Below are 57,054 nucleotides of genomic sequence, written 5' to 3' on the forward strand. Positions count from 1 at the left end.
GTCGCCGACTACGGCCTCGTCGCCGACCTGTTCAAGGCCCTGCCGGAGTTGCAGCAGGCGCTGTGAGCACCAGTTCCCCCTCTTCCGTCCAGACATGAGGTCCCGCCATGACCGCCGCCGCGATCCCCTACGTTCCGCCGTTGAAAGAGATCCGCTTCATCCTCGACCATCTCGCGGGCATGGCCGACGTCGCCGCCCTGCCGGGCTTCGAGGACGCGAGCCCCGACATGGTGGACAGCATCCTGGGCGAGGCGGCGAAGATCGCCGAGAATGTCCTCGCCCCGCTGAACGGCGTCGGTGACGTCCAGGGTGCCAAGCTCGGCGCCGACGGCGTCGCCCGCACGGCGGAGGGGTGGGGTGCGGCGTGGCAGGCGCTGGTGGAGGGCGGCTGGAACGGGCTGCCCTTCGACCCGGCGCGCGGCGGCATGGGCCTGCCCAACCTGCTGAACACCGCGGTGCAGGAGATGTGGCATTCCGCCAACATGGCCTTCGCGCTGTGCCCGATGCTGACGCAGGGCGCGGTCAACGCCATGCAGCTCTACGCCACCGACGCGCTGAAGGACATCTACCTGCCGCGGATGATCTCGGGCGAGTGGACCGGCACCATGAACATCACCGAGCCGCAGGCCGGCTCGGACCTCGCCGCCATCCGGTCGCGGGCGGTGCCGGAAGGCGACCATTACCGCGTCACCGGCCAGAAGATCTTCATCACCTACGGCGACCATGACCTGACGGAGAACATCGTCCATCTGGTGCTGGCCCGCCTGCCCGACGCGCCTCCGGGCGTGAAGGGGATCAGCCTGTTCGTCGTGCCGAAGTTCCTGGTGAACGCCGACGGCAGCGTCGGCGCCCGCAACCAGGTCAAGTGCGTCTCGCTGGAGCACAAGCTGGGCATCCACGGCAGCCCGACCGCCGTGCTGTCCTTCGGCGACGAGGGCGGGGCGACCGGCTGGCTGGTCGGCGAGGCCAACCGCGGCCTGGAATACATGTTCACCATGATGAACCACGCCCGGCTGTCGGTGGCGATGCAGGGCCTGTCGATCGCCGAGCGCGCCTACCAGCAGGCGCTGGCCTACGCCCGCGACCGCGTGCAGGGCAAGCCGCTGGGCTGGGCCGAGGGCGCGTCGAAGGGCATCGTCAACCACCCCGACGTCCGCCGCCTGCTGATGGGCATGAAGAGCCGGATCGAGGCGATGCGCGGCCTGCTCTACACCGCCGCGGCGGCGGTGGACGTGGCGCACCACCACGCCGACGAGGGCGCCCGCGCCCAGGCCGGGCTGCTGGTCGACCTGCTGACGCCGATCGCCAAGGGCTGGTGCACCGAAACCGGCCTGCAACTGGCGTCGGACGGCGTGCAGGTCCATGGCGGCATGGGCTTCATCGAGGAGACCGGCGCCGCCCAGCATCTGCGCGACGCCCGCATCACCACGATCTACGAGGGCACCACCGCCATCCAGGCCAACGACCTCGTCAACCGCAAGATCCTGCGCGACGGCGGCCGGGCGGCGAACGGGCTGCTCGACGAGATCGCCGCGCTCGGCCGCGAGCTGGGCGGTGCCTCGGACGAGGCGCTGCGCGTCACCGGCGTGGCGCTGGCCGACGCGGCGCAGGCGGCGAAGGACGCGGTGGCGTGGCTGCTGACGGCGGGGGCGCAGGATGTGCGGCTGCCGGCCGCCGCCTCGGCCACGTTGCTGGAGCTGATGGGCGTGGTCGCCGGCGGCTGGCAGCTCGCCCGCGCCGCCAAGGTGGCGACGGCCCAGCTGGCGGAGGGCGATCCCGACAGTGTCTTCCTGTCGGCCAAGCCGCTGACCGCCCGCTTCTACGCCGAGCATGTGCTGCCGCGCGCGGCGGCGCTGCGCACCACCGTGGTCAGCGGCTCCGCGAGCGTGATGGCGCTGAGCGAGGAGCAGCTGTTCGGCGCGGCGTGACCTTGGAGCGGGCGGGCGCCGGGCCGGTGGATGCGGGGAGGGGGACCTCGCGCCACTGCCCCGGCGCCAGCCCCTCCAGCGTCCAGTCGCCGATCGACCAGCGGATCAGCCGCAGCGTCGGGAAGCCGACCGCGGCGGTCATGCGGCGGACCTGACGGTTGCGGCCTTCGCGCAGGGTCAGGGCGATCCAGCTGGTCGGGATGGCGGCGCGGTGGCGCACCGGCGGGTCGCGCGGCCACAGCGCCGCCGGCTCGTCCATCCGCCGCACCTCGGCTGGCAGGGTGGGGCCGTCCTTCAGCGTCACGCCGCGGCGGAGCGCCTCCAGCGCCGCGTCGGTCGGCACGCCCTCCACCTGCACCCAATAGGTCTTGGGCATCTTGTTCTTCGGCGCGGCGATGCGGGCGATCAGGCCGCCGTCGTCGCTCAGCGCCAGCAGCCCCTCGCTGTCGCGGTCGAGCCGGCCGGCGGCGTAGACCCCCTTCGCCGGGACATGGTCGGCCAGGGTCGGCCGCCCCTGGTCGTCGGTGAATTGCGGCAGCACGCCGTAGGGTTTGTTCAGCAGGATCAGGCGCGGCACGGGTTCGCTCTGTTGCGGAGATCGGGAAAGGCGCTATCGTTCGCACCCCAACACAGCATCTGGATAGCAGGGGTTCGGCCGTGACGCTTCTGTTCTGTTCCTCCAGCGACAACGCCGACGTCTGGCGCGCGGAGATCACCAAGCACCTTCCCGACCTGGAGATGCGCGTCTGGCCCGACATCGGCGATGTGGCCGACATCGACATGGCGCTGGTGTGGAAGCCGCCGGCCGGGCTGCTGGCGAGCCTGCCCAACCTGCGCCTGATCGTCTCGCTCGGCGCCGGGGTGGAGCCGCTGCTGGAGGACCCGACCCTGCCCGAGGTGCCGCTGGTCCGCATGGTGTCGGAGGGGCTGACGGTCGACATGGCCGGCTACGTCGCCCTGCAGGTGCTGCGCTGGCACCGGCTGGTCGACGAGTATGGCGCGCTGCAGGCGGCGTCGCGCTGGCAGCCGCTGGACCACCGCCCGGCGTCGGACGTGACGGTCGGCGTCCTGGGCTTGGGCGAGCTGGGCGCCGCCTCGGCCCGCACCCTGCGGACGATGGACTACCGCCTGCTGGGCTGGAGCCGCAGCCCGAAGAGCGTCGAGGGCGTGGAGAGCTTTTCCGGCGCCGACGGGCTGGCGGCGATGCTGCCGCGCTGCGACCTGCTGGTCTGCCTGCTGCCGCTGACCGCCGAGACGCGCGGCATCCTGAACGCCGAGCTGTTCGCCGCCCTGCCGGCCGGCGCCGTGGTGGTCAACGCCGCGCGCGGCGGCCATCTGGTCGAAGCCGACCTGCTGGCGGCGCTGGACCGCGGTCATCTGCGCGGCGCCAGCCTGGATGTCTTCGGCACCGAGCCGCTGCCGGCCGACCATCCCTTCTGGCGCCATCCGAAGATCCGCATCACGCCGCACGTCGCGGCGATCACCCACCCCTCGCGCTCCGCCGTGCAGGTGGCCGACGCCATCACGGCGTTTCGCAGCGGCCGGCCGCTGGCGAATCTGGTGGACCGCCGCCGCGGCTATTGAGCGGATCAGGGCGAGGCGGCGAGCGCTGCGACGCGCTCCGCCGCGTCGGCCGTGCCGTCCGCGGGCGGGGCGTTCTGCAACTGCGACTCCAGCCGGGCCTTGGCGGCGGCGGCCAGCGCCTCGTCGGCCTCGACCTGGGTCATGTCCTCCGCGGTGACGGCGCCGGCGGCGATCACCAGTTCGGCGAAGTCGGACAGGTGGACGCTGCCCTTCACCGTGCGCTGGACCAGGACGTTGCGCTTGTCGTCGGTGTCGCGCTTGCGCTTGACGAAGCCCAGCACCGACAGCCGGTCGAGCGCGCGGGTGACCGCCGGCTTGGAGATGTTCAACAGGGATGCCAGGCCGCGCACGGTGTGCGGCGGGTCGGTCAGATAGACCTGGAGCAGGATCGCCAGTTGGCGCGCCGACAGGTCGGGCCCGTCCTGGCGGACGCTGGCGACCAGGGCGGTGCGCCACAACCCAAGCGCCTTGAGGTTCCGTGCCATGCCTCCCCCCAGAAAGCCGCGTCCGGTTCCGCAACCGGAACACGCGCAGCGAAGTGTCGCCTACCCCGGCGGTGCAGGCAAGCCTTTCGGGGGAGCCGGAACCCGATCGCCGCTCCCCGTCCGATTCACCCTCATTTCGCCGCCCGCTTCAGCACCGTCGCCTTGCCGTAGCCGGACACCAGCGCGTTGCCGCCGGCCAGCGGGATCGCGGTGACGCTACCGCCGGTCGCCGAAACCAGGCTGACCGCCTGTTTCGCCGCGCCCGGGGCCGGGGTGACGCCCAGCGCCTTGACCTGCTTGGCGTCGATCTCGACCCCCTCGCCCTGTTCGGCCACGTCGTAGCCGGTGCAGTCGGTGCCGACGCAGACGTTCGCCGCGTCGATCCGCGCCGTGCCCGACGGGGCGGCGAAGGGCGTGTCGTCGGCGCCGCCGCTCCAGCTCCACGACCCGCGCAGCCAGTCGGGCAGGCGGGTGTCCTTCTGCAGTTCCATGTTGTCGGTGATCAGGCCGACGCTGCCGCTCAGGCCCTGGGCCGCCACCGCCTCGGCGATCCGCCGCGCGTCGGCGGTGGCGATGCCGTAGCGGGTGGCGAGCAGCGGCGTCCAGGCCGCCACCGCGGCGTCGACGGCGGCGCGGAAGCGGCTGCCCCAGCCGGCATCGATCCAGCGCGGGTTGCGCCAGCCGGCGGCGTCGGTCACCAGCGGTGCAAGCTCCGGCGCGTCGCCGACGAACAGCCGCGGGTCGACCGCCGACTTCAGCCGGTCGACGTTCAACTGCCGGAAGGTGGCGGAACGGATGGTGCCGGTGCGGGCCGACGCCGCCTCCAGCATCGGCGCCAGCAGCGCGTCCACCGCCTTCCACGCCGGCGCGTCGAGCAGCGCGCCGTCATCCTTGCAGGTCGGGTATTGGCCGAAATTGTCGCGGTTGCTGCCGTACAGCGGCTCCATCGCCTTCCAGGCCGGCTTGCCACGCCGCTCCATCACCGAGCAGGGCCACGCCATCTCGACCTCGTCGCTGACGACGCGCAGCGCGGTCAGGAAGCCATCGTCGGTGCTGGTGTCGAGCCCTTGCGCCGTTTCGCGGGCGAAGGAATCATCGATGCCCTCCACCGCCTCGCGCAGCAGCGTGTTGGCCTTGGCCGGGTCCGGCGACGGGCCGAAACGCAGCAGATAGGCCGTCCACCCCTTGCCCAGCCCGCCGCGCAACTCGGCCAGCCGCCGCCCGGCGCCGGCCGGATCGCCGGCGATGCCGTCGACGATCCCGGCGACCGTTGCCACCGCCGCCGGCACCGCCTCGCCCAACGCCTTGCGCCGCGCGTCCAGCACCGGCCCGAGGCAAGCGCCGGGGGAGGCCGCCGTCGCGCAACCGTTGCGCTGGGCGATCCACGCCTTCTGCTCGCTCCGCAGCCGCTCCTTGTCGGCGGTGCCGGACAGGCCTTGCAGCGTCTTGTAGACGTCGGCGATCTCCTGGTCAGCGTCGGCCAGCTTGGAATCGGCGCAGATCGCCTTTTCCACCGGCGTCGCCGCCGCCTTGCAGTCGAAGGACGGCGACGCCTGGGCGCTCGCGCCGCCAAGCACCGACCAGACCAGCAGCGCCCAAACCGGCACCGCACCGGCTCGCGCCGCCCGTCCATGCAGCGGCTGGGCCACGCGGATCGACCTGTCCATCATCTCTCCCCAGGATTGTGACGGGGTGAAGATACGGAATCCGATGCCGCCTGTCCCCGTCGGTCTGCACCCTGCCGAGGCATCTCCCGTGGAACGTTTGAAACCGGGTGAAACATCTTTCGGGCGATGTTGCACCGTTCCATTCACGGGAATCGCTGTGGTGGTGCCGCGGGAACGGGGAGAGCGGCGGGACGGGTGGTGACCCAGGGCATGGCGCGGTCCTTCAGCCATTCATGCGTGGGCGATTGTACGCATTTATCCCTTCCGGGGGCGTCCTATCGACGAAAACGACCTGGGTGATGGCCCGGTGATCCCGCGTCCGCAAACCGGTCGGAACGTCCGCCGATCGCCGACCGGGGCACCCCCAACCGATTGGCCGCCGCCCCGGACGGGCCCGCCGGATGTTCCATTGACCGCCCATGTCATAAAATCGCAACACTGACGATGCTCGATTCGCAGGCATTGGATTATTCATGGACGCTTTGGTGCATCTCGATCAGGCCTTGCTGCTGTCACTCAATCAGCTTGCCGGCAAGAGTGTTGCGCTCGACGTGGCGGTCCGTGGCATCGCCAACCTCTACATCATCAAGATCGGCCCGTTCTGTGCGGCGCTCTGGTGGTTGTGGTTCCGCAAGGAAGGGACGGGTGACGCCGGTCCGACCGGCAGCCGCCGCCTCGTCGTCGATGCGGTCATCGGTGCGGCGCTGGCCGTGCTGCTGTCCATGGTGATCCAGGCGCTCATGCCGGAGCGGCCACGCCCGCTGCACGACCTGAGCGTCCCCTTCGTCCCGCCGCTGGGCCAGAGCCGCGAGGCGCTGAAGAACTGGAGTTCCTTCCCCAGCGACAACGCCGCCATCGCCTTCGCCCTGGCGGCCAGCTTCTTCCGGCCGTCCCGTCTGGCGGGCGTCCTGGCCTGCCTGTGGGCGGCCGTCGTCGTCTGCCTGCCGCGGGTCTATCTCGGCCTGCATTATCCCGGCGACGTGACCGCCGGCGCCCTGATCGGCATCGCCAGCGCCGTCATCGCCGCGCGGCTGGTGCCGACGACCGGCGTCTACCGGCTGGTCTGGTGGCTCGAAGACCGTTACCGGCCGTGGTTCTACAGCGGGGTGTTCTTGATGACCTATGAAATGGTGGTGCTGTTCGAGGATGTCCGCCGCGCCGCCGGCGGCGCCGCCAAGGTCCTGCGCGGCCTGGGCCACGGGCCCTGAGGTGGGAGGCCACGGCGAGAGCGGCGAGGCATCAGCCGGCGCGCCGGAGCGTCACCGCGGTCGCGGTGATCCGGAAGCCGCCGCCGTCCAAGGACTCCACCGCGTCGCCGCTGTCCAGGCGGTAGGATTTCCCTTCGGGCACCCAGCCGGCCGGGCCGGCGAAGGTCATCATCTGGATGAAGCGGGTGACCTCGACGACGACATGGACGTTTCCGTCCTCGGCTCTCGCATCGAACCGCCCTGTTTCCAGTTCCTGACGCAACGGCATCCGCGTGCTCCCTTGGTGCGATCCGGCTGTTCGTTCCGGCCATACGATCCGGCCCCGGGGCGATCCGGCCTTGGGGCGATCCTGCCCCACTGTCACGCGCCTGTCATCGGCGAGGCGTAGACAGGGGGGCCATTCCCGCCCCCAACGGAGACGACAGAGATGAAGGCGTTCCTCGCCACCCTCGCCGCCACCCTCACTGCGGTGCTGACGCTGACGTCCGCTCCGGCCGTCCAGGCGGCCGATCCGGCGAACGCCGCTCCGGTCGGCGGCAAGCTGGTGCTCTACACCTCCCAGCTCGAAGCCGACGCCCGCCAGACGGTGGAGGCGTTCAAGGCCAAGAACCCCGGTGTCGAGGTCGACTGGATCCGCAACGGCACCACCGAGCTGATGAACAAGCTGCGGGCGGAGTTCGCCGCCGGCGCGCCGCAGCCCGACCTGCTGCTGATCGCCGACGCGGTGACGATGGAAGCGTTGAAGGCCGACAAGCGGCTGATGCCCTATGCCGACGCCCCGGTCGCCGGCTACCGGCCGGGCACGCACGACCCGCAGGGCTATTGGTTCGGCACCAAGCTGATCACCACCGGCATCGTCTACAACACCGCCGCGCCGATGAAGCCCGAGAGCTGGCTCGACCTGCTGAAGCCGGAGGCCAAGGGCAGCGTCGTGATGCCGAGCCCGCTCTATTCCGGCGCCGCGGCGATCCACATGGCGGCGATCAAGACGCAGCCGGCGCTGGGCATGGCCTATTACGAGGCGCTGAAACGCAACGGCGCCACCGCGGCCAAGGGCAACGGCGGCATCCTGAAGGACGTTGCCGGCGGCGCCAAGCTGTACGGCATGGTGGTGGATTACCTGCCGATCCGCGAGCAGCAGAAGGGCGCCCCCGTCGCCTTCGTCTTCCCCAAGGAAGGCGTCAGCGCGGTCGGCGAGCCGGTGGCGATCCTCGGCACCGCCAAGAACCCGACGGCGGCCAAGGCCTTCATCGCCTTCCTGCTGAGCCGCGAGGGGCAGGAACTGGCGTCGAAGCAGGGCTTCCTGCCGGCGCTGCCCGGCGTGGCCCCGCCGGCCGGCTTCCCCGATCCGGCCGGCATCACCCTGCTGCCCTACGACCCGGCCAAGGCGCTGGCCGACGACGAGGCCGACAAGCGGGCCTTCGCCGACCTGTTCGGCGGCTGATGCGGGAGCCGGGGATGGTGGCGCTGACCGACCGCGACCGGCAAGGCGCCGATCCGCTGCGGCGCCGGAACCGGTTCGGCCGGCCGGTTGGCGGAGGGGTTGGCGGAGGGATCGGCGGAAGGGTTGGCCGGGGCTGGCCGATCCTGCTCGGGCTTCTGGTCGTGCTGCCGGTGCTGCGCCTGCTGTGGGAGGCCGGCGATCCGGCGATCCTGACCCGGGCGCTGGCGGCGCCGGCGACCTGGCGGGCCGCGGGCAACAGCGTCGCCATCGCCGCCGGCGCGACGCTGGTCGCCGCCTTGCTCGGCGGACCCTTCGCCCTGCTGATCGGGCTGACCGGGCTGCGCGGCCGGACGGCGATGAGCTTCGCCCTGATCCTCCCGCTGATGATCCCGCCGCAGATCGTGGCGATGGCCTGGACCCATCTGGCCGGGTCGGGCAGCCCGCTGCTGGCGCCGCTCGGCCTCGCCCCGCGGGTCGGCACGCCGAACCCGGTCCAGTCCGCCGCCGGCATGGTGCTGGTGATGGGGATCGAGCATGCGCCGCTGGTCTTCCTCGCCCTGCGCGCGGCGCTGCGGGCGGTGCCCGGCGCCATGATGGAGGCGGCGCGGGCGTCGGGCGCCGGGCCCTGGCTGGCGGTCCGGCAGGTGCTGCTGCCGCTGTGCCTGCCCGGCTTCATCGCCGGCCTCGCCATGGCCTTCGTCGCGGCGCTGGGCAATTTCGGCGTGCCGGCCCTGCTGGGCGTGCCGGCCGGGATCCCGACGCTGCCGACGCTGATCTACCGCCGCCTTGCCGGCTTCGGCCCGTCCGCCCTGCCCGAGGTGGCGGTGCTGGCCGCGCTGGTCGGCGTCATCGCCTGCCTGGGCATCGTCGCCCAGACCCTCCTGCAGGCGCGGATCGGCGCCCGGCTGCCCGGCGGTGCCCGTCCGCTGGCGCCGCTGCCGCTCGGGCGGGCGCGCCGGCCGGTGGAGGCGCTGGCCTGGACCGTCCTGCTGCTGGTGGTGGCGGCGCCGCTGGCGGCGTTGCTGGCGACCAGCCTGGTCCGGGTCTATGGCCTGCCGCTCGGCGCCGGCACCCTGACGCTGGGGCATTACGCCGAGGTGCTGGCGCTCGACCAGGTCGGCCGGGCCTTCGCCAACTCGGTGCTGCTGTCGGGGACTGCGGCGGTGGCGCTCGGCCTGCTGGCGGTGCCGCTGGCCCACGCCATGGCCCGGCCCGGCGGCGCCGGCCGCGTCGCCCGCGCCATCGGCGTGCTGGTCGAACTGCCGCACGCCGTGCCGGGCGTCGTGCTGGGCATCGGCTGCATCCTGCTGTTCCTGAAGCCGCTGCCGGGGCTGGGCCTCAGCCTGTACGGCACCTTGTGGATCATCCTCGCCGCCTATCTGGCGCGCTTCCTGCCGCTGGCCCTGCGGCCGGTGCAGGCCGCCTGCGCCGCGCTCGACCCGACGCTGGAGGAGGCCGCCCGCGCCACCGGCGCCGGCGCGATCCGCCGCCTGCTGACCGTCGTCGCGCCGCTGGTCGCCCCGGCCGCGGCGGCCGGTGGCCTGCTGGTGTTCCTGACCGCCTTCAACGAGCTGACGGTGTCGATCCTGCTGTGGTCGCAGGGGCGCGAGACGCTGGGCGTCGTCGTCTACGCGCTGGAGGAGGGCGGCAGCCCGACCCTGGCGGCCGCGCTGGGCGTCGTCGCCATCCTGGTCGTGCTGGCGGCGATGCTGGCGGCCGGCGCGCTCGGCCGCCGCCTGCCGCCCGGCGTGGTGCCCTGGCGCGGCTGAACGGGGCGCCGGGTGGTCGGGATGGCGCTGCTCAGGATGGCGGTGGCGCTTCGACGCTGCCGCAGTTCCGCCGGTGGGCAAGCAGGCAGTCCTCGGTCTTCGACTGTTGCGCCAGCGCGCCCATCAGCCAATAGCCGAGCCCCAGCACGATCAGGACGGCGACGACGGCGCCGATGTTGGCGGCGTTGCGGGCGCGCTCGTCGTCGGGGGAGGGGGCGGGCGAGGGGTGGTCGTTCATCCCCGTCCCGGCTTCCGCTTGGTCCGGCCGCCGGCGGCCTCGCCCTCCTTGCGCTGGATGAACAGCCGCCCGGCCTGCATCGCCGCGACCCGGCTGATGTAGCGGCCGCAGTCGAAGCGCTGGCCGTCGAACAGCACCGTGAGGGTGAAATGTTCAGGGCCGACCGCGTCGACCAGAATCGAGGATGGGGCGGGCTTCACAGGGGCGGTTCCTTGGGGTGCAGCGGGTCGTGCCGATGCGCAGTCTGGCCGCGCTTCCCCCGGCTTGTCCATCCTCGGCCGTCGGCGGGCAACGGGGGCCGGGCCGCGGCGAAGCGCCATCCCCATAAAAAACCGCCGCTAACCCGATGGATCAGCGGCGAGTTGAACGGGAGGGCGTCACGTCTGGGAGGTTCCCCCCAGAACCGAGGGGCCGCCGGTGCCGCGCGTTCGCTTGGCCGATCGCCTATCCGACATCCTCGTCGTGGGCGACCGCGGCGTCCGTGCACCAAAGCGCCAGCCGTCCCAGCCCGGCCGCCCGCCGCAGGTTCGACAGGATGTCGGCGGCGAGATCCTCCTCGCCGGCAAAGGCGCCGCGCGCGGCCCCGCCGTCCTGGGCCAGCAGCGCCGCCGCCGCCCGGCTCAGCGTTTCCGCCGCGTCCGGCCGCCGCTCCAGCACGAGGCGCAACGTGTCCATGGTGATCTCGCCGACCAGTGTCTCGGTCCGGCAGCGCACCGTCTCGCCGTGCGCGGCGCCCAGCAGCAGCGCCCCCATCCCCACCAAGCGCCCCGGCCCGAGCGGGGCGGCGGCCGCACCGGCACCGCGCCCGCGCGCCGCCTCGGCGGTCAGCAGCCCCTCGATCACGATGTGGAAGGCGACGGCGGTCTCCCCCGCCTGCGCCAGCGTCAGGCCGGCGGGCAGGCGGCGCAGGCGGATCGCCCCGGCCAACACCGCGCGGTCGGCGGCGTCCAGCGCGCTCAGCGGCGCCGTGGTGCCGAGCAGCCGCGCCAGCCCGTCGGCATCGACCGCCCGCCACACCCCCGTTTCCGGGTCGCCGGCGCTGTGCTCCTCCTTGGGCCAGGCCGGGCGCAGGCCGGCGCGGTCGAGATGGCGCAGCACATGCGCCAGCACGATGCTGCGCGCGCGGTAGCGTTTTTCGACCGGCGGGTTGAAATACACGCCATACTCCACCCCGTTCAGGGTGATGGCGCGGATCCCGACGCCGGGCGGCGGCGCCGTGGGGGGTGCGAAGGCCAGCGATGCCTCGATCACCGCCGCCTCCAGGATGCGCAGAACCCGGTCGGTCGGCACTCGGGCGTCCAGGACCAACGACACCATGAATTCCAGCCAGGGCTCCGGCATCGAATGGTTGGTGATGGTGGAGGCGGCGATGCGGCTGTTCGGCACGATCACCAGATTGCCCATGTCGTCCTTCAACCGGGTGCTGCGCCAGCTGATCTCGACGATGCGGCCTTGCAGCGTCTCGTCGCCCGCCTTGTGCAGCCGCACATGGTCACCGATCTTCACCGGCCGGTCGAGGTTCAGCGCCAGCCCGGTGAAGATGTCGAGCAGCAGTTCGCGCAGCGCCATGCCGAGCACGACGCCGGCCACGCCGGACGCCGCCCACAGCACCGTCAAATCCTGCTTGAAGACGAAGCCGGCGATCGCCCCGAAGGCGAGCAGGAAGATCAGCAGCCCCGACAACTGGCTGAGCAGGCGCGGCACCGGCGCGCCCATCGCCCCGGCGACCAGCCCGTCGAGCAGAACATACTGCACCAGCCGTTGCAGCAGGGTCGCCATTGACAGGATCAGCCCGACGCTGAGCGCATAGCCCAGCACCCGCCAGCCGCTTTCCAGCGCCTCGACGCCGGCCATCTGGTAGGCGTTGCCCTCCAGATACAGGGCGCCGCCCAGCAGCAGGCAACCGGCCAGCGGCAGCAGCAGCCTGTTCAGGTGGGTGACGATCTTCGACGCGGCCATCCGCCGTTCCTCCCGGTCAGGCCAGCCGGAAGCGGCCGACCTGGTCGCGCGCCCGGTGGATCATGCGGGCCAGCTCCTCCATCGTCGCGCTGATCTCCTCGGCGGCGGCGGCGTTGCCTTCGCTGCCGGCGCGCAGTTCGGACAGGCGGCGGACCAGCTCCTGCACCGCGACGGTCTGCTGCGCCATGGCGGCGGAGATCGCCTGCACGGCGCCGCCGCTGTCGCGCGCCGCCTCGGCGATGCGCTCGATCGACCCGCGGGCCTCCCCGGCGGTCGCCACCCCCTCGCGCACGGTCGCCCCCGATTCGGCGACGATGACTTCGATGTCGCGCACCGCCAGCGCCGCGTCCTCGGCCAACCGGCCGATCTGCTGGGCGACGATGCCGAATCCCAGCCCCTGCTCCCCGGCGCGGGCGGCCTCGATGCCGGCGTTCAGCGACAGGATGTGCGTCTTGTCGGCGATGCGGGTGATGGTGCCGGCGATGCGCTCGATCCGGTCATGGGCGGTGGCGATGCGCTCCACCGCGCCGGACAGATGGGCCAGCTTGACCCGCCCCTCTTCCGCCAGTCCGGCGGTGGCGGTCGCAAGGTCGCGGCCGCGGCCGGCGTTGGCGGCGATCTCCCCGACCGATTGCGCGGTCTGGCTGACGGCGCCCGCCACCGCGGTCAGGCTGACCAGCTGGCGGTCGGATTCCTCGGCGACCTGCCGCGCGGCGGCCGAGGTTTCGGTCACGGCGGCGGCGATCTGCTCGGTGTCGTCGGCGACGCTGCCGATCAGGACGCGCAGCCGCTCCTGCGCGCGGTTCACGTTGCCCTTCAGCACCGCGAAATCGCCCTGGTAGGACCCGGCGACGGCGCCCGTCAGGTCGCCCTCGGCCATCCGCCCGGCGACCGTCGCCAGCTCGCCCAGCAGGCTGACCAGCGCGTCGAGGCTGCGGTTCATGTTGGCCTTCAGCGCCCGCAGATCACCCTCGTAAGTGCCGGTCATGCGGCCCTGGAGGTCGCCGGCCGACAGAAGTTGCATGACCGACACCACCTCGAACAGCGGTTTGGTCAGGGTTTCGATCAGTTCGTTCAGACCGCCGACCAGCGTGGCGTATTCGCCCTGGTGCCGCCCGCGCTCGGCCCGCGCCGACAGGGTGCCGGACTGGGCGGCGTCCACCAGCGTGCCGACGTCGCCGGTCAGCCCCTTGACCGAGCCGATGGTCGCCGCGGTCGCGCGGGCCATCTGGCCGATGTCGTCGACGCGGTCGGTCAGGGCGACCTCGACCGAGAGATCGCCGGCGCCGACCTTGTGCAGGGTTCCGGTCAGCCCGGCCAGCGGCCGCGAGATCATCGTCTCGACCAGCCACATGCAGAACAGCGCGAAGGCGATGGCCGCCGTCAGCCCGGCGATGATGACGGTCTGCCCGCGCGACGCGACCGTGGTCGCCGCCTTGCTCGTCTTCTCGCTGTCGGCCTGGGCCAGCTGCACCAGCGCGACCAGATCGTCGCTGAAATCGTCGAACAGCCGGCCGGATTCCTTGATCATGCCGACGGCATCGAGGTTTTCGTTCCTTGCCGATCGTTCCAACATCCGGTCGCTGCTCGTGAGATAGGCGGCGTAATCGCGGGAGAAATTCGCGTAACGCTCCCGCTCATCCGGAGTATCGACCAGCGGTTCATAGCGCGCCCGCCACACCGCGACCTCGTTCCGCAGCTTGGCGAGGTCGGCCTCAAGCCGCTTCATCTCGGCCGGATCGGTGCTGAGGATGTGGCGCAGCTCGTCGGCGCGGTAGTTGCTGGTCGCGGTGTTGATGGTGTTGGTCGCCACCACGCTGGGCAGGACGTCACCGGCGATGTGGCCGATGTCACGGCTGACCATGCTCAACGCCGTCAACGCCACCGCTCCGAACAGGGCGAACAAGACGATCATCAGCAGGAAGGCAAGGCGCAGTTTCGTCTTGATGGTCATGGCGAGGCAGTCACCGACAGGTTCGATCCGGTTGCAGGAAAGGCGCTCCGGGCAAGACGTTCCGGGCAAGGCGCTTCGGCCGAAGCAGCATGGCCCGCCGCCCATCCCCGCCAAGCCGCCGCCAGCGCCCGCTTCGGCGCCCATGCTACACGCTTCCCGCCCGGTTGAGTCAAAGTGTCGATGTTCGCCCGGAACACCCAGCGCGCCGCCGGACCATCCCAGCGCGCCGCGTCGAACAGCAGGGCGGCGGCCGGCGGCAGCGCCTTCAGGCTCCGCCAGTCGGACGCCCCCACGTCCAGCAGCCGCGCGCGATCGGCGTGAAGACGGCGGCGCATGCCGGCCAGCCGCACCCTGACCCCGCCGCCCGCCGCGCCGCCATCCTCGACCTCACCAACCAGGGCCAGGGGCAGGGCCACCGCATGGCCGGCGATCTCCAGCACGAGGACCTCCGGCCGGCCGCCGCGCGCCGCGTGGCTGAACAACGGCGCGCCGGGCAGCGGGCCACCCGGCTGCAGGCGGTCGTCGGCGCAGGCCGCCCAGCCGAACAGCGGGCCGGGATCGACCACCCGCAGCGAGGCGCCCTCGGCCCGGCGCCACCAGAGCGAGCGGCTGCCATCCGAATGCCGCACCGCCGCCAGCCGGTCGAGCGGGCAGCGTTCGACGCTCAGCGCGTTATCGACCAGCAGCGCCGCACGATCGCCAGCGTCGCCCCGGAGAATCAGCGCGTGGGGCGCCGTCCCGGTCCCGTCGGGCGACAGAAAGCGCGCGGCGTACAGCTCCTCGTCCAGATGGATCAGGGAATCCGGCGATCCGGGCATCGCGTCGATCCGGACGGGCCGCCCGATGCGGTCCAGCCGGTCGATCCGCAAGGCGACCTCCGTCGCACCGTGGCGGGCATGCAGCAGCGGGAGCGCCGTGGCCGCCCGGCGCGGCGGCCGGCCCCCCGCAGCCACCGCGACGGCGGCTCCGGCCCAGGGCAGCAGCCCGGCGATATCCAGCTCCGGCGCGTCGGGGCGTCCGGCCATGCGGGCCTCGTCCACCCGCAGCGCAAGCTCGCCCACCGCGGTGGCGACGACCACCAGGACCCGTCCGGCGCCGGCCGTCCGGCCCAGCGCGCGGGCTGTGTCGACCACGGTGAGCGGACAGCCTTCGATGGCGGCCACGCCCTCGACCGGCGGTTCGGCCAGCGGCAGCGCCGTCACCGACCCCATCTCGGCGATGCCGCGCACCGCGTCCATCGGCAGGGACCATGCCTCCCCCGCCACCGTCAGCCGCAGCGTGGCCGCGGAGACGCCGGCCGCCTGCGACCGGGGCGGAGGATCAAGCAACACCACGTCGGACTGCACCGGCCCACCCCAAGGTTAGAGAACCGCCACCTGGGTGGACAGTGGCACCGGCATGGTTAGACAACCGTAAAGACGGTTCCGACGGCACGCCGCCTCATGCCATGCGGGCGAGGGCAAAATCCCGCCTTCAGGACCGTCGTCAGATGCCTTTCCCGGGGAGCCGATCCCGGTTCATGCGGCCGGTCGAGGTCCAGACGTCCAGACCCTGCCTTGAGCGCCCCCGCGCCGCGTCCTGCAGGTCGAGCAGCACCGTCGACCGGCTCCACCGCATGACGTGGAGCGGCAGCCGTCCGATGCCCGCCCGCCGGTAGAGCACCGCGGTCGGGTGCTTCCGCCAGCGTGCTTCGTGATACCGTACCGCTTCCGGCTCCTGCGGGATCATCGCAACAGGCATGCGCCAGGTTTGCGTTATTGCGCCTACATCCCCGATCACGCCGAAACCCGCCGCCAGCGCACCCTGAACGCGGTCCAGTGCCGCCGCTGCGGGGCGTTGTGGTGCGCGCTGCCGATGTGCGGCGGTGCCGCTGAAGCGCTGCGGTTCCGCCGCTGCCGGTTGCTGGGGGCAAGCTTCCCGGCGCAACGGGAGCCGGGACTCGCGCCGGTTTGAGCCGAGGGGACCGGCATCAGGCGGCCTGGGGCTGCGGCGCGACGTCGGGATGTTCAAGGAGGCCATCAAGGACCCGTCCCGTTGGCGAGCGGCGTCCTGATCAACAGGTGGATGAGCGCCCGCTCGTGCAGGGGCTGCCGGCAGCGCTGGGGAGGGCCAGCCCACCAAGCGGAGCGATCTTGAGACCCTGGTGAGACCCCAGGCTCTGCCCACATAAAAAAAACCGCCGCTAACCCGATGGATTAGCGGCGAGTTGAACAGGGAGGCTTCACGTCTGGGAGACGCTGGGTCCGAGGACCCAACCCCGGAGGGGAGACCTCCGGGACGAAACATCGAATGCTGCGTCGCAACATCCAATGATGAGAATTTGACCATTCTCCTGCCAACTTTCCAGGCACAAATGTATAAATCTACCATGCAAGACACGCATGGCTTCAAAAGACGCTTAGGAAACTAACAAAAATGCCCAAAACAAACCGCGCCGCTGCCAATGGATGGAGCGGTGCGGTTTGTTTTGGGCGATTGTCTTGTGGAAAGACGGTGTCGCGGCCGTCTTAGAACGGGGTTTCTGCCACTTTTTTGACCAGGAAATCGCGGAAGACCGCGATTCGCTTGGAATGGCGCAATTCTTCGGCATACACGAAGTAGGCGTCGACCTTCGGACCGTCGACGTCGGGCAGGATGCGGGTCACATCCTTGGAGAAGCTGTCGACCAGGAAGTCGGGCAGCGCACCGATGCCCAGCCCGCTCTCCACCGCGCGGTAGATGGCGTAGACGCTGTTCACCTGCAGGATCGGCTTCCGGTTCGGCGACGGGTCGCCCATCTCCATGATCCAGTTGACGTTGGGGATCGGCGCCCGCACGTCCGGCGGGTAGGTGATCAGGTCGTGGCTGTCCAGCTCCGCCAGGGTCTTGGGCGTCCCCTTCTTCTTCAGGTAGCTCTGGCTGGCGTAGAGGTGGAAGCGGATCGACATCAGGTGCCGCTGGATCAGGTCCGGCTGGCGCGGCGTGTTCATGCGGATGGCGATGTCCGCCTCACGCATCGCCAGGTCCAGCTCGTCGTCGTCGATCAGCAGCGTCAGCTGGATGTCGGGGTAGATCGACATGAACTCGTTGATGCGGGGCGTCAGCCAGGTCGAGCCGAAGGCGACCGTCGTCGTCACCCGCAGCGGCCCCTTGGGATGCTCCCGGCTTTCGGTCAGCATCGCCTCGGTCATCGACAGCTTGGCGAAGACGTCGCGGGCGGTGCGGTGCAGAAGCTCGCCCTGCTCCGTCAGGATCAGACCGCGGGCGTGGCGGTGGAACAGGGGAACGCCCAGGCTCTCTTCAAGCGCGCTGATCTGGCGGCTGACCGCCGACTGGCTGAGGTTCAACGTCTCGCCGGCGTGCGTGAAGCTGCCGGCTTCGGCCACCGCGTGGAAAACCCGAAGCTTGTCCCAATCCATCATGCTGTCCCGCCCCGGAACGCATTGGCCCGGAGCCTCCCGTTTTTCTTGAGGACGGCGCATGGCCGCCATGCATGTTTATAGCGGGAACGCGCCCGGAACGCACGCTCTACCGAGAGCGATTCGCACGAAAATTAATCATGATCACCGGAATTATTCTCATCCGAATGGTCAGCTATCTCGGGATATCCGTGCAATGGACGGGGATGTTGCCGATGCTCGGAAACGGCTCGTCGCCGCTTTTGCTAATCCGCGGCGTCGGTCAGGGCGGCGGCCCGGTGGGCGTGGTCCTGCGCCGGGGTCGGCCCCGCGGTCCCGATCGCGTGGGGATGGTGGCCGCTGATCTCCGCGCCGGCGTCGGCGGGCAGGCGCAGGAAGAACAGGCTGGACAGGCAGGCCATCAGCCCGACCGTCAGGAAGGCCGGCACGAAGGAGCCCGGGGTCAGGGCACCGCCGGTCCATTGCACGGTCAGGTGCAGCGCGGTGGCGCCCACCGCGACGCCCAGGCTCAGCGACAACTGCTGCATCACGCTGGCCAGCGTGTTGGCGCGGCTGGTCATCGGCTGCGGCACCTCGGCGTAGCTCAGCGTGTTCATGCCGGTGAACTGGAGCGAGCGGAAGAAGCCGCCCAGCAGCAGCGCGCCCAGGATCAGCAGATGCGGCGTGTCCGGGCGGAAGGCGGCGTAGCTGGCGAGCACGACGCCGCTGACCAGCGCGTTGACCGACAGCACCCGGCGGAACCCGGCCCAGCGCAGGATCGGCCCGGCCAGCGCCTTCATGGTCAGCGCGCCCGCCGCCCCGGCGAAGGTCAGGGCGCCCGACTCGAAGGCGGTCAGGCCGAAGCCGATCTGCAGCATCACCGGCATCAGGAAGGGAACGGCGCCGATGCCGATGCGGAACAGCGTGCCGCCCAGGACCGAGGCGCGGTAGGTCGGCAGCCGGAACAGCGACGGATCCAGCACCGGCCGCGCCACCCGGCGGGCGTGGTGGAGATAGGCGACCGTCGCCACCAGCGCCACCGCCAGCAGGGTGGCCACGGCGGTGGCCGGCAGCAGGTCGCGCCCGACATTCTCGAAGCCGAACATGAAGGCGGCGAGCGCCACGGCGCTCCACAGGAAGCCGCGGGCGTCGAAGGGGTCGCGCTGCTCCTCCTTCAGGTTGGGGATCAGGCTGAGGACCAAGCCGATGCCGACCAGCCCGATCGGCACGTTGATGAAGAAGATCCAGCGCCACGAGGCGTAGGTGGTGATGGCGCCGCCGACCAGCGGCCCCAGCGCCGGCCCGATCAGCGCCGGCAGGGTCATCCGCGCCATGGCGCCGACCAGCTGGTCCTTGGGCACGGTGCGCAGCAGGATCAGCCGGCCGACCGGCACCATCATCGCCCCGCCGATGCCCTGGACGATGCGGGCGGCCAGCAGCTCGACCAGCCCGTTGGACAGGCCGCAGGCGATGGAGCCCAGCGTGAAGACGCCGATGGCGCTGGCGAAGACGGTGCGCGCCCCGAAGCGGTCGGCCGCCCAGCCGCTGACCGGCAGGAACACCGCCAGCGCCAGCATGTAGGAGGTCATCGCCAAGCTGAGCCGCAACGGATCCTCGCCCAGCGAATGGGCGATGCCCGGCAACGCGGTGGCGATCACCGTCGAGTCCAGATTCTCCATGAACAGGGCGCAGGCGATGATCAGCGGGGTGACGCGCGACATGACGGACCGTCAGGCAGGAAGCGGAACGCTACGAATGTGAGGCGTTCCGCCGCGTTGACCATCGCGGATGCGAAAGCCCAGCCATGCGTGGGTTGGGAAACCTGTTGTTTCTTGAAAGGTTCGGGGTGGGCGGGCAAGATTTACACGGATGTCACGGATTTAGACACGGATTGCACGGATGTTGTTTGGCAAAGCTGTGCCGGCCAAGGAACAGCCGCTTGGGCAAGCCATAGAAAAAAATCCGTTAAATCCGTGTATAAATCCGTGACATCCGTGGAAATCTTGTGAACCCCCACAGCACCACCCCGAGGATCAGCGCCCCGTGAACACCGGTTTCCGCTTGGCCAGGAACGCGCGGTAGCCCTCGCGGAAGTCTTCGGTGCCGAAGCAGCGGTAGCATTCGGCGATTTCCGCGTCGCTCAGCGGCGCCGGATCGGCCAGACGGTGGACGGTGCGCTTGTGCAGCGTCGCGGCCAGCGGCGCGCCGGCGGCGATGCGCTGGCAGGTCGCGGCGATCTCGGCCTCGAAGCCCTCGTCGGGGACGATCCGGTGGACCAACCGCTTGTCCTTGGCCTCCGCCGCGCTGAAGACGCGGCCTTCCAGCAGGATCTCCAGCGCCGCCGGGCCGCCGGCGACGTCGGCGACCAGCTTCAGCTCCGACGGCCCCATCGAGATGCCGAGCCGGCTGACCGGCACGCCGAAGCGGCTGCTCTCCGAGCAGACCCGGAGGTCGCAGGCCAGCGCCACCGCCAGCCCGATGCCGCAGCACGGCCCGTCGATCGCCGCCAGCACCGGGTGGCGCAGGGCGCGCAAGCCATCCAGCCCCTCGTCCATCAACTCGCCGTAGTCGGCGCCCTGTTCGGGGCTGTTGCGCTCGCTCTCGAACTCCGAGATGTCGGCGCCGGGGGAGAAGGCGCGGGCGCCGCTGGCGCCGGGGCCGCCGCGCAGCACGACGACGCGGACGGCGCCGTCGGCCTCCAGCGTCGCCAGATGGCCGATCAGGGCGTGCCACATCGGCTTGTCGAAGGCGTTCAGCTTGTCCGGGTTGGACAGGGTCAGGGTCGCGACCACACCATCGCGCCCGAGAGTGATGGTGCCGGCCATGCCGCAGTCTCCATCCGTTGCCGTATGGAGGGGACCATAAGGCAAGGCGGGGGCGGCGCGCGACGGCCTTTCCACGGGGCCGGAGAAAAATGGCGATGGGGCGAATTTTCCCCTTGCGGCGGAGGCCGCGTTTCCGTACAAAGCCGCTCCCGGACGACGGGAGCGCGGGCGTAGCTCAGGGGTAGAGCACAACCTTGCCAAGGTTGGGGTCGAGGGTTCGAATCCCTTCGCCCGCTCCAGTTTCTGGGGCGAGAGAGTAAGAGTTCTGAGGTCCTGTAGCTCAGCGGGAGAGCACTACGTTGACATCGTAGGGGTCACTGGTTCAATCCCAGTCGGGACCACCATTCTGAAGGCCAGCAACTCATTGAAGTTGCTGGCCTTCGCCAATTCTGGGCTATCCCTTGCCATCGACGCGACCGCGCGGCTGACGCGAAATGGCCTCTTCGTTGGTGTCGGCGCCCACTGAACCGCACCGATCTTCCGGGAGGCTTGTTGGTTTGGTGAGATCGTCGCCAACCTGGGAGCCGTCACGCCGCACGGCGGAAGGGGCGCCGGGTGTATGGCTCCGCGGCGGCGTGATCCGCGGCGAACGTCCCAGTCAGCACCGCGGTGCGGACCTTCAGCATCCGGTGAGCGCCATGCGCCGGTGCGGCAGGCGCTGGACCGTGCTTTCGATCGTCGTTGTAGCAATGGGCTCGCCCCGGTGTCGGGCGGCGGCGCAGTCGATGATCAGGTCGGCTTGGCCCGCCAACATAGGTTCCAGGGCGCGCGGCCGCGTCGCCATCGTCCGGACCGGCGGGCCGTCGGCGGCCTTCAGGCCGGCGTCGAGGCCAGCCGGGGTGTCGCCAATCAAGCCCAGCGCCCGTTCGGTCTGACCGTGCCAGAGCCGCCAGCGGGTGCGGGAGACGGCGTCGGCCGGCTCCGCCGTGGTGCGGCCAGTCGGACACGCCGTACCATCCTCCCCCCAGGTTTGCGACGGTCTCCCGATTGACAGGACGTCCTTGCTCCAAGCCGATCTTACAACTTGATGGCGATGCTCTTCGTTTTGGAATAGGAAAGCATGCCCTCGATGCCTTTTTCCCTGCCGAAGCCCGAGAGCTTGTTGCCGCCGAATGGCAGCTCGATGCCGCCGGCAAAATACTCGTTGATGAAGATCTGCCCGGCGTCGATGTCGCGAGCCAGCTTCAGCGCGTTGGCGATGTTGCTTGTGTAGACGCCCGCAACCAAGCCGTACCGGCAGTCGTTCGCCAGCGCCAAGGCGTGCGCGGCGTCTTCGGCGATCTGGACGGTCAGGACAGGTCCGAAAATCTCCTCGCGCACCAGATCGTCGGTCGCCGCCGCGTCGTCGATGATGGTCGGCTTGTAGAACCAGCCCTTTCCGGATTCGGGATCGCAGGTGGTCTCGCCGCCGGTCAGCACCGTCACGCCGCGTTTGCGCGCGGCGTCGACGAAGCCGGACACCTTCTGCAGGTGGGCCTTGGAGTTGAGCGGGCCGAAATCCGGATCGCGGAGCCCGTGCCCGATGCGAAACGCTTCCGCTCGTTTGACGAGCTCCGCGACAAAATCATCGTGGATGGAGCGCTCGATCACCAGACGCGACCCGGCCGAACAGATCTGGCCGGCGTTTTCGAAGATCGCGCCGAGAACGCCGGTGATGGCCGCTTCGCGATCGCAATCGGCCAGCACGATGACGGGCGACTTGCCGCCAAGTTCAAGAACCAGCCTCGTCACATGATCGGCGGCCGAGCGCATCACGGACTGGCCGGTGGCGACCGAGCCGGTGAAGGTGATCTGGTCGATGCCCGGATGCGCCACCAGCGGCGCGCCCGTCGCGGCCCCCGTGCCGGTGACGACATTGCAGACGCCATTCGGCAGGCCGGCACGACTCAGCAGCTCGGCGAGCAGCAGGGCGGTGAAGGGAGTCTGCTCGGCGGGTTTGGCGACCACGGCGCAGCCGGCGGCGAGCGCCGGTGCGATGCTGCGCGCCGCCGTCGAGATCGGAAAATTCCACGGAATGATCTGGGCGGAAACCCCCATCGGTTCGTGAAGGCTGAAGCCGAGATAGCCCCGCGCCAGCGGAAAGCTGTCGCCTTGGAGCTTGTCGGTGGCGCCGGCGTAATATTCGAAGGCGCGGGCGGCCCCCCTGACGTCACCGCGCGCCTCGGACAGAGGTTTGCCGCTGTCGAGCGATTCGATGACCGCGAACCGCTCCCCCTCCTCGCGCAGCAGCGCCGCGGCGCGGAAGAGAATGCGGCCGCGCTCGGCCGGCGCCACATCGCGCCACACGCCGGAAAAAGCCCGGCGGGCGCTGTCGACGGCCTCGTCGACGTCATCCGCCGTGCCGTTGGTGAAGCTGGCGAAGGCCTCGGCCCGGCCGGGATCGTAGCTTTCCATCATCCGGGCGTCGGACGCGCGGCGAAAGCGACCGTCGATGAAATGGCCGTCGGGCAGCGCTTCCGGATTTTTTCCGGCGATAATCTCGTCGATCGTCATGGGCCTGTCCTCAGCCTTCCAGTTCACTGGCCTGATAGCGCGATTTCGCCAACCATTCGGGGCTGATGTCGACACCCCAGCCCGGCGCGTCGGACACCGTCACCTTGCCGTCCTCGACCTTGTACGGGTCGTTCACGAACAGCCCCTCCTGCCAGGGGTAGTAGTCCTGCCCCTCGATCGAGAATTCGAGATACTTGCCGGGACGGGCGATGGCGCGCAGGTAGTGCATGGTGAACAGCGTCACCATGGACAGATTCGCGCTGTGCGGCGTGACCGGCAGGCCGGCCGCCTCGGCCATCCGGGCCACCCGGAGGCTGCGCGACAGGCCGCCGAGATAGCAGATGTCGGGCTGCAGCACGTCGACGACCCGATCCCTTATCATCAGCCGCCAGTTCTCCAACATGCAGTCCTGCTCGCCGCCGGTCACATCGATGTCGAGCGCCTCGGTGACCTCCCGCGTCTGTTCGAACTCCCAGTAGGGGCAGGGTTCCTCGTAGTGGGAAATTCCGTTGTCCTGGAGAAACCGGCCGACCTCGATGGCTTTCGCCGGCGAATAGCAGGAGTTGGCGTCGACCAACAGCGACGCCTCGGCGCCCAGCGCGCCCGCGATCATCGGAACGATCGCGTCGGTGCGCCCCGGCCATTCGTCGGTGTCGTGGCCGACCTCGGCGCCGATGCGAAACTTGAAGGCATCGAAGCCGAACTCGTTCCTCAGCCGCAAGAACCGCTCCTTCTCATCCTCCGGCGTGATGTCGCGCTTCATCGAGGATGCATACGCCCGCAGCGGGCCGGGCGTGCCGCCGATCAGGCTGCATACCGGCTTTCCCGCCCGCTTTCCGGCCATGTCCCAGAGCGCGGTGTCGATGCCGCCCATGGCCCGGCGAAGATAGGCGCCGGGAAACTTGTGCTCCTTGTCCCGCACCCGGTCGAGCATCGCGTCGATGTCCGCGCAGTCCGTCCCCAGCGCATGGGGCGCCACCTGGCGGTGAAGAACGGTGGCCGTTATGTCGGCGCAGTAAGGCGCGACCTGCCCCCAGCCGACGGCGCCATCTTCCGCGGTCGCACGAACAAAGCATACGAACTCGCTGGCGAAGGTTTCGATTTTCTTGAGTTTCATAATGTCCGGAATGCTCTGGCGGAAGGGTGAGACGGACTTGCGTCTGCAGCGACCTTAGCGCAATGATTGGTGCGGAAGGGATATCCATTCCCGAACTTGTTCCAGACCAATTTCCGGCACCGAGGACGCGACCGATGAAAAACGCCGCAGGCGCCCTGCTGTCGTCGATCCATCTGGACCGCACCGCCCGCAAGGGGGTCAGCGTCCAGCTCTACATGGCGTTGCGCGACATCATCCTGTCCGGAGGGTTGCGCGCGGGGGAGCGGCTCCCGGCGACGCGCATCCTGGCGCACGAACTCGGCGTGTCCCGCACCACGGTGATCGATGCCATCGAGCGGCTGACGATCGATGGCATGCTGGTCTCGCGCGTCGGTGCCGGCACCTATGTCAGCGACGTGCTCGACGCCCAGCGCCCCGCCCATGCACCGGCCGGTCCGGTGCCCAACCAACGCAAGCCGCGCCTTTCCTATACGATCACCCATGCCGCCGCCGCCTATGCGCAGCGCACCTGGCTGCCGCACGAGCCGCGCGCCTTCATAACGGCTCTGCCGGCGCTCGACGCCTTCCCCATGGCGCAATGGGCACGGCTGTCCGCCCGACACCTGCGCGGCACGCGCAGCGCCGTGATGGGGTATGGCGAACCCAAGGGGCTGCGCGCCCTGCGCTGCGCCATCGCGACCCATCTCAGCGCGCTGAAGGGCATCCGATGCCACGAGGAGCAGATTTTCATCACCTGCGGCGCCCAGCACGGCTTCGCCCTGATCGCCCATACGCTGCTCAACCCGGGCGATCGGATCTGGATGGAAAATCCCGGCGCCTCCGGGGCGCGCAACGCCTTTCTCTCCGAAGGCGCCGAACTGGTGCCCGTCGACGTGGACGAGGAAGGCATGATCGTGCGCGACGGCCTTGCCAAGTCGCCCCATTTCCGGCTGGCCTTCGTAACGCCGACCCACCAGCAACCACTCGGCCATGTCATGTCGCTGGCCCGCCGGTTCGAGTTGCTGCGCGCGGTGGAGGAGGCCCAGGGACTGGTGATCGAAGACGATTACGACGGCGAATTCTACTTTGAAAACGCGCCGCAGCCGGCGCTTTACACCACGGACACGTCAGGACGGGTGCTGTATGTCGGCACCTTTTCAAAGTCGCTGTTTCCCTCTCTGCGGCTCGGGTTCATTCTGGTTCCGGAGCGCATGGTCGCGGCTTTCGACCAGACCTTTGCGGCATGGGTGAGCGGCCCCCCCACGGTGACCCAGGCGATCGTTGCCGACTTCATGGACGAGGGGCATTTCGCAACGCACATCCGGCTGATGCGCCGGCTCTACAAGGCGCGGTACGATGCCTTGAAGGAGGCGGCGGCCACGCTGCCGGACTCGGTGCGCCTGCAAAGCACCCAAAGCGGATTCCACGCCGTGGCGTACCTGTCGCCGCACATCGACGCGCAGCAGGTCGCCGACCAAGCGGCCCAGAAGGGGGTCATCCTCGCCCCTCTTTCCCGTTACTGCCTTGCTCCCATCGCGCAGAATGGACTGGTCTTCGGCTTCGGCTGCACGCCGCCGGAGGAGCTGCGCAAGGGGATCCAGATTGTTCGGGATCTGCCGGCGCTGCGCTGAACCTCGCCGTGAAATTGGTCTGGGCAGTTTATCAGATTGGATATAACTGGCCGTCCAATTTTCCCTTATTGTTTGGTGCAAGAACAAGACAATCCGCCACAGCACCGCACAAGTGCCGGGCACGAACAGGACGGTGGCATGCGCGACGTGGAATTCAGCACAACCCCTTATTGGAACACCCATCTGGGACCCGCGCCGGCAACGCTTCCGGCTCCGGAGAGCCGCGCGGATCTGGTGGTGGTCGGTTCCGGCTACACCGGCCTCAACGCCGCTCTGGTGGCGGCGCGCGGCGGCCGCTCCGTCCTGGTGCTCGAGGCGGAGGAACCCGGCTTCGGTTGCAGCACGCGGAATGGCGGCCAGATCAGCACCAGCGTCAAGCCGTCGCTGGCAAAACTGTCGGCCCGCTTCGGCGAGAGGAAGGCCAGGGCGATCCGTCAGGCCGGTGCCGATGCCCTGCGATGGTTCGGCGATTTCGTGGAGTCGGAGGGGTTCGACTGCAACTTCGAGCGCAAGGGCCGCTTTCACGCCGCGCACACGCCGCAGCATTACGAGACCCTCGTGCGCGAGGCGGAGGTGCTTGCCCGGGAGGAAGGCATCGAAAGCTTTGCCGTTCCGCGCTCCGAACAGCACAAGGAGCTTGGCAGCGACGCCTATCACGGCGGCGTCGTCTACACGAAGCACTGCGCCATACATCCCGCCAAGTACCACCGCGCCCTGATGGTGCGTGCCCTCGAGGCCGGCGTGAAGATCGCCGGCCATTGCCGGGTCACCGGTGTCGAACGGGTCGGCCGTGAGTTTCACGTCAAAACCGAAAAAGGCCCGGTCCGGGCACGCGACGTCCTGATCGCGACCAACGGCTACACCGGCTCCACCGTGCCATGGCTCCAGCGCCGCGTCATCCCGATCGGCAGCTACATCATCGCAACGGAGGAGTTGCCGGAAGACACCATCGACCGGCTCTTCCCGACCGGGCGCATCGCCAGCGACACCTGCAAGGTCCTCTATTACTATCGCGCCAGCCCCGACCGGCGGCGCGTGCTCTTCGGCGGCCGTGTTTCCGCGGCGGAGGTCGACCCGGCAACGAGCGCGCCGCGGCTGCGCACCGCCATGTGCCGCATCTTTCCGGAGCTGTCCGGTGCTGCCATCAGCCACGCCTGGTCGGGGTTGGTTGCCTATTCGTTCGACGAGTTGGCGCACACCGGTCGCCATGACGGACTTCATTACGCGCTCGGCTATTGCGGTTCCGGCGTGTCGATGGCGAGTTATCTCGGCATGAGGGCTGGACAGACGATCCTCGGGCTCATCGAAGGGCGGACGGCGTTCGACGACATTCCGCATCCGACCCGCCCCTTTTACAACGGCAAGCCGTGGTTCCTGCCGGCGGCCGTCGCCTACTACCGGTTCAAGGACAACCGCGATTGGGCAAAAAGCCGGCTTTCCACGCCGGCCAATTCCGACTGAGCCGGACAACGCGACAACAAAACAACATACCGCCTCCAAAGGTATGATTTCTTACGGAGAGGGACGATGATCAAGACGACGGCCTGGACATTGGTTGCGGTGGCGCTCTTTTCCTCCACGGCAATGGCGCAGCAGAAGGCTCTGACGGTCGCTTCATGGGGCGGCTCTTATCAGGCCGCGCAAAGCAAGGCGCTGTTCGAGCCCGCCGCGAAAAATCTGGGCATCGCTCTCAAGCAGGAAACCTATGGGGGCATGTCCGATGTCCGCCTGCAGGTCAACTCCGGCAAGGTGACGTTCGACATCGTCGCCAGCGGCTCCGGATCGGCCGCGCGCGCGGGTGACGAAGGGTTGCTCGAGCCGCTCGACTACAGCGTGATCGACGTCTCGCACTTCTATCCGAACATGACGTCGAAATACTGCGTCGGTGGCGATGTCTTTTCCAATGTTTTTGCCTGGAACACCGCCAAATACGGCACGAACGAACCGCGGAGCTGGGCTGACTTCTGGGACGTCAAGACGTTCCCGGGAACCCGCGCCTACCGCGGCGGCAGCGTCGCCGGTGCGCTGGAGCCGGCGCTGATGGCTGACGGCGTGCCGCCCGACAAGGTTTACGAGGTGCTGGATTCCAAGGAGGGAATTCAGCGCGCCATCGACAAGATCCGGCAACTGAAGCCCCATATCCGCGTGTTCTGGACCTCCGGCGCCCAGCACGCGCAGTTGATGAAGGATGGCGAGGTCGACATGACGACCGGCTGGAGCGGCCGCTTCGACAACGCCAGGGCGGATGGCGCGAAGGTCGCCTACAGCTTCAACCAGGCGCTTCTCGATTACGACTGCTTCGCCATTCCCAAGGGCGCGCCGCACAAGGCTGAGGCGATGCGGTTCCTGGCCGAGATTTCCAAACCCGAATACCAGGACGATCTGCCGAAATACATCACGTACGGTCCGACCAACAAACTGGCGTACGAAACCGGCGTGATCACCAAGGAGGTTGCCGCCGGGCTCCCGTCCTCGCCGGACAACGCCGCCAGACAGCTGTCGCTCTCACTCGCCTGGTACTCCAAGTGGGAGACTTACGCGACCGAGAAGTATCAGGAAATGCAGACCGAGTAATCGCAGCGAAGGCGGCGGCCGAGAGCGGGCAGGACTGAGCGGGCAGGGCTCCCGGGACGGTGCCGGTCGGTATGGAGTGCGCCCTCCCGAAGAGTCCGCCGCAGCGGGGTGTCTTGCCCTCCCGGCCAAACAGCAGCGGTCCGGCAGTAATGGCTTGAAGAGCCAGTTGTTACAGGAGCAATAACTTGACGGCGCGACAAACCGAAGCCTTGCCCATCAGAGTCAGCCACGTAACGAAGACCTATGGCAGCGTGCACGCGCTCGACGACGTTTCACTGGACGTCGTCAGCGGAGAGTTTCTGACCCTTCTGGGTCCGTCCGGCTCGGGCAAGACGACGCTTCTGATGGTGTTGGCAGGTTTTACCCGGCCGGATCGGGGCAGCCTGAAATTCGGCGATCGCGAGGTGATCCGAACCCCGCCGCATCTTCGCGACGTCGGCATGACCTTCCAGAACTATGCCTTGTTTCCCCACATGACCGTGGCGGGCAATGTCGCCTACCCGCTGCGTCTGCGCAACGTCCCGAAAGCGGAGATCACCGAACGGGTCGAGCGGGCTTTGGAAACCGTTCAACTCGGCGGCTATGGGAGCCGGCGCATCGGGCAGCTTTCCGGCGGCCAACGCCAGCGGGTGGCGCTGGCGCGCTCCATCGTGTTCGAGCCGCGCATCCTGCTGATGGACGAGCCGCTGTCCGCCCTCGACAAGAAGCTGCGCGACCAGATGCAGATCGAACTCCGGCATCTGCATGACAAGCTCGGCATGACCACCGTGTATGTGACCCACGACCAGCGCGAAGCGCTGACCATGTCCGACCGGATCGCCGTGGTCAATCATGGCAGGATCATGCAACTCGCGACGCCGCGAGAGCTGTATGATCGGCCGGCCAATCGGTTCGTCGCCGATTTCATCGGCGATTCCACCTTTCTTCCGGTGCGGCGGAGCGGTCGCGGCGTCGCCTTCGGCGATATGGCGCTGACGATCAACGGTCCGGTGCCCGAGGCCGACAACCTGCTGCTGATGATCCGCCCGGAACGCGTGACGCTGGTGCGGGACGGACAGAGCGTGGCGCCGGAGAGCAACCAATTTGCCGCCACGGTGCGGGAGGTCGTCTACCAGGGCGACAGCTACCTGTTGCAGTCCGAACTGGTCGACGGAACCCTGCTGACCATGCGCGGAGCCGTCCGGGGGGCAAACCTTTCCGCCATGCCGACGATCGGCGACAGGGTCACACTCAACCTTGCTCCCGACGATGCCGCGGTGATCGACGGAAGCGGGTGCTGACCATGGCCGGAACAGCGATCGCCGAACTCAACGCCGACGGTCTGAGGCGGGATGCCCGGATCGAGCGACTCAAGCTTTTTGGCCTCAGCTCTCCGGCCTTGCTGCTGGTGCTGGTCATTCTGGTGCTTCCGGTCGGATGGCTTTTTTATCTGTCCTTCGTCGGAGCCGACGGCGGCTTCTCGCTTGAAAACTACGCCCGCATGATCGAGCAGAAATCATACGAGCGCATCTTCACCACAACCTTCGAGGTCAGCCTGCTGACGACGGGGCTTGCGATTCTGATCGGATATCCGTTCGCCTATTTCCTGTCGCAGTTGCCCGGCCGCCTCGCGAACCTCTTCATGATCGCCGTGCTGCTGCCCTTCTGGACGTCGCTGCTGGTGCGCACCTATGCCTGGCTGGTGCTGCTGCAGAGGGAGGGACTGATCAACAAATCTGCGATGGCCTTCGGCCTGTGGGACGAGCCGGTCAGGATGGTCCACGATATGACGGGCACCCTGGTCGGCATGGTCCACATCATGCTGCCCTTCCTCATCCTGCCGGTCTACGGTGCGATGAAATCGATCGACGTCGATCTGGTGAAGGCCGCCGCCAATCTCGGTGCATCGCCCACCCGCGCCTTCTGGACCGTCTTCTGTCCGCTGACCTTGCCGGGGCTGTTCGCCGGCGCCCTGATGGTGTTCATCCTGTGCCTGGGCTTCTTCGTCACCCCCGCCGTGCTTGGCGGCGGCAAGGTCATCATGGTGTCGATGAAGATCGTGTCCAACATCCAGCTTTTCGTGAATTGGGGAGCCGCCAGCGCGCTCGGCGTCGTGCTGCTGGCGCTGACCGTCGCCATCCTGTGGATTGCGTCACGTTTTCTCAACCTCACCCAGATCGCGGGGAGCGGCCACTGATGCTGAACTGGTTCCAATCGCCCGCAACGGAAACACAGGTGACCCATGGCGGCCGACTCTGGCTCTACGCCCTGGCCGCTCTCGTCATTCTGTTCCTGGTGATCCCGACCTTCATCGTGATCCCGATGTCCTTTTCCGACAGCCAGTATCTGGAATTTCCGCCCACGCGCTGGTCCTTGCGTTGGTATGAGCACTATGTCGACTCGCCGGACTGGATGCTGGCAACGCGCACCTCGCTCAAGGTCGCGGTGCTCACCATGGTGGTCGCAACGCCGCTCGGCGTGCTGGCCGCCTACGCACTGCACACCGCGAAGGTCGCGTTCGTCCGGCTGGCCTTCGTGCTGCTCATCACGCCGATGATGGTGCCCCTGGTCCTGGTCGCCATCGGCGCCTTCTACGTCTATGTCAAACTCGACCTGCTCTACACCGTCACGGGACTGGTGTTTGCCCACACCGTGCTGGCCCTCCCCCTGGTGGTGATCGTCGTCGGCTCCGCCTTCAAGTCCTTCGACATGGCGCAGGAGGATGCCGCGCGTTCGCTCGGCGCGCCGCGCTGGAAGGCGTTCCTCACGGTGACCCTTCCGCAGGTTCGCTTCGCGGTCGTGACCGCGGCGCTTCTGTCATTCCTGACCTCGTTCGACGAGGTGGTCGTCGCAATGTTCGTCTCGGGCGGCGACAACCCGACGCTCACGCGCAACATGTTCAATGCGCTGAGAGACCAGATCGACCCGACCATTGCCGCCATATCGACGATCATGATCGTCATCACCGTCGTCGTGATGACGCTCGCCCAGATTTTCGGCGCCCGCAGCAAATAATCGACATACGCGTTCCGGAGTAATGGAAGCATGACCAGCCTGGAAGTTTTCGCGGGGCTTTCCGCACTCCCGCTCGGCGTTTTCGCGCCCAAACCGACGGCCCTTCAGGAGGGGCAGCAGGAAGCGTCGACCCTGCTCTGGACGTCCCCGGATGGCCGAACGAAGATCGGCCTGTGGGAATGCACCGCGGGCCGCTTTACCGCCGACCGCAAGAACGCCGGCGAGTACTGCCACATCCTCTCGGGCCGCGCGTCGGTGCGCAACGCGGACGGCAGCGGTGAGCGCGACCTTGCCGCCGGCGACCTGCTGGTCCTGCCGCAAGGGTGGACGGGAGAATGGACCATCCATGAGCCGGTCCGGAAGCTCTTCCTGATCGATGCACGCTAGGGCGACCGAACGATGGCGGAGTATGATTTCATCGTCGTGGGCGCGGGTTCGGCCGGCTGCGTGCTGGCGAGCCGGCTTTCCGAAAGCGGCCGGTTTTCCGTGCTTCTGGTGGAGGCCGGCGGGAGCGACCGGTCGTTCTGGCTGATGATGCCGATCGGCTATGGGAAGGCATTTTACGACAAACGCTGCAACTGGATGTACATGACCGAGCCCGACCAGGGGCTGAACGGTCGGCAATCCTACTGGCCGCGCGGCAAGGCTCTTGGCGGCTCCAGCGCAATCAACGCCATGATCTTCGTGCGCGGCCATTCGTCCGACTTCGATGGCTGGGCGGCGATGGGCAACCCCGGCTGGGGTTGGGATGAGGTGCTGCCCTATTTCAAGAAACTGGAAAGCAATGATCGCGGCGCGGACAGCCTGCGCGGTGCCGATGGCCCGGTGCGCATCGAAAGCAAGGAGAACGATGTCCATCCGCTTTGCCAGAGCTTCCTGAAGGCCGGCGCCGAACTGGGGATGCGGAAGAATACCGATTTCAACGGGCCGGAGTTGGACGGTTTCGGCGTCTATCAGATCACGACCAAGGACGGCATGCGGATGTCGGCCGCGCGGGCCTATCTCCGGCCGGCACGGGGGCGTGCGAACCTGCGCGTGGAGACCGGGGCGTTCACCCAGACGATCCTGTTCGATGGCAAACGGGCCACCGGGATCCGTTACCGGCAGAATGGGAACGAGCACACGGCGCGGGCGCGGCGCGAGGTCATCCTGTCGGCGGGGGCCATCAATTCACCGCAACTGCTGCAGCTTTCCGGTGTCGGGCCGGGCGCCCTGCTGCAAACGCTGGGCATCCCGGTGGTCGCGGCGCTGGAGGGTGTCGGTCGTCATCTGCAGGACCATCTGTGCATCGACTATCTGTTCCGCTCCCGTGTGCCGACCCTCAACAACCAGCTTTCCCCGTTCATGGGTCGACTGCGCTACGGCCTGCAATATCTGCTCAGCCGAACCGGCCCGTTGTCGCTTGGCATCAACCACGCCGGCGGCTTCGTGCACACCGCGCCGGGTCTTGCTGCGCCGAACATGCAGCTGTTCTTCTCGCCGATGAGCTACACCAAGGCGCCCCCCGGCAAACGCCCGCTGATGCGGCCCGACCCCTTTCCCGGCTTTGCGCTTGCCGCCCAGCCGACGCGGCCGACCAGCCGCGGACATCTCGCGCTCCGCTCGCCCGATGCTTCCGCTTCCCCCGCCATCCACCCGAACTATCTTTCGACAGAGTTCGACCAGCAGGAAATGATCGTGGCTTCCAGGCTCGTTCGCAGGATCGCGGCAACGCCGGCGCTCTCGGCCGTCATCGCCGAGGAGTTGGCACCCGGGCCGTCGGTGACCTCCGACGAGGCCATGCTTGACGATTGCCGGGCGCGTGCGGGCACCGTCTATCACCCGGTCAGCACCTGTCGGATGGGGCCGGATCCGGCAGAGGATGTCGTCGACGCTGCCCTCAGGGTCCACGGCATCACCAACCTGCGGGTTGCGGATGCCTCGATATTCCCCACGTTGACGACTGGAAACACCAACGCCGCTGCCATCATGGTCGGTGAAAAGGCTTCCGATTTGATCCTGTCGGCTCATCGCTGACCGGAATGACCGCGCCGGTGATGCGGCATTGCCACGTCAACCCGAACGGAGGCAAGGAGAGGGGATAGCGGCCACCCAGCGACACCTGCTGCGCCGCTTGGCGGGCTCACCCAGGCGGTCGGCTGGTGCGAATTCTCAGCGCGGTTGTTGGGACAACGGCTTTGCCGGTGTTCCACGCCGGTCACGGTGGTCATCGATTTGGGCATGCCGGTCACCCGCAAGGCCGCCTGATCACCACGGGCCGCCGGTGGTCTCCGCCCTCGCGGCGATTTGTGCGCCAACGTTCATCAGAACCCGAAGAAGCGCTCCCCAGCCGCGCCAGTTCTCCAACGCGGCCGGGGGCCTGCCGGATTACTTCACCAGCGGGCAGCCGCCCTTGTCGATGGGGCGGTAGGCCTCGTTGCCCGGGATGGTGGTCAGCACCTTGTAATAGTCCCACGGCCCCTTGGATTCGGCCGGGCTCTTCACCTGCATCAGGTACATGTCGTGGACCATGCGGCCGTCGGCGCGCAGCGTGCCGCCCTTGGCGAAGGCGTCGTTCACCGGCGTCTCGCGCATCTTCACCATCACCGCCTTGGCCTCGTCGGTGCCGGCGGCCTCGATGGCCTTCAGGTAATGGCGCACGGCGGAATAGCTGCCGGTCTGGATCATGCTGGGCATCTTGCCGGTCCTGGCTATATAGGCCTTGGCGAAGGCGCGGGCATCGTCGTCGCGGTCGGCGTTCCAGCCATCCATCAGCACCAGCCCCTGCGCCGCCTTGAGACCCAGGGAATGCACGTCGGTGGGGAACATCAGCAGGCTCGCCAAGGTCTGCCCGCCCTGCGGAAGGCCGAACTCCTGCGCCTGCTTGATCGAGTTGGCGGTGTCGCCGCCGGCATTGGCGAGCGCGATGACCTTCGCCCCCGACCCCTGCGCCTGCAGCAGGTAGGAGGAGAAGTCGGCGGTGTTCAGCGGGTGGCGGACGGAGCCGGTGACCTTGGCGCCGTTGGCCTTCAGCACCTCGGTCAGCGACTGCTCCAGCGCATGGCCGAAGGCGTAGTCCACGGTCAGGAAGTACCAGCTGTCGCCCAGGATCTTCGCGCCCGCCTTGCCCATGCCCTGCGCCAGCGCATAGGTGTCGTAGGTCCAGTGAGCCGTGGTCGGCGAACAGGCCTCCCCGGTCAGCTGTGCGGCACCGCCGCCGGAAATCAGGAAGACGCGGTTCTTGCGCTTGGTGATTTCCTGGACCGCCAGCGCGACGGACGACGTGGGGACGTCGACGATGACGTCCACCTGCTCGGTGTCGATCCACTTGTTCACCAGCGACGCGCCGATGTCCGCCTTGTTCTGGTGGTCGGCGAAGATCACCTCGACCGGCTTGCCGGCGACCTTGCCGCCCATCTCCTCCACCGCCATGCGCACCGCCTCGACCGAGCCCATACCGGTCGGGTCGGCATAGACGCCGGTCATGTCGTTCAGGACGGCGATCTTGACCTTGCCGTCGGAGATTTGGGCGTGGGCGGCTCCGGCGATCAGTGCTGCGGAGCAGGCGGCCGCGGCCAGAATCCAGCGTTTCATGGATGTTTCCTCCCTGTTTGATTGGTTTTTCGGACGATCAGAAGGCGACGTTGTCGCCACCCTTGGTCTGCAGCATCGCGCGCGCCTCCTCCGGCGTGGCGATCTCCAGGCTCAACTCTTCGAGGATGCGGCGGATCTTGGCGACCTGTTCGGCGTTGGAGGTCGCCAGCTTGCCGCGTCCGGCATAGAGGCTGTCCTCCAGCCCGACCCGGACGTTGCCGCCGAGGATGGCGCTCAGCGTGACGAAGGACATCTGGTGGCGTCCGGCGGCCAGCACCGACAGGTAATAGTCGTTGCCGAACAGCCGGTCGGCCGTGGCCTTCATGTGCATCAGGTTTTCCGGATCCGGGCCGATGCCGCCGAGGATTCCGAAGATGCATTGCGTGAAGAAGGGCGGCTTGACGATGCCGCGGTCGGCGAAATGCGCCAGCGTGTAGAGATGGCCGACGTCGTAGCACTCGAACTCGAACCGGGTGCCGACATCGCCCAGCTCGCGCATGCCGCGCTCGATCTGCGCGAAGGTGTTGGACAGGATGAAGTCGGTGGTCGATTCCAGATAGGGCTTCTCCCAATCGTGCTTGAAGCTGTCGAACTTCGCCGCGGCGCCGGAGATGTTGAAGTTCATCGATCCCATGTTCATCGACGCGACTTCCGGCTGCGCCCGCTTGGCCGCGGCCAGCCGCTCGTCCAGCGTCATGCCCAGGCCGCCGCCGGTGGTGATGTTCAGGATGGCCGCGGTCTGCTGCTTGATGCGCGGCAGGAATTCCATGAACAGGTCCGGCGAGGGCGAGGGCTTGCCCGTCTCCGGATCGCGGGCGTGCAGGTGGAGCATCGCCGCACCGGCCTCCGCCGCCGCCACGGCGTCGCGGGCGATCTCGTCAGGCGTGACCGGCAGGTGGGGCGACATGGTCGGCGTGTGGATCGAACCGGTCACCGCGCAGGTGATGATGACCTTGTCGGTACGTTTCATGGCTGTCTCCTCCCTTGTTTTCCGTGATGTCGAGGCCGGTCAGCGGCCGGTGCGCAGCGTCCGGCGTTCCTGCTGCAGGGTTTCGATCAGCGCCATGAGCAGTTGGTCGCGCTCCTGCGCCAGATCGGCCTGGGACCGGCCGTGCAGCGCATCCCGCATGCCGGCGGCCAGCTGGTCGCGCACCTGCGGCGTCAGTGCCGGGGTGCCGAGATCCCGCCACCAGTCTTCCATCGCCGGGCCAATATGGTCGAGGAAGTGGGACATGCCGCCCTCACCGCCGGCGAGGTTGAAGATCATGTTCGGCCCCATGATCGCCCAGCGCAGGCCGGGCCCCTCCGCGATGGCGGTGTCCACATCCTCCACGCTGGCCAGCCCGGTGGCGACCGCATGCACCGCCTCGCGCCAGAGCGCCGCCTGGAGGCGGTTGGCGAGATGGCCGGGTACCTCGCGGTTCAAGCGGATCGGGCGTTTGCCGACCGCGCGGTAGAAGGCCATCAGCCATTCGATCGTGCCGGCCGTCGTGTCCCGGCCGCCGACCACCTCGACCAGCGGGATCAGGTGCGGCGGGTTGAAGGGGTGGCCGACGGCGAAGCGTCCCGGCACGCGGCATCCCCGCTGCAGCTCGCTCATGATCAGGCCGGAGGTGCTGGAGGCCACGATCACGCCGTCGTCCAGCACCTCTTCCAGCATGGCGTAGAGCGCGCGCTTGACCTCATCGCGCTCCGGCGCGTTTTCCTGGACGAAGCGGGCACCGCGCGCCGCATCGCACGGGTCGGTGTGGAAGCTCCATTTCTCCGGATCGGCGCCGGGGGCGAGGCCCAGCCGTTCCAGCGCCGGCCAGGATTTGGCGATCAGGCCGCGCACCACGGCTTCCGCGGCGGGATTGGGGTCGCTGATGGCGACGCTCATCCCCCTGGACAGAAACAGCGCCGCCCAACTGGCGCCGATGGTGCCGGCGCCGATCACGGCGACGCGCCCGACCGCGTCGGGATGGGGTGCGCCCGGCCCCTGAAGGTCCGATCGGACCCCGGCTGAATTGGCCGTTGGATTGGTTGTCATGGTCCTCCCCGGATGTTCTGGTTTTGCCCAGGCCGTCGATCTGCAGATCGATGCACTGGGCGGCGATGTCGTGGGCGCTGGGGCCGCCGTTCGGCTGGTACCAGCGGGCGATTCAGCTCAGCGCACCCGCCACGGTGAATTCCCCTCCGCTTCCGTCCGTCGTGCCGACAGCCGCAGCGGCCATGGCGGATTGATCGCCGCACACACTGTTGACCAGCACATCAATCTGCCTCATCCTACTCACGAGTAATATGCATTCCAACAAGTATGTTTGCCGGCGCAAGCATAAGGGAGGATGAACGCATGGAGGCCATCGCCTTGGCCCGGACCGACAGCATCGGCGCAACGCTGGCCCGCAGCGCCCGGCGCAATGGCGCGCTTTCACCGGCGGCGTCCTGGTCGCCGATGTCCGCCAGCATCCGGCCCATTTCAAGGTGCCCGAGCGGATCGAGCTCCTCGACATCCTGCGCCGCGACACCGCCGGCAAGCCGCTGAAACGCGAACTGCGCAAGTCCTATCCTACAGCGCCCGAGCCCCGTTGGCCGTACTCAAGGATCAAATGCGATGAACCATGCCTTCGCCGCGGGCCGCACCCGCTTGCCCGCCACTCGTCCGGAGCGCGCGTGATGGAAAGAGCCGTCCGCAAGGTCGCGGTGATCGGCGCCGGATCCATGGGATCGGGCATCGCCGCGCAGTTCGCCAACGGCGGCGTGCCGGTTCTGCTGCTCGACGTCGCCGGCCCCGGCGAAGACCGTGCCGCCCCGGCCCGTGCCGGCCTGGAACGGCAGCTGAAGGCGCAGGGCTTCATGGCCCCGTCCGCCGCGACGCTGGTCGAGGTCGGCTGCATCGAGGACGATCTGGCCGCCGTCGCCAACGCCGACTGGATCGTCGAAGCGGTGGTCGAGGATCCGGCGGTGAAGCGCCGGCTGTTCGCCCGGCTGGATGCGCTGCGCAAGCCCGGGGCGGCGGTGTCCTCCAACACCTCGACCATCCCGCTGGCGCAGCTGACGGACGGGGCGTCGGAGGCGTTCCGCCGCGACTTCGTCATCACCCATTTCTTCAACCCGCCGCGCCACATGCGGCTGATGGAACTGGTCACCGGCCCCGACACCGCGCCGGAGACCGCGGCCCTGGTCCGCGATGCTGCGGAGACGGTGCTGGGCAAGACCGTGGTGGACTGCCGCGACACGCCGGCCTTCATCGCCAACCGGCTGGGCTGCCACTGGATGTCGGTCGCCGCCATCGAGGCGTTGCGCCACGGTCTGACGGTGGAGCAGGCGGATGCGGTGGCCGGTGCGCCGTTCGGCGTGCCGCGTACGGGCATCTTCGGGCTGCTGGATCTCGTCGGCATCGATCTGGTGCCGCTGGTGTGGGGCAGCCTGCTGGGCGCCCTGCCCGGCGGGGATGCCCACCACCGCCACGATTTGACCGCCGAGCCGCTGATCCGCCGCCTGATCGCTGAGGGGCGGATCGGGCGCAAGGCCAAGGGCGGCTTCTACCGCCTCGCCCCCGGCAGCAAGGCGCGCGAGGCGCTGGATCTCGCCACCGGGGAGTATCGTCCGCAGGCCGACGCCGCGGCCAACCGCGATCTGGCGGCGCTGATCCGGCAGGAGGATGCGGCTGGGCGCTACGCCTGGGCGGTGCTGTCCAACAGCATCGCCTACACCGCCGCCGTGGCGGGGGAGATCGCCGACGACGTGGCGGCCATCGACACCGCCATGCGGCTTGGCTATGGCTGGGCCGAGGGGCCGTTCGCGCTGGCCGACCGGGTCGGCTGCGCCGCCATCGCCGACCGGCTGGCGGCGGAGGGGCGCGACGTGCCGCCCCTGCTCGCCGCCGCCGCCGCGCAGGGCGGCTTCTACCGCCGCACCGACACGGGGCGGGAGACCCGAACCACCGCCGGCGCCTGGACGCCCGCCCGCCGGCCGCAGGGCGTGCTCGATCTGGCCGAAGTGAAGGAGCACGGGCCGCGCTTCGCCGGCAACGGGTCGGCATCGGTCTGGGATCTGGGCGACGGCGTCGCCTGCCTGGAGTTCCACACCAAGATGAACGCCATCGACCACGGCATCCTCGCCATGGTCGCGGAGGCGGCGGAACGGGTGCCGGCGGAGTTCCGCGCCCTCGTCCTCTACAACGACAACCCGCGCGCCTTCTCCGCCGGGGCCAACCTCGGCTATTTCGTCGAGCGGCTGGAGGCGGAGGATTTCACCGCCCTGGAACGCTTTGTAGCGGACGGGCAAGCGGCCTTCCGCGCGCTGAAGCACGCCGCCATCCCGGTGGTCGGCGCGCCGGCCGGGCTGGCGGTCGGCGGCGGCTGCGAGGTGCTGCTGCATTGCGACGCCATCCAGGCCCATGCCGAGACCTACATCGGGCTGGTCGAGCTGAAGGTCGGCATCGTTCCGGGCTGGCGCGGCACGGCGGAATTGCTGCTGCGCTGGGGCCGCAGGACCGACCGGCCCGCCGGCCCGATGGGAGCGGCACAGGCCGCCTTCGAGACCATCGCCGGCGCGCGCATCACCGGTTCGGCGCTGGAGGCGCGGACGCTCGGCTATCTGCGGCCGGAGGACGGCATTACCATGGGCCGCGACCGGCTGCTGGGCGACGCCAAGGCAAATGCGATTGCGCTGGCCGAGGGCTACCGCGCGCCCGGCGTCGGCGTCGTCGTCCTGCCCGGTCTGGCGGAGCGGGAGAATTTGCGGGCAATCGTCCAGGGCTGGCGGCAGGGCGGGCGGGCCAGCCCCCATGACGAACTGGTCGCGGACTGGCTGGCCGGCGTGTGCTGCGGCGGACCCGAGGCCGGCCCGCAGACCCCCATAGACGAAGACGCGCTCGCCGCGCTTGAGCGGGAGGCCCTGTCCGCCTTGGTCCGGGAACCGGCGACCCGCGCCCGCATCCGACACATGCTGGACGTAGGCAAGCCCCTGCGCAACTGAGGAGCAGAACCATGGCCGCGTACCAGCCGCCGCTTCAGTCCATGCGCTTCCTCGTGCATGAGCCGCTCCATGCTCCCGCCGTGCTGGCGGAGGGGGGATGGTCGGGCGTGGGCGAGGTGGTCGCTTGAATCCCGTTGCGTCACGTGTCACATTTAAAGTGACACGTGACGGAGAATGCCATGCCCGCGGTCGGATCCGACGCTGGACGGGGGGAGGCGGGAACCTATCAGCGGGTCACCGACCTGCTCGGTGGTCCGCGGGTGTTCAAGCGCCCGGTGGTGACGCAATTGGATGCCCACAACGCCATCAAGACGGGCTTGCCGGGCGGCGCGCTGTACCATCTCGTGACCCACCTGCGGGTCCTCAAGCCGGCGAGCATCGAGTCCGCCGTGGGTATGAGCGTGCGCACCTACCAGCGTCGCAAGGGAGCGCCGGACAAGCCGCTCAGCCCTGAGCAGGGTGGCCGGACCTGGAAGCTGGCCGAGATTTTGGCCCGGGCCTCCGAGGTCTTCGGCTCGCAGGAGGAGGCCGAGCAGTGGCTGGAGCGTCCGGCCATCGGGCTGGACAACAACCGTCCGCTGGACCTGCTGGACACCCCCGCCGGGGTCGAGATGGTCGAGGATTACCTGGGGCGGATGGCTTCCGGGGTTTACACGTGACACCCTTGCCGGCGGCGCTGGGCGGCACCGAGCTGGTCGCGTGGCGCCTCGACCCGGAGCCCTTCCGCACGACTTGGGACAGCGGCGAAGGGGCCTACCGCTTCGGCGGCCGCTGGAACAGCAAAGGGGTTCGCGCCGTCTACTGCTCTCTCGACCCGGCGACCGCGATCCTCGAGGTCGCGGTGCACAAGGGCTTCACGGCGCTGGACACCGTGCCGCACGCGCTGACGGCGCTGACCATCACCGACCCCGCCGCCGTCCATGTCGTCACTTCGGCCGACGTGCCCAACCCCAACTGGCTCCGTCCCGGCATCCCCAGCTTTGGGCAGCAGCAGTTCGGCGATGCTGTGCTGAACGCGCACAAGTTTGTCCTCATCCCGAGCGCCGTGTCCCCGCACAGCTGGAATCTTCTGTTCGTCGCGTCTCTGGCGGCCGGGTCCTACACACGGCGCTCCCAGGAGCGGTTTGCGCTGGACACGCGGTTGCACCCGCCGCCCGCCTGACGAAGACGCGTCCACCGTTCGCCTCCAGCATCGCGGTGCGCGTATGACGCCCTGGTCAGCCCGTCAACGACAGGGCCGGCCGTTTTTTCAGCAGCCTGCTAGAGCAGGAGTTTGCAACAGAGCCATAACACGATGCCGTTTGGGATTTGCCTACACGGAGCAGCCCAACTACATTCCTCGCTGATGCTCACCAAAGGGGGAATGAACATGCGCGAAGGCCGAATCATGCGGCTCCCTCCAAAAGAGCGAATTCTTGATGCTGCAGAAGACCTATTCTTCAACTTGGGCATCCGGCGTGTAACGGTCGAGGACGTTGCCACCAAAGCCGAAACGACCAAAGCCGCGGTCTATCGGCATTTTGGCTCCAAGGAAAACCTAATCGCAGAATGGATCCGGATTGTGACGGCGCAATACGCCGCCATTCTGGATAACCTTGAGAAGACCTACCCGGGAGATCCCCGCGCCCAGTTGTATGGTTGGGCCAAGCACATCGCTGATACTCTGGCAACGACGTCGCATCGAGGATGCCCATTCATCAACTCGATCGCGGAACTGCCCGACCCGAATGATCCCGTTCGTTTGCTGATTGAAGCCCATAAGAAGAGGCAGGCGCAGCGGGTGGCGATGCTTTGTGAAGGGGCGGGCATTCCAGACCCGGAGGCTGCCGCGGTGGAGATCAGCTTCATGCTCGAGGGTGCGCAAATCAGCACTCAGAACAACAGTATCCCGAATGCCGGCAAGCATGTGATGAGGATCATTTCTGAAATCCTTGATCGGGCCGAGCGCGGCAAAAAGAAGGGCCCGCTTAAGGTGCTGGCAAAACAAGCCGGGTGATTTTCCACATCCCGCCAGAATTTGCGCTGTCAGGTTAAGCGCAACCATTGTTCCACCGCCGCTCACGCTCCCCCATATTGTGCCGCGTCCTCGCGGCCGGGGCCACACCGCCTTGAGCGGGTATAAAGCGATCATGCGAGCAAGTGCACGACGCTTAGAACCTTGTATGGACGGCCCCCCTGGCGCAAGAGGGAAATCCGATCCGACTGGCCGAGAGGATGCATCCGGTGTTGTCAGGTTGGCTGTAGGCGATCCAGAAGATCGGGCGACGTCGAAGCCCAACTTCGACGCCGCCAGATGGTGGTCAACCTGGTGGCCGGATGAGCCGATCAGTTGCCCGCCCAGACCGCGGGTTGGCGTTCAATCCACGGCACCGCCGCTTCAAGCTGGCTGGCCAAGCGGAACAGCAGATCCTCGCGTCCAAATCCGGCTACGAACTGGGACCCGACTGGCAGGCCACTATCGATGTCTGTGAACAACGGCATGGACATCGCAGGCAAGCCTGCGACATTGGCAAGTGCAGTGAACGGGGAGCGGCGGAACACGTGGTCGACCCACTGCAGTCCGTCGAGCGTCTCCTGTCCCTCGTTGTATTCGCCGATCGCCGGCGGCAGGTCAGGAACGGTTGGGGTCAGCAGAACATCATATCGCGTAAAGAACTGTCCGACCTGCCGTGTGACGGTGTTGCGAACGTTCAGTGCCCCGAGAAAATCAAGACCGCTCACCCTTCGGCCCGACGCGTAAACCGCCAGTGTAGCCGGTTCGAGGATCGAGGGATCGATGGCGCGGCCGGAGATCGACGCGATGAACTCCATCCAGGCCGCTGTGTTGGCGGTCCAAAACTGCGCGTTGGCGTGTACGAAGCCGTCCCAGCTCACCCCGATGTCGAGGGTCACATCGTCGACATGGTGCCCCAGGCTTTCACAAAGTCGTGCCGTCCGGCTGGTCGCCGCGGCGACGCCGTCCGCAGTCCTGCTGCCGTTGAGGGGATGAAGCAGGAAGCCAATCTTCAGCCTGCCGGGATCACGCCCCACTTCGGACAAGTACGGCCGCTCCGGTGGAGTGATGTAATAGGGTTCGCCGATGTCACCCCCGTGAACCGCGTCCAACAGCGCGGCGCTGTCGCGGACCGTGCGGCTGATCGCGAACTGAACCACGAGTCCGCTCCATACCTCGTCCACCGCAGGGCCGTTCGTTACTCGGCCACGTGTCGGCTTCATACCGAAGGCGCCGACGCTTGCAGCCGGCACACGGATCGAGCCGCCACCGTCGGTGGCGTGGGCCACTGGCACCATGCCCGAGGCAACAGCCGCCCCGGCTCCGCCGCTTGAACCGCCCGCGCTGCGGCCGGGATCCCAGGGGTTGCGGGTGGGGCCGGTAGCGACAGGCTCGGTGGTCGTGCTGATCGCAAATTCCGGCGTCGACGTCCGACCGATCGTCACCAGACCGGCGTCACGGAATCGGCTCATTAGCGATGAATCGGATGGCGCGACAATGCCTTCGGCCAACCGGCTGCCCAGTTCGTTGCGCCGCCCCTCCATACCAACCGCCAGATCTTTTATCAGAAACGGCACGCCGAAGAACGGCGGAGTCTGGGTGCCGCCACGCGGTGTCTCGTCGCTCCAACTCTCGACCACCGCGTTCACGGTCGGGTTGACCAGCTCGATGGCCTGGAGCGCGGCCGCCGACACCTCCGCGGCGCTCACCTCCTTGTTCGCGATGAGAGCCGCAAGCCCCAGTGCGTCATGCCTCGTGTAATCCGACAGATTCATTGGATGCTCCTCCACTTCCCCTCGCACAGGGCCAGGGCGCGTGATGCCGAACGGCAATGGCCGGCTTCAGACGGTATCTTCCAGATACTATTGAGTGTCGTTCGATACCGATTGGTATCTTACGGTACCAGTCGGTATCGATGTCAAGGGGGGTTCTGATTGCACGTATGGAAAACTGTCTGCAAAAGGCCCGGAGCGCATCGCTTTGCATCACACGCCGCCGGCGTCGGAGGTCGACGACCACCCGCCCCCTCACTTTCCCTGCCAGGATTTCAGCGGGTGTTGTCCAGTTGCTGGCGGAGCGTGGAATTGCGGGCAGCAGACCTGCGTTCGCCTCTCAGGTCAGCGGACCTGAGCCGCGCCGGTGGCCTCGCGGCATGTGGTGAAGGCCCGCGTACGGGCGCAACGTCGCCTCACGGACCGGCCGCTGTCCACACGCGTCCATAGTACGGCGGCACGGTCAGTGTGACCTCGCCGAGCGGCGGTACGGCGGCGAGGCCGAGGCTGCCGCCATGGAGTTCCTCGACGTAGTCGCCCCCGACCGGGAACCAGAAGGGAACTGTCCGCTCGGTGTCGCTCGTGTTGACCGCGACTAGGCTGTAGCTCGCGCCGCTGTAGCGCGCGAACAGCAGCAACCCGTGCCGCTGATAACGGTCCCAATCGTTAAAGAAGAAGTAGTCACCTTGCCGGATGTGGGATCGGTTCTTCCGGATCTGGAGGAGCTTCCGGACCAGTCGCACGAGCCCCTGTCCGGCGGCGTCGTAGAAGTAATCCCAACGCAGGGGGCGGAGCAGCCCGACGCGCCCTGCGCCAAAGGGAGGAAGGAAATAGTTCTCTCCGAACTCCTGCCCTTGCCAGAGCATGGGAACGCCCTTTCCCATCAGCAGCGCGATCAGGTAGGGCTGGACCATGTACCATCTGTCGCGGTCTCCCTCGGCAAAGAGGGGATTCTGTGCCTCGTCCGGGTTCGAAATGCCGAAATTGCACACGAAGCGCTCGTGATCATGGTTCTCCGTGTACTGCAGCGCGGTCTTCTGGATCACGTCTCCGTTGGCGCTCTCGCTCTTTGTGTAGCCGAACAGGCCCAGCGACATGCCCAGGTCGAAGAGCCGGCCACGCTCCCCTCGCGCAACCCTTCCCGCCGCGTCGTAGGTGGCGTTTTGCCAAGTGCAGTTCGAGTAGCTCTCGCGCAGCACGCCCTGCGGCGCCTCGAGCTGTTCCGCGCACTGGATGAGCCTGATCGGTGCCCCCGCGCCGCCGTCGAATCGGGTCCAATACCGCTCCCCGGCCGCGGCCTTGCCCTTCGCCAGCTGGTAGGTGGCGTGGACGTGGTTTGCGTAGCCCACCCCCAGCGGACCGTCCCAGAAGTTCGGGACGCAGTCGTAGCGGAAGCCGTCGACGTGGTAGACGTCCAGCCAGTGGTGGTCCGCGCTGTGGAAATAGTCGCGCGTTAGCTGGCGACGGAAATCCGTGCTCCTACCCGAGTTGCTGAAGAGGTCTTGGGCGAACGGCCCCATGAACGGGTTCTCGTCGTAGCGCAGCCGCGTGTAGACGTCGTAATAGGGGAAATCGGTGCCCGTGTGGCCGTAGACGACGTCCACGATGACCGCGATGCCATTCTGGTGGGCCATGTCGACCAGCGCTTGGAAGTCCGAGCGCTTGCCCATGCGCTCGTCCACACCGAAGTAGCCGATCGGCAGGTATCCCCAGTCCACCGACGCGCCCACGTTCGAGAGCGGCATGACCTCAATGGCGTTGACGCCAAGGTCGCGCAGGTACGCCATGAGCCGCCGCGCGCGGTCGAGGTCGCCGCCCAGCTCGGCGATGTTGACCTCGTAGAGCACCAGATCCTGGAGCGGTGGCGTCTTCCAGGTCGCCTCCGTGGCGCTCCACGCGTAGGGCGTGTAGCCGAGCGTGAAGGCGGAGAGCTTGCCGACACCGAACTCCCGGGCGAAGGGATCGACGACCCAGTCGAGACGGCCCACGTTCGGGCTGTCGACGACGTAGCGGTAGGCGTAGCGGCCTGACTTTCCCCAGGCGGATTCTGGGGGCGCGGGTGTACCGGCAATCGGGACGGTCGCCGACCAGTAGTCGCCGTGGGGGGCGACAACGCTGTGGGTGAGCCTGAACTCTCGCGGGGGGAACGCCTGGACGTACTGGTCGTCCTCGTGGATGATTTTCACGCTGACCGCGTTGCCGTCCGAGGCGGAAACCCAGGGCAGCCAGAGGCCGAAGGTCACCGTTCCGGCACTCTCGATGGCGCCGAGCGTGTCCATGGGGAGCAGATTGCTTAGGACCATCGGATCAATGCTCCTTTTCCCGGGCGCGGCTGGGCGGGCCTCGCCTTTGCCGTCGAACTTGAAAAACAGTCGATTTCGGCCCATTGGCCACATAGCTGTGCAACATGGCCAAAGTCGCTCGGCGCCCGACCCGGCGGCCTCGAACTTTTGAGAGACCGTCGCAAATCTGGGGGGAGAATGGTACCGCGCATCCGGATGGCAGCGGTCGGGGGCCGCGATGACGTGGCGGGTCGTGGTTGAGGTGACGGGCGGGGATGGTGCGGTGACGCGGCAGGTGATCTCCGAGGGTGAGCGCACCGAAGCCGGTCAGGCGGCGACGCTCGGGCTAAGCTTGATTGAGGGCAAGGCGACCCTGTCCGGCCTGCAGCGCGTCCTGGTCACGGCTCGGGTCGACGCGCACGGTCGCCGCGGATCACGCCGCCGAGCCATACGCCTGCCGCCCCTTCCGTCCTGTGGCGTGAAGGCCCCCAGGTTTGCGACGGTCTCATGGCGGCTTTAGCGCGTATTTTCGTCTGCCACTACGGAGTGACCCCCACTCGACCCCCGAGTGCGACGGAGGGTATGCTCTCTGGCACAAGCGAGGCAATCCGCCACATGCCGGCCGGAAAAATTACTTAGGATCCTATCTATTAAAATGTGACTATCATACTAGTATATCAATTGCACAGCATCGCCTTGATGTCCTGTCCTGTCCTGCCCGCTACCGTGCCGCCATATGGCAGCCACTTGAGCAACGAACGCCGCTCGGCCGGCTGGCAGGGATCCATTGCGGAGGTTCGCATGCCCAACGGGTTGAATGAAGTCGTCACGCGCAAGAAGACCAAGTTCGTCTACAAGATCCTGATCGCCGCCTCGCTTCTCATGATGGCTGGCGTCGGCGGCTTGTCCGCGCTGAGCGTGTCAATTGCCGAGAAGACGCTCCTGCAGGGGGTCGAGACGCAGACGCGCCTGATCGGTGACTCCGCCGCGCTGGGAATCGCAAACTGGCTGGATGGCCGCCAGCGCCTGCTCGAAAACCTGGCGCAGACCCTCGAGGTTGCGGGCGTGACCGAAGGCGTCGACCGCCTGCTGCAAACGAAGGCGCTCACTGACAGCTTCGTGCCCGTCTATTTCGGCAGGAACGACGGCGTCTTCATTCGGCAACCCGCCACGACGCTTCCGGAGGGCTACGATCCCCGCAAGCGGGGATGGTACGAAAGCGCCGCCACGGAAAAGCGGACCGTGATCACCAAGCCTTACATCAGCGCCTCGACCAAGGCGCTGACGATCACCATCGCACGTCCGGTCGCCGGCAAGGACGGCATCGCCGGGGTCGCCGGTGGCGATCTCGAGTTGACGCGCATCAACGAGTTCCTCTCCGGCTTGTCCCTGGATGGCAAGGGCTTTGCCTTCCTTGTGGACGCGGAGGGCACCGTCCTCGTCCATCCCGACCAGAACCGGGTGATGAAGAAGCTGGCCGACAACGTCGATCCCGCGCGCTTCGCCGCCAACGGTGCCCCCGTCGAGCGCGGCGACGGCACGATGACCAGCTTCTTCCCTATCAAGGGGCTGTCGTCGGTCACCTGGTACGTCGGCATCAGCATGGACCGGGCGAAGCTCATGGAGCCGATCGACGGCTTCCGGACGCTCCTGGCCGTCATTTCCGTCGGCATGGTGGTCTTGCTGGTCCTGGCGCTGGGCGGGCTGATCTACCGCCTCGTAGCGCGGCCGATCATGCGGATCACGCACGCCATGCGCTGCTTGGCCGCCGGTGACGTCGAAACCGAGATCCCCGCGCGGGAGCGCACGGACGAGATCGGCGAGATGGCGGAGGCGCTGGGCATCTTCCGGCAGAGTCTGGTGGACAACAAGACCTTCGAGGCGGAACAGGCCGCCCTCAAGGCACGCGCCGAGGAGGAGAAGGGTAAGGCCATGCGCCAGTTGGCCGACAGCTTCGAGCAGACCGTCGGCGGGGTCATTGGCGCTGTCACCAGACGGGCCGAGAGCATGGAGGTCCGAGCGCAGGAGATGGCCCGCGCCGCCAGCCAGACCGGCCAGCTTGCCAGCAACGCCGCCGCTGCGACCGAGCAGACCTCGGCCAACGTGCAGACCGTCGCCGCGGCATCCGAGGAGCTTTCCAGCTCCATCGCGGAGATCAGCCGGCAAGTCGGCCACTCGTCGCAGATCGCCGGAGAGGCGATGAGCCTGGCCGGCCGGGCCAACGAGAAGGTCGTGGGCTTGGCCACCGCGGTCGAGCGGATCGGGGCGGTGGTCGAGCTGATCAACTCCATCGCCAGTCAGACGAACCTCTTGGCCCTGAACGCCACCATCGAAGCCGCCCGCGCGGGTGAAGCCGGGAAGGGCTTCGCCGTCGTCGCCTCCGAGGTGAAGACGCTGGCGACGCAGACGGCCAAGGCGACCGACGACATCGCGGCGCAGGTCGCCACCATTCAGGCGGCGACGGGGGAGGCTGTCCAGGAGATCAAGGACGTCGCTCGCGTCATCACCCGCATCAATGAGGTTGCCACCTCCATTTCCTCGGCCGTCGAGCAGCAGGGCGCCGCCACGCGCGAGATCAGCCGCAACGTGCAACAAGCGGCCCAGGGAACTCAGGAGACCTCGCGCAGCATCGTCGGCGTCAACGATGCAGCCGGCGGCAGCGGCAAGGTGTCCTTCGAAGTGCTGGAGGGCATTCGCGAACTGGCCCTCCAGGCCAACACGCTCAACGATGAGGTGGGGCGGTTCCTGACACGCGTGCGCGCCAGCTAACCGCCATTGTCCAACAGGGTGGCGGGCGATCTGGTGACCGAGCGGAGATGATCGACGTGGGATTGCGTAACCGCACGTCGTCGACGGGAGCCGAGCCGCAGAGGAACAGAAAACCCAGGTAAGCTGGCGCTGGATGCTGAACATCGGCATGAGAGACGACATGGTGGGAGAACGTTCCAACCAGCTTTGAGGCGCTGGAGATTCGATCGTGCTCCGGGTTAGCCCCTGCCTTGGGCGTGTGAATCGGCGCGCGCCCTTTATGCCGGTCGACTCTGCGCGGAAGCCTCCTCCAGGAGCCAGTCCCGAAAGGCCGCCAATCTCGGCAGGCTGGTGCATTCAGCTCGATAGACGACGTAGTAGGCCAGCACCGAGGCGAAGTCGATGTCCGGAAAAAGCCGGACCAGCCGGCCGGCGGCGAGATCGTCGCGCGCCATGACGCTGCGGGCGAGCGCGATGCCCTGGCCCTCGATTGCCGCCTGCAGGACGGCTGCGGAGTTGTTGATCTTCATGCCGCGGGTGGTCGCCGCCTCCGCCATGCCGGCTTTGCGGAGCCAGGCGTCCCAGGTTGGAAAGCCTGTGTGAGCGTCCATCGACAGGTCATGGATGAGGGTTTCCAGCGCCAGGTCGCCCGGATTGCGCAGCCGTCCGGGCTGGCGCAGCAGCGCGGGCGAACACACCGGGTAGACCTCCTCGTCCATCAATTTCTCCGCAACCAGCCCTGGCCAGTTGCCGGCGCCATAGCGCACGCCGATGTCGATCCGCTGGGCAACGAAATCCACCGGCTTGAGGCTGGTCTCCAGCCGGACGTCGGTATCCGGCCATGCGGCCTGGAAGCGATCGATGCGCGGCAGCAGCCATTTCGCGGCGAAAGCGGGACTGACCGTCACGGTCAGCACACCGCTGGTCGCCCTTTCCTTGAGCCGCTCCAGCCCCAGGGTCAGCCTGTCGAATCCCGCCCGGATGTCCGGCAAGGCACGTTCGGCGGTCTCGGTGGGGATGAGCCGGGCGCGCCCGCTGGTGCTGCGGTGGAACAGCGGAGTGCCCAGCCAGTCCTCCAGCGTGCGGACAAGCTGCCCCACGGCGGCCGGCGTGACGTTGAGTTCGGCCGCGGCAGCGGAAAAGCTCTGGTGACGGGCACTGGCTTCGAATGCGCGCAAGGCGTTGAGGTGAACCGGGGACTTCATATCGATAAAGTTTTTCTTCTAGTGCGCGGCATTTTATCTCGTTTGCGGCTTGGGGGAAAGCTCGGAAGAATGGCGCTCATACACGGTGCGTCGGCCGAATCTCGATGGTCCGGCGCCGCCTCACTCCATCGACAAGGTAAGGCCATGAATAGCTTTTCTTCCAAGGTTGCCATCGTGACCGGTGGCGGGTCCGGCATCGGCAAGGAGGTCGCCGCCCGTCTGGTACAGGCCGGCGCCAGCGTGGTCATCGGCGGCCGTGACGAGGCCAAGCTGAAGAAGGCCGCCGCGGATATCGACCCCACCGGGGCGAAGGTGCGCATCCATGCCGGCGACATCGCCCGGCCGGCCACGGCGGCGGCGCTGGTCGAATTGGCGACCCGGGCCTTCGGCGGCGTCGACATCCTCGTCAACAATGCCGGTGTCTTCCGTCCCAAGGCATTCCTTGAGGTTGACGAGGCCGAGTATGGCTGGTTCCTCGACACCATCCTCAAGGGCAAGTTCTTCATGGCGCAGGCTGCCGCCAAGGCGATGCAGCAACGCAGCGGCGGTGCCATTGTGCAAACCGGATCGTTGTGGGCCTTGCAGGCCATCGGCGCCACCCCGTCGGCCGCCTATTCGGCCGCCAACGCCGGTGTCCACGCGCTCACCCGCAACCTCGCCATCGAGCTGGCGCCCCTGAACATCCGCATCAACACCGTGGCGCCGGCCGTGGTCGAGACACCGGTCTACAACACCTTCATGACGGACGAGCAGGTCAAGGACACCCTGCCGACCTTCAACGCCTTCCACCCGCTGGGGCGCAACGGCCAGCCGGCCGACGTCGCCGAAGCGATCCTGTTCCTGGCCTCGCCGAACGCGTCGTGGATCACCGGCACCGTGCTGCCGGTCGACGGCGGCGTCATGGCCGGCCGTCAGGCCTGAACCCGTCTCTTTCTCCCATAGGAGCATCGCCATGGTCTATCTGCAGATCACCCTGAAGATCGCCGAAGCGAACCGGGCCGCAGCCGCCAAGGTCTATCAGACCTACAAGGCTCCGTTCCTCGACACCATCGCCGGCGCCACGTCGAAGGCGTTGCTGGTCCGCGACGAGGACGTGCAGGTCCTGCATGGCTTCGACAGCGCGGCCAATGCCGCCGCCTACCTCGAGAGCGAGCTGTTCAGCGCCGATGTCTACGGCTCCCTCCAGCCGCTGCTCGAGGACGTCCCGGACGTGCGCATCTATCAGGTGGCGTAAGGCAGGTGGCGTAAGGCTCTCCACCGCCGGGGTGTAAAGGACGAATGGAGTGGTTCTTCCGCATTTTGCGTAATGCCGGTGGCGCCGGACCCCAGGGATGGGCACATGAGGTGAACATCGCAGCGGATTCAATTCACCGTGACAAAGCGCCTCCTCCCCAGGAGCCCCAACGGTTTCTGCGTCGAGCATGTTCTGCCGGAGCCGGACCGCATCACCATCTTCGTCCGCCCTCGGCACCCGTCAGCCCCCTGCCCGCGTTGCCACGCGCTTTCGTCGCGCGTGCACAGCCGCTGTATGTGCTGGGGGTGGACGAGTGGGCGTATGGGGCGTCGTCATAGCGACCCCATACCCTGCCCGGTGCCGGTGCTCCAAGGTCAACTTGACGGCGCCCGATCATGACCTGTCGGCCGGATTGCGCTCGTCCTGGTGACCGAACCACCCAGTCGATGGCCTCTGCCTGCTCACCCTCCGGACTTGGCGCGGGAGCCGACAGACCCTGCTGAGGCAGGGGCGGCTGCGACCTCCGCCAACTGGCGGCGCAGCCAAATATGGCCGGGATCGGCGTGGTTGCGCGGGTGCCAGGCGGCATACAAAGAAAATCCCCGCGCGTCGAACGGCAGGTCAAACATATCAAGCCAGTCGGTGAGACGGCTGACGAAGCGGCAGGGCAGGGTGCTGACATAGTCGGTGGTCCGCACCATCATTGCAGCCTGGAAGCACTGCGGCACCGTCATCACCACCCGGCGCCGCCGGCCGATCGCCTCCAACTGCTCGTCCATATAGCCATAGCGGTCGCCGGCCGGCGACACCAGCACATGGTCGAGTGCGCAATAAACCTCGAGGTCGAGAGGGGCGGTGCCACGCGGATGTCCCTTGCGCTGCACCACCTTGTAGTTCTCCTCCACCAACAGCCGCGCTTTCATCGTCGGCGGAACCGCCCGGTTGGAGCCGATCTGAATGTCCAATTCACCGCTTTCCAATTGCGACAAGATCTGCGCGACGCTCGGTGTGCGGAAGGACAGGTGGATGCCGGGACCGGCGGTACCGCTCAACCGCTCCACCAGACCGCAACCGAACAGCACCATCGCGTTGTCGCTGGCGGCGATGGTGAATACCCGCTCCGCCGTCATCGGATCGAAGGTGGAGGGGCGGGTAATTGTCACCTCCAGCGCCTTCAGGGCGGTGTGCAGGGGCGCTTGCAGGTCCAACGCACGGGCGGTGGCGATCATGCCGCGGCCGGTGCCGGCCGGCACCAGCAGCGGATCCCCGAACAGGGCCCGCAGCCGCGCCAGTTGTGCCGACAGGGCCGACTGGCTGATGCCAAGCTTGTGTGCGGCGCGGGTGACGTTCAGTTCCCCCAGCAGGGTGTCGAGCGAGACCAGCAGATTGAGGTCAATGCCTTTCAAATCGGTCATGAGTGATCCATTACAGATATACGTCGGATATCAGGAATCGATTTCATTTATACCATGGATACGGCTAGTCACGGGGATGTTTTGTCGCTCACAGGAGATCGCCATGACTGTCCACTCGTCGCCGGCCCGCTCCGCCGCCCTCGCGCTTCGACTGCTCAGCCTTGCCTATTTCTGGATGGGGACCGGCGCGCTGGCGGTGGTGGGGGCGCTGCCGGTCATGGCCGGATCGCTGGGCCTGAGCGAGGGGGCGGTGGCCTTCCTGGTCTCGGCCTATTCGATCACCTTTGCGGTGGGCGCGCCGATCTTGCAGGTGATGGTCGGGCATCTGCCGCGTCGGACCCTGCTTCTGTGCGGGCTGTCGGTGATGGCGGTCAGCGCGGTGGGAACCGGACTGGCGCCCAACTATCCGGTTCTGCTGGCGATGCGGGTGCTGGCGGCCCTGGGGGCTGCCGCGGTGGGGCCGGTGGCCTCAGCAATGGGCTCCGGTTTGGTACCGCCGAGCGACCAGGGCAGGGCGTTGGCGGTGGTGTTCAGCGGCATGACTGTTGCGCTGGTAATCGGGGTGCCGCTCTCCGCTTGGGGTGCGGCGGTGGCCGGCTGGCGGGTGCTGTTCGTCGCGATCGGAGTCTTGACCGCGTCTGCCGCCCTGCTGATCGGACTGCGCATCGCCGACCGCGTGTCGGGGCAGAGGGTGCGGCTCGGCCATTTGCTGGACGCTCTGCGCAGCCCGGCGATCGTCGGCGGGCTTGCGGTGATGGTGCTGGAAATGGCCGGGCTGTTCGCCACCTACACCCTGATCGCGCCGATCCTGCACGACCAGTACGGCGCCGATGCCGGGACCGTCTCGCTGGCACTGCTCGTCTACGGCGTGGCAGGGGTCGGCGGCAACCTGGTCGCCCGCCGGCTGGGCGACCGCTGGGCTGCCGAAACGCTGATCGCCGCCTCGCTCCTGGTGATGGCCGGGGCCTTCCTGGCGATGCGCCTGCTGCCCGGCCACATCGCGGCGGCGCTGGTGGTTCTGGTCGCCTGGGCGCTGGCCAGCGACGTCTTCATGCCGTCGCAGCAGCGGCGCATGGTCGAATTGGCGCCCGGTCTGCGCGGGCTGGTGCTGGCGCTGAATGCGTCGTGCATCTATGTCGGGATGGCGGCGGGCTCCTTCGTCGCCGGCAGCACCTCCTCGCTGTTCGGGCTGGAGGCGCTGCCCTATGCCTCGGTCCTGCTGATCCTCCTCGGGCTGGGGGCACTCGGCCGATCGCGCGGCGCGATGAAGAGGGAAGACGCCGCGGCGGAGGACGCTGGTGTATAAACCGCCGAAGTTGACCGGTGCCAGGGTGTGAAACAGCGCGCGGCTGGAACCCTGTAATGTCCATTATCAGCAACGCCTTTCCGTGCCGATCGGCGTCAGAACCCCACGCCGATCGGCAGATCGCGCAGGCTCAGCTTGAGCCGGAGCCGGTTCAGCACCGAGCCGGTGCGCTCGTCGAAACCGCGCCCACACTCCCGGCAGCGGAAGCGGCGGTAGCCGTGGGCCGTCCAATCCGAACGCTCCGTCGTCGCGGTCGAAGAGCCGTGTGGACAGTGCATCGATCACCTCCGGAACCGAGGTGATCCTCTACGCCAGCCCCGCGCTGTCAAACACGCTGGCGCAAAGGCTGACAGAACCGCCAGGGCCACCTCCGGGGCAAGCGATCCACCGCCCTCTCCCCGTGGTCACCCGCGGCGGCCTCCCATCCGAGCCTGCCAATCCTGGCTGTAGATCGGTCCATGGCTGGCAAGCGGTGCAGTCCGGCCGGTTTCCAGATCGAGCACCGGCATGTCCGCGATCAGGGCGGCTCGATCCACTCCCCCCACATAAGACAGGCTCCCGTCCTCCGCCCGGGATTCCCGGAAAAGAGAGGGGCGTGCGCTCCGATCCCCGATCGACAGATGGGAGGTAAGCTCGGCACGGACGAAAAAGGCATTGTGGCCGGCCCCATTGCTGCCGACCAGCGCATAGCCCTTGCGTGCTGCCGCCTGCTCCAGCGCCCGGATCGAGGCGCCGAAATAAAGCCAGGAGGGGTGGGCGATGGAGCGTTGGAACGCGGGATCGTATGGGATCGTCAATGCATGCACGTCACCCAGGACCGCATTGTATTCGCATATCACGATGTCCGGGCGAACCACGTCGACAGCATCGAAGACCCAATAGTCATTGCCGTCGATATCGATGCTCAGCAGACCGATTTCGCCGCCATGGCCGCCGCGTGACAGCAGGTCGTTCACGTTTTCTTTCGTTATGAAAGCCGACTCTGCGGCCAGATCGTGTTTCCAATAAATCTCGTCGTTCCTGATCGTCTCGATATGCGTCACATTCGCATCAAGGACGAGTCCTCGCCAGTTCCGGTTGCGCATCAGATAGCGCGTGTTGCTCTCCGTATAGTCCTGAACGCCGAACTCGATGAAGCTCTCGGAGCGGACCGGAAGGTTCTGGATCAGCCATTCGATGATGCCATCCTCGCCGGTCTGCGAGAACACCGTGAACTCGACGTCGGACAGGTGGGGAATGCTCTTGCGCATGCGCAAGGACTCGCCCAGAGCGCGGGCGGTCAGAAGAAGCTGACGCTCTGCCGAACGCTGCTGCTGACGAAAATGGTCCCAGGCCAGGGCACGTCCGGCACGGAAAAGAGGAACCATCTCCTCCAGTTGAACAGACATCGGCGGTGTCCTTTCTGCGTGTCGTGGCGGATGCGGGTCAGGCGCGAAGATAATCGCAATTGCGGCACAAAGGATTGGAGACGCGGTTGTCCAGGAATTCCCGGCGCAGCGACCGCATCGGCGCGCCGTTCCAGATCTCCTTCAACGACTGCTGCGCCACATTGCCCAGGACATAACGCTTGTCATAGTCGTAGCAGCAGGGCACGACGTCGCCGTCCCAGGTGACGGTCAGCCGGCTCCATGGGAAGCGGCAGGTGACATGGTCCTGCTGCGGCGGCCGGTTGCCGGCAAGGACGTTCACGTCCGGCGCATTGCCGTCCCAGGTGACGAACTCCTTGGCAAAGAAGGCGTCGACGCCTTCCAGGTTCGACCAATAGTCCCGCTTCCGGGCGATGCTGTCCCCGTTCAGGCCGAAATCGATCATCGAGACGATGACCTGGACCTTGGATTTGAAGGACTTCTTCAGCTCCAGGAAATCGAGGAGGTTGCGGACCGAGGCGTCGTACGCGCCCGCAACGCCACGAATGCGCTCGAACGACGCATCGTCATGACCATCGATCGACAGATAGAGCTTGGCAGGGCGGGCGCGCAGCAGCGCCAACGCCGTCGGCCGTTTCAGCATCAGCGGGTTCAGCGAAAGGGCGGTGAACACGCCGCGCGCCGAGGCGTAGGCGACGAAGCGGTCGAAATCGGGATGAACAAGGCTTTCGCCGAAATGATGCAGCCAGCAATCCGCCTGCGCTGCCTGTTTCGGGTTCTCCCGGACATAGTCGTCGATCACCTGGCGGAACAGGCCGAAGTCCATCAGCCCCTGCGGGCGCGTCATGTTGCCGGTGCGCGCGCACATGACGCATCTGAAGGGACAGCGGTTGGTCAGCTCGATGTTGAAGACCGAGAAAGGCGTGTCGAGAACCGTCGGGTCGGCCGGCGTCTCGGCAATCGGGGGGCGGAGTGTATCCATCGTCAAGTCGGCACGCCAACGCCGGCAACGCCGGGCGGGGCGTCGAACCCGACGGCGGCGAGCAGCGGAACCAGCGCCTGCCCGAGCGGTCCCAGCAGCCGCAGCGTGGCGGCGACCCATTGGGCCTCGTCCTTCACCGCCGCGCCCACCAAACGGCGGGCTTCCTCCGCGGCGTCCAGCTCCAACAGCGCCCGCGCCCGCCCGAGGCGGGGCAAGGCAAGGCAGGCGAAGTCCCCGCGCTCGCCGTTGAAATCCTCCAACGCCGCCTGCGGCCGGTTCCAGGCAAGCCTGAGCATGCCGCGGAACACGCGCCCTCTGGCTGTATCGGGATCCTCCAGCCGGCCCCTGTCGAACGCTCGGGCGGCGGCACCGAGGTCTCCGGCACGGATTTGCACCAGCCCCCGGATCATGAGCGCCCAGCCCATATCGGGATTCTTCATGCGGACGGCGTCGCAGGCGGCCATCGCCTCGCGGAGCCGGCCGTCCAGCAGCAATGTCTGTGCGATCATCAGGCCGGCCCACCATCGCAGATCGTGCCCGCTCTCCCAAACGCGCCGGTAGGCCGCCAATGCGGCTTCGGTTTCGAAGCGCAGTCGGTGATATTGGCCAAGCACATACCAGGACGGCATCCGGTCCGGCGCCAGGATGATCGCGGCCGCCAGCTCCCGTCTCGCTTCGTCCTGCCGGTTCAGCAGAAGCAGGGAAAAGCCCCGCTGATGGTGAAGGCCATAGCGGTCCCGCGCGTAGGGCGCCGCAAGGTTGCACCAGCGCAATGCCTCGTCATGACGGTCGCGGAGTTGACCGGCCAGTTCGATGATGAGGTCGGGCAGACGAGCGGCGGCGGTGTGCGGGCTGGCGGCAAGCGCATGAGCGACGAGAGCGAGCGCATCGTCGCTCATTCCGCCGTTCCTGGCGGCCTCCGCCTCATCGACCAGCGCCCGCGCCACGGCATCCGGGTCGCCGCCATGCGCCAGGACGGATCGCGCACG

At 67.7% G+C, this 57,054-nt stretch carries 48 protein-coding genes, 2 tRNA genes and 2 pseudogenes (1 of these 52 cut by a window edge); 24 read left to right on the forward strand and 28 right to left on the reverse strand.

Translation table 11 applies throughout. From position 1 onward, the window contains the following. Positions 1–107: 107 nt before the first annotated feature. Positions 108–1,928 carry an acyl-CoA dehydrogenase family protein gene (locus TSO352_RS04780; protein ID WP_109106185.1) on the forward strand — a complete coding sequence of 607 codons (1,821 nt, stop codon included), beginning with the start codon at positions 108–110 and terminating at the stop codon, positions 1,926–1,928. Here the strand turns inward: TSO352_RS04780 and TSO352_RS04785 are convergent. Further along, complete coding sequence (locus tag TSO352_RS04785) at positions 1,870–2,505, reverse strand: pseudouridine synthase (protein WP_109106186.1); 636 nt, start codon at positions 2,503–2,505, stop codon at positions 1,870–1,872. The two genes, TSO352_RS04780 and TSO352_RS04785, sit on opposite strands and share 59 nt — an antisense overlap. A gap of 80 nt (positions 2,506–2,585) precedes the next feature. On the opposite strand from TSO352_RS04785, the gene TSO352_RS04790 reads away from it, so the two are divergent. After that, entirely contained in the window at positions 2,586–3,512 is a 927-nt protein-coding gene (locus tag TSO352_RS04790; RefSeq protein ID WP_109106187.1) for a glyoxylate/hydroxypyruvate reductase A, read from the forward strand. A gap of 5 nt (positions 3,513–3,517) precedes the next feature. Here the strand turns inward: TSO352_RS04790 and TSO352_RS04795 are convergent, their stop codons facing one another. Beyond that, positions 3,518–3,997: a MarR family transcriptional regulator gene (locus tag TSO352_RS04795; protein ID WP_348770545.1), complete on the reverse strand. Its 480-nt coding sequence runs from the start codon at positions 3,995–3,997 to the stop codon at positions 3,518–3,520. Between the two features lie 131 nt (positions 3,998–4,128). Next, entirely contained in the window at positions 4,129–5,664 is a 1,536-nt protein-coding gene (locus tag TSO352_RS04800) for a lysozyme inhibitor LprI family protein (RefSeq protein WP_247871904.1), read from the reverse strand. A gap of 473 nt (positions 5,665–6,137) precedes the next feature. Between TSO352_RS04800 and TSO352_RS04805 the strand changes: the two genes are divergently transcribed. Then, positions 6,138–6,872 carry a phosphatase PAP2 family protein gene (locus tag TSO352_RS04805; RefSeq protein WP_109106189.1) on the forward strand — a complete coding sequence of 245 codons (735 nt, stop codon included), beginning with the start codon at positions 6,138–6,140 and terminating at the stop codon, positions 6,870–6,872. A 31-nt stretch (positions 6,873–6,903) separates the two neighbouring features. On the opposite strand, the gene TSO352_RS04810 is transcribed toward TSO352_RS04805, so the two are convergent. Continuing rightward, the gene (locus TSO352_RS04810) at positions 6,904–7,140 is read right to left on the reverse strand and encodes a hypothetical protein (RefSeq protein ID WP_109106190.1); all 237 of its coding nucleotides are present in this window, start codon (positions 7,138–7,140) and stop codon (positions 6,904–6,906) included. Positions 7,141–7,299: 159 nt separating this feature from the next. Between TSO352_RS04810 and TSO352_RS04815 the strand changes: the two genes are divergently transcribed. Together TSO352_RS04815 and TSO352_RS04820 are read left to right on the forward strand one after the other, a co-directional pair. Further along, positions 7,300–8,316: an ABC transporter substrate-binding protein gene (locus TSO352_RS04815; RefSeq protein ID WP_109106191.1), complete on the forward strand. Its 1,017-nt coding sequence runs from the start codon at positions 7,300–7,302 to the stop codon at positions 8,314–8,316. 14 nt (positions 8,317–8,330) lie between these two features. Beyond that, positions 8,331–10,085: an iron ABC transporter permease gene (locus tag TSO352_RS04820; RefSeq protein ID WP_109106192.1), complete on the forward strand. Its 1,755-nt coding sequence runs from the start codon at positions 8,331–8,333 to the stop codon at positions 10,083–10,085. Between the two features lie 31 nt (positions 10,086–10,116). Here the strand turns inward: TSO352_RS04820 and TSO352_RS04825 are convergent, their stop codons facing one another. The 9 genes from TSO352_RS04825 to TSO352_RS04865 form a co-directional block, all read right to left on the reverse strand. Beyond that, positions 10,117–10,323: a hypothetical protein gene (locus tag TSO352_RS04825; RefSeq protein WP_109106193.1), complete on the reverse strand. Its 207-nt coding sequence runs from the start codon at positions 10,321–10,323 to the stop codon at positions 10,117–10,119. Beyond that, positions 10,320–10,523: a hypothetical protein gene (locus TSO352_RS04830; RefSeq protein WP_109106194.1), complete on the reverse strand. Its 204-nt coding sequence runs from the start codon at positions 10,521–10,523 to the stop codon at positions 10,320–10,322. Before TSO352_RS04830 ends, TSO352_RS04825 begins: the two co-directional genes overlap by 4 nt. A 244-nt stretch (positions 10,524–10,767) precedes the next feature. After that, the gene (locus TSO352_RS04835) at positions 10,768–12,282 is read right to left on the reverse strand and encodes a mechanosensitive ion channel family protein (RefSeq protein ID WP_109106195.1); all 1,515 of its coding nucleotides are present in this window, start codon (positions 12,280–12,282) and stop codon (positions 10,768–10,770) included. 16 nt (positions 12,283–12,298) lie between these two features. Further along, positions 12,299–14,236, reverse strand: coding sequence for an MCP four helix bundle domain-containing protein (locus tag TSO352_RS04840; protein WP_158284521.1), 1,938 nt, complete (start codon positions 14,234–14,236; stop codon positions 12,299–12,301). Continuing rightward, positions 14,233–15,570: a chemotaxis protein CheW gene (locus TSO352_RS04845; RefSeq protein ID WP_146210707.1), complete on the reverse strand. Its 1,338-nt coding sequence runs from the start codon at positions 15,568–15,570 to the stop codon at positions 14,233–14,235. Before TSO352_RS04845 ends, TSO352_RS04840 begins: the two co-directional genes overlap by 4 nt. A gap of 151 nt (positions 15,571–15,721) precedes the next feature. Next, the gene (locus TSO352_RS32885) at positions 15,722–16,255 is read right to left on the reverse strand and encodes a hypothetical protein (protein ID WP_146210708.1); all 534 of its coding nucleotides are present in this window, start codon (positions 16,253–16,255) and stop codon (positions 15,722–15,724) included. 488 nt (positions 16,256–16,743) lie between these two features. Beyond that, positions 16,744–17,634 (reverse strand): LysR family transcriptional regulator, encoded by an 891-nt coding sequence (locus TSO352_RS04855; RefSeq protein ID WP_348770563.1) that lies wholly within the window; start codon positions 17,632–17,634, stop codon positions 16,744–16,746. A 245-nt stretch (positions 17,635–17,879) separates the two neighbouring features. Beyond that, complete coding sequence (locus TSO352_RS04860; RefSeq protein WP_109106200.1) at positions 17,880–19,334, reverse strand: DHA2 family efflux MFS transporter permease subunit; 1,455 nt, start codon at positions 19,332–19,334, stop codon at positions 17,880–17,882. Between the two features lie 312 nt (positions 19,335–19,646). Then, positions 19,647–20,438, reverse strand: a complete 792-nt coding sequence (locus tag TSO352_RS04865; protein WP_109106201.1) for an enoyl-CoA hydratase-related protein — start codon at positions 20,436–20,438, stop codon at positions 19,647–19,649. 164 nt (positions 20,439–20,602) lie between these two features. Between TSO352_RS04865 and TSO352_RS04870 the strand changes: the two genes are divergently transcribed. Next, positions 20,603–20,677, forward strand: a tRNA-Gly gene (locus TSO352_RS04870). A 30-nt stretch (positions 20,678–20,707) separates the two neighbouring features. Continuing rightward, a tRNA-Val gene (locus tag TSO352_RS04875) sits at positions 20,708–20,782 on the forward strand. A 183-nt stretch (positions 20,783–20,965) separates the two neighbouring features. Here TSO352_RS04875 and TSO352_RS04880 read toward each other — a convergent pair. The 3 genes and pseudogenes from TSO352_RS04880 to TSO352_RS04890 all read right to left on the reverse strand — a co-directional run. Beyond that, positions 20,966–21,351 (reverse strand): annotated as a pseudogene (locus TSO352_RS04880) (ISKra4 family transposase); the annotation flags it as partial. Between the two features lie 104 nt (positions 21,352–21,455). After that, positions 21,456–22,931: an aldehyde dehydrogenase family protein gene (locus tag TSO352_RS04885; protein WP_109106202.1), complete on the reverse strand. Its 1,476-nt coding sequence runs from the start codon at positions 22,929–22,931 to the stop codon at positions 21,456–21,458. Positions 22,932–22,941: 10 nt separating this feature from the next. Beyond that, the gene (locus TSO352_RS04890) at positions 22,942–24,048 is read right to left on the reverse strand and encodes a mandelate racemase/muconate lactonizing enzyme family protein (protein WP_109106203.1); all 1,107 of its coding nucleotides are present in this window, start codon (positions 24,046–24,048) and stop codon (positions 22,942–22,944) included. Between the two features lie 62 nt (positions 24,049–24,110). Between TSO352_RS04890 and TSO352_RS04895 the strand changes: the two genes are divergently transcribed. From TSO352_RS04895 to TSO352_RS04930, 8 genes are all read left to right on the forward strand, one after another. Continuing rightward, a complete protein-coding gene (locus TSO352_RS04895) occupies positions 24,111–25,658 on the forward strand; it encodes a PLP-dependent aminotransferase family protein (RefSeq protein ID WP_199231485.1) in 1,548 nt (515 codons plus the stop codon). A gap of 138 nt (positions 25,659–25,796) precedes the next feature. After that, complete coding sequence (locus tag TSO352_RS04900) at positions 25,797–27,119, forward strand: FAD-binding oxidoreductase (RefSeq protein WP_109106205.1); 1,323 nt, start codon at positions 25,797–25,799, stop codon at positions 27,117–27,119. Positions 27,120–27,185: 66 nt separating this feature from the next. Beyond that, a complete protein-coding gene (locus tag TSO352_RS04905; protein ID WP_109106206.1) occupies positions 27,186–28,232 on the forward strand; it encodes an ABC transporter substrate-binding protein in 1,047 nt (348 codons plus the stop codon). Positions 28,233–28,417: 185 nt separating this feature from the next. Next, a complete protein-coding gene (locus TSO352_RS04910) occupies positions 28,418–29,512 on the forward strand; it encodes an ABC transporter ATP-binding protein (RefSeq protein WP_109106207.1) in 1,095 nt (364 codons plus the stop codon). Positions 29,513–29,514: 2 nt separating this feature from the next. Then, entirely contained in the window at positions 29,515–30,408 is an 894-nt protein-coding gene (locus TSO352_RS04915) for an ABC transporter permease (protein WP_109106208.1), read from the forward strand. Further along, entirely contained in the window at positions 30,408–31,226 is an 819-nt protein-coding gene (locus TSO352_RS04920; protein ID WP_109106209.1) for an ABC transporter permease, read from the forward strand. The genes TSO352_RS04915 and TSO352_RS04920 overlap by 1 nt, the downstream gene beginning before the upstream one ends. A 30-nt stretch (positions 31,227–31,256) precedes the next feature. Next, entirely contained in the window at positions 31,257–31,613 is a 357-nt protein-coding gene (locus TSO352_RS04925) for a cupin domain-containing protein (RefSeq protein ID WP_109106210.1), read from the forward strand. A 12-nt stretch (positions 31,614–31,625) separates the two neighbouring features. Further along, complete coding sequence (locus TSO352_RS04930) at positions 31,626–33,242, forward strand: GMC family oxidoreductase N-terminal domain-containing protein (RefSeq protein WP_109106211.1); 1,617 nt, start codon at positions 31,626–31,628, stop codon at positions 33,240–33,242. A 351-nt stretch (positions 33,243–33,593) separates the two neighbouring features. Here the strand turns inward: TSO352_RS04930 and TSO352_RS04935 are convergent, their stop codons facing one another. The 4 genes from TSO352_RS04935 to TSO352_RS04950 all read right to left on the reverse strand — a co-directional run bounded on the left by TSO352_RS04935 (position 33,594) and on the right by TSO352_RS04950 (position 37,247). Beyond that, positions 33,594–34,799 carry an ABC transporter substrate-binding protein gene (locus tag TSO352_RS04935; protein WP_109106212.1) on the reverse strand — a complete coding sequence of 402 codons (1,206 nt, stop codon included), beginning with the start codon at positions 34,797–34,799 and terminating at the stop codon, positions 33,594–33,596. A gap of 37 nt (positions 34,800–34,836) precedes the next feature. Continuing rightward, positions 34,837–35,769: a 3-keto-5-aminohexanoate cleavage protein gene (locus TSO352_RS04940; RefSeq protein ID WP_109106213.1), complete on the reverse strand. Its 933-nt coding sequence runs from the start codon at positions 35,767–35,769 to the stop codon at positions 34,837–34,839. Between the two features lie 39 nt (positions 35,770–35,808). Then, positions 35,809–36,828, reverse strand: coding sequence for a 3-hydroxyacyl-CoA dehydrogenase NAD-binding domain-containing protein (locus TSO352_RS04945; RefSeq protein WP_109106214.1), 1,020 nt, complete (start codon positions 36,826–36,828; stop codon positions 35,809–35,811). A gap of 236 nt (positions 36,829–37,064) precedes the next feature. After that, the gene (locus TSO352_RS04950; RefSeq protein ID WP_146210709.1) at positions 37,065–37,247 is read right to left on the reverse strand and encodes a hypothetical protein; all 183 of its coding nucleotides are present in this window, start codon (positions 37,245–37,247) and stop codon (positions 37,065–37,067) included. Between the two features lie 207 nt (positions 37,248–37,454). Here TSO352_RS04950 and TSO352_RS04955 point away from each other — a divergent pair, with 207 nt between their 5' ends. The 4 genes from TSO352_RS04955 (at position 37,455) to TSO352_RS04970 (ending at position 41,757) form a co-directional block, all read left to right on the forward strand. Further along, positions 37,455–39,761 carry a 3-hydroxyacyl-CoA dehydrogenase/enoyl-CoA hydratase family protein gene (locus tag TSO352_RS04955; protein WP_109106684.1) on the forward strand — a complete coding sequence of 769 codons (2,307 nt, stop codon included), beginning with the start codon at positions 37,455–37,457 and terminating at the stop codon, positions 39,759–39,761. Positions 39,762–39,940: 179 nt separating this feature from the next. Further along, positions 39,941–40,420 carry an antitoxin Xre/MbcA/ParS toxin-binding domain-containing protein gene (locus TSO352_RS04960; RefSeq protein ID WP_109106216.1) on the forward strand — a complete coding sequence of 160 codons (480 nt, stop codon included), beginning with the start codon at positions 39,941–39,943 and terminating at the stop codon, positions 40,418–40,420. Further along, positions 40,417–40,923 carry an RES domain-containing protein gene (locus TSO352_RS04965; RefSeq protein WP_109106217.1) on the forward strand — a complete coding sequence of 169 codons (507 nt, stop codon included), beginning with the start codon at positions 40,417–40,419 and terminating at the stop codon, positions 40,921–40,923. Before TSO352_RS04960 ends, TSO352_RS04965 begins: the two co-directional genes overlap by 4 nt. 201 nt (positions 40,924–41,124) lie before the next feature. Next, entirely contained in the window at positions 41,125–41,757 is a 633-nt protein-coding gene (locus tag TSO352_RS04970) for a TetR/AcrR family transcriptional regulator (protein ID WP_109106218.1), read from the forward strand. Positions 41,758–42,086: 329 nt separating this feature from the next. On the opposite strand, the gene TSO352_RS04975 is transcribed toward TSO352_RS04970, so the two are convergent. Together TSO352_RS04975 and TSO352_RS04980 are read right to left on the reverse strand one after the other, a co-directional pair. Then, positions 42,087–43,529: an amidase gene (locus tag TSO352_RS04975; protein ID WP_109106219.1), complete on the reverse strand. Its 1,443-nt coding sequence runs from the start codon at positions 43,527–43,529 to the stop codon at positions 42,087–42,089. 413 nt (positions 43,530–43,942) lie between these two features. After that, positions 43,943–45,805, reverse strand: coding sequence for an alpha-amylase family glycosyl hydrolase (locus tag TSO352_RS04980; RefSeq protein ID WP_199231486.1), 1,863 nt, complete (start codon positions 45,803–45,805; stop codon positions 43,943–43,945). Positions 45,806–46,046: 241 nt separating this feature from the next. Between TSO352_RS04980 and TSO352_RS04985 the strand changes: the two are divergent. Beyond that, positions 46,047–46,253 (forward strand): annotated as a pseudogene (locus tag TSO352_RS04985) (ISKra4 family transposase); the annotation flags it as partial. 302 nt (positions 46,254–46,555) lie between these two features. Beyond that, complete coding sequence (locus TSO352_RS33805) at positions 46,556–48,577, forward strand: methyl-accepting chemotaxis protein (protein ID WP_158284522.1); 2,022 nt, start codon at positions 46,556–46,558, stop codon at positions 48,575–48,577. Between the two features lie 257 nt (positions 48,578–48,834). Here TSO352_RS33805 and gcvA read toward each other — a convergent pair whose 3' ends face one another. Next, positions 48,835–49,761, reverse strand: a complete 927-nt coding sequence (gene gcvA, locus TSO352_RS04995; protein ID WP_109106222.1) for a transcriptional regulator GcvA — start codon at positions 49,759–49,761, stop codon at positions 48,835–48,837. Positions 49,762–49,905: 144 nt separating this feature from the next. On the opposite strand from gcvA, the gene TSO352_RS05000 reads away from it, so the two are divergent. Next, on the forward strand, positions 49,906–50,682 hold the full coding sequence (locus tag TSO352_RS05000; RefSeq protein ID WP_109106223.1) for an SDR family NAD(P)-dependent oxidoreductase: 777 nt from the start codon (positions 49,906–49,908) through the stop codon (positions 50,680–50,682). 31 nt (positions 50,683–50,713) lie between these two features. Then, positions 50,714–50,995: a hypothetical protein gene (locus TSO352_RS05005; RefSeq protein ID WP_109106224.1), complete on the forward strand. Its 282-nt coding sequence runs from the start codon at positions 50,714–50,716 to the stop codon at positions 50,993–50,995. Positions 50,996–51,456: 461 nt separating this feature from the next. Here the strand turns inward: TSO352_RS05005 and TSO352_RS05010 are convergent, their stop codons facing one another. After that, positions 51,457–52,410, reverse strand: coding sequence for a LysR family transcriptional regulator (locus tag TSO352_RS05010; protein ID WP_109106225.1), 954 nt, complete (start codon positions 52,408–52,410; stop codon positions 51,457–51,459). 103 nt (positions 52,411–52,513) lie between these two features. Here TSO352_RS05010 and TSO352_RS05015 point away from each other — a divergent pair, with 103 nt between their 5' ends. Further along, entirely contained in the window at positions 52,514–53,716 is a 1,203-nt protein-coding gene (locus tag TSO352_RS05015) for an MFS transporter (protein ID WP_158284523.1), read from the forward strand. Positions 53,717–53,811: 95 nt separating this feature from the next. Here the strand turns inward: TSO352_RS05015 and TSO352_RS05020 are convergent, their stop codons facing one another. The 4 genes from TSO352_RS05020 to TSO352_RS05035 all read right to left on the reverse strand — a co-directional run. Beyond that, the gene (locus TSO352_RS05020) at positions 53,812–53,994 is read right to left on the reverse strand and encodes a hypothetical protein (protein WP_109106227.1); all 183 of its coding nucleotides are present in this window, start codon (positions 53,992–53,994) and stop codon (positions 53,812–53,814) included. Between the two features lie 126 nt (positions 53,995–54,120). Next, complete coding sequence (locus TSO352_RS05025; RefSeq protein ID WP_199231487.1) at positions 54,121–55,104, reverse strand: hypothetical protein; 984 nt, start codon at positions 55,102–55,104, stop codon at positions 54,121–54,123. Between the two features lie 37 nt (positions 55,105–55,141). After that, positions 55,142–56,065 carry a radical SAM/SPASM domain-containing protein gene (locus TSO352_RS05030; protein ID WP_158284524.1) on the reverse strand — a complete coding sequence of 308 codons (924 nt, stop codon included), beginning with the start codon at positions 56,063–56,065 and terminating at the stop codon, positions 55,142–55,144. A gap of 2 nt (positions 56,066–56,067) precedes the next feature. Then, positions 56,068–57,054: the 3' portion of a hypothetical protein gene (locus tag TSO352_RS05035; RefSeq protein ID WP_158284525.1), read on the reverse strand. 264 nt of this gene lie beyond the right edge of the window; 987 of the gene's 1,251 nt are visible here — the last part of the coding sequence; its start codon lies beyond the right edge, outside the window — the gene reads right to left on this strand; the stop codon is at positions 56,068–56,070.

This window comes from Azospirillum sp. TSO35-2, from assembly GCF_003116095.1.
Classification (GTDB): domain Bacteria; phylum Pseudomonadota; class Alphaproteobacteria; order Azospirillales; family Azospirillaceae; genus Azospirillum.

Coding starts and splice junctions, on each gene's coding strand:
- TSO352_RS04865 (WP_109106201.1), bottom strand. CDS start 20,438: ATGGCCGGCACCATCACTCTCGGGCGCGATGGTGTGGTCGCGACCCTG.
- TSO352_RS05000 (WP_109106223.1), top strand. CDS start 49,906: ATGAATAGCTTTTCTTCCAAGGTTGCCATCGTGACCGGTGGCGGGTCC.
- TSO352_RS04860 (WP_109106200.1), bottom strand. CDS start 19,334: ATGTCGCGCGTCACCCCGCTGATCATCGCCTGCGCCCTGTTCATGGAG.
- TSO352_RS05020 (WP_109106227.1), bottom strand. CDS start 53,994: ATGCACTGTCCACACGGCTCTTCGACCGCGACGACGGAGCGTTCGGAT.
- TSO352_RS04955 (WP_109106684.1), top strand. CDS start 37,455: ATGGAAAGAGCCGTCCGCAAGGTCGCGGTGATCGGCGCCGGATCCATG.
- TSO352_RS04855 (WP_348770563.1), bottom strand. CDS start 17,634: ATGGATTGGGACAAGCTTCGGGTTTTCCACGCGGTGGCCGAAGCCGGC.
- TSO352_RS05030 (WP_158284524.1), bottom strand. CDS start 56,065: ATGGATACACTCCGCCCCCCGATTGCCGAGACGCCGGCCGACCCGACG.
- TSO352_RS05010 (WP_109106225.1), bottom strand. CDS start 52,410: ATGACCGATTTGAAAGGCATTGACCTCAATCTGCTGGTCTCGCTCGAC.
- TSO352_RS04930 (WP_109106211.1), top strand. CDS start 31,626: ATGGCGGAGTATGATTTCATCGTCGTGGGCGCGGGTTCGGCCGGCTGC.
- TSO352_RS04960 (WP_109106216.1), top strand. CDS start 39,941: ATGCCCGCGGTCGGATCCGACGCTGGACGGGGGGAGGCGGGAACCTAT.
- TSO352_RS04935 (WP_109106212.1), bottom strand. CDS start 34,799: ATGAAACGCTGGATTCTGGCCGCGGCCGCCTGCTCCGCAGCACTGATC.
- TSO352_RS04840 (WP_158284521.1), bottom strand. CDS start 14,236: ATGACCATCAAGACGAAACTGCGCCTTGCCTTCCTGCTGATGATCGTC.
- TSO352_RS04835 (WP_109106195.1), bottom strand. CDS start 12,282: ATGGCCGCGTCGAAGATCGTCACCCACCTGAACAGGCTGCTGCTGCCG.
- TSO352_RS04825 (WP_109106193.1), bottom strand. CDS start 10,323: ATGAACGACCACCCCTCGCCCGCCCCCTCCCCCGACGACGAGCGCGCC.
- TSO352_RS04945 (WP_109106214.1), bottom strand. CDS start 36,828: ATGACAACCAATCCAACGGCCAATTCAGCCGGGGTCCGATCGGACCTT.
- TSO352_RS05025 (WP_199231487.1), bottom strand. CDS start 55,104: ATGTCTGTTCAACTGGAGGAGATGGTTCCTCTTTTCCGTGCCGGACGT.
- TSO352_RS04940 (WP_109106213.1), bottom strand. CDS start 35,769: ATGAAACGTACCGACAAGGTCATCATCACCTGCGCGGTGACCGGTTCG.
- TSO352_RS04970 (WP_109106218.1), top strand. CDS start 41,125: ATGAACATGCGCGAAGGCCGAATCATGCGGCTCCCTCCAAAAGAGCGA.
- TSO352_RS05005 (WP_109106224.1), top strand. CDS start 50,714: ATGGTCTATCTGCAGATCACCCTGAAGATCGCCGAAGCGAACCGGGCC.
- TSO352_RS04925 (WP_109106210.1), top strand. CDS start 31,257: ATGACCAGCCTGGAAGTTTTCGCGGGGCTTTCCGCACTCCCGCTCGGC.
- TSO352_RS04810 (WP_109106190.1), bottom strand. CDS start 7,140: ATGCCGTTGCGTCAGGAACTGGAAACAGGGCGGTTCGATGCGAGAGCC.
- TSO352_RS04780 (WP_109106185.1), top strand. CDS start 108: ATGACCGCCGCCGCGATCCCCTACGTTCCGCCGTTGAAAGAGATCCGC.
- TSO352_RS04820 (WP_109106192.1), top strand. CDS start 8,331: ATGGTGGCGCTGACCGACCGCGACCGGCAAGGCGCCGATCCGCTGCGG.
- TSO352_RS04980 (WP_199231486.1), bottom strand. CDS start 45,805: ATGGACACGCTCGGCGCCATCGAGAGTGCCGGAACGGTGACCTTCGGC.
- TSO352_RS04815 (WP_109106191.1), top strand. CDS start 7,300: ATGAAGGCGTTCCTCGCCACCCTCGCCGCCACCCTCACTGCGGTGCTG.
- TSO352_RS04905 (WP_109106206.1), top strand. CDS start 27,186: ATGATCAAGACGACGGCCTGGACATTGGTTGCGGTGGCGCTCTTTTCC.
- gcvA (WP_109106222.1), bottom strand. CDS start 49,761: ATGAAGTCCCCGGTTCACCTCAACGCCTTGCGCGCATTCGAAGCCAGT.
- TSO352_RS32885 (WP_146210708.1), bottom strand. CDS start 16,255: ATGGCCTCCTTGAACATCCCGACGTCGCGCCGCAGCCCCAGGCCGCCT.
- TSO352_RS04950 (WP_146210709.1), bottom strand. CDS start 37,247: ATGCTGGCGGACATCGGCGACCAGGACGCCGCCGGTGAAAGCGCGCCA.
- TSO352_RS04900 (WP_109106205.1), top strand. CDS start 25,797: ATGCGCGACGTGGAATTCAGCACAACCCCTTATTGGAACACCCATCTG.
- TSO352_RS04895 (WP_199231485.1), top strand. CDS start 24,111: ATGATTGGTGCGGAAGGGATATCCATTCCCGAACTTGTTCCAGACCAA.
- TSO352_RS04795 (WP_348770545.1), bottom strand. CDS start 3,997: ATGGCACGGAACCTCAAGGCGCTTGGGTTGTGGCGCACCGCCCTGGTC.
- TSO352_RS04915 (WP_109106208.1), top strand. CDS start 29,515: ATGGCCGGAACAGCGATCGCCGAACTCAACGCCGACGGTCTGAGGCGG.
- TSO352_RS04885 (WP_109106202.1), bottom strand. CDS start 22,931: ATGACGATCGACGAGATTATCGCCGGAAAAAATCCGGAAGCGCTGCCC.
- TSO352_RS04920 (WP_109106209.1), top strand. CDS start 30,408: ATGCTGAACTGGTTCCAATCGCCCGCAACGGAAACACAGGTGACCCAT.
- TSO352_RS04805 (WP_109106189.1), top strand. CDS start 6,138: ATGGACGCTTTGGTGCATCTCGATCAGGCCTTGCTGCTGTCACTCAAT.
- TSO352_RS04890 (WP_109106203.1), bottom strand. CDS start 24,048: ATGAAACTCAAGAAAATCGAAACCTTCGCCAGCGAGTTCGTATGCTTT.
- TSO352_RS04800 (WP_247871904.1), bottom strand. CDS start 5,664: ATGGACAGGTCGATCCGCGTGGCCCAGCCGCTGCATGGACGGGCGGCG.
- TSO352_RS04975 (WP_109106219.1), bottom strand. CDS start 43,529: ATGAATCTGTCGGATTACACGAGGCATGACGCACTGGGGCTTGCGGCT.
- TSO352_RS05015 (WP_158284523.1), top strand. CDS start 52,514: ATGACTGTCCACTCGTCGCCGGCCCGCTCCGCCGCCCTCGCGCTTCGA.